This window comes from Bacillus sp. FSL L8-0193 (assembly GCF_037976065.1).
GTDB classification, from domain to species: Bacteria; Bacillota; Bacilli; order Bacillales; family Bacillaceae; genus Bacillus; species Bacillus paralicheniformis.
Map to the genome: position 1 here is coordinate 711,543 of NZ_CP150261.1, position 57,671 is coordinate 769,213.

The following is a 57,671-nucleotide window of genomic DNA, read 5'->3' on the forward strand; positions in this document are numbered from 1 at the left end:
TGTTTCTGTTGATAGAGGGCACGCTGCAATTGATATTGACGCTCGTTTTTCTGATGTTTTACATCTTTAATCTGTATGATGCCCGGAAGACCGCCGCGATGAAAGCGGCGGGTTTGAAAATCAGCGAGACGGCCGGGGACATGATCAGAAATGCAGGTGACAAAGGGTTTCCGTATTTATTTACGCTGCCGGCATACCTCATGATGGTGTTTATAATTATTTTTCCGGTGCTGGTGACTCTGTTTATCGCGTTTACAAACTACGATTTTTATCATATTCCGCCTAACAGTCTCATCGACTGGGTCGGCTTTAAAAATTTCATGAATATCTTTTTCCTTGGCTCATATCGGCAAACATTCGCCGATGTACTGGGCTGGACGATCATCTGGACGATCTGTGCGACAACGCTGCAAATTGTTCTCGGCATCGTGACAGCGTTGGTCGTCAATCAAAACTTTATTAAAGGCAAGCGGATGTTCCGGATCATCTTTCTGCTTCCGTGGGCCGTTCCGGCATTTATTACGATTATGAGCTTTGCCAACATTTTTAATGACTCGGCGGGCGCGATGAACGTCCAAGTGATCCCGCTTTTGAACCAGCTCCCGTTCGTCGATATCCCGGCTGTCGCATGGAAGACCGATCCGTTCTGGACAAAGACGGCTTTGATTATGATTCAGACGTGGCTCGGTTTTCCATACATTTATGTCATGGTGACAGGGGTGCTTCAGGCGATTCCCGGAGAGCTTTATGAAGCGGCAAAAATTGACGGCGCGACATTTATTCAGCGCTTTAAACACATTACGCTGCCGATGATTTTATTTGCGACCGCACCGGTGATGATTACCCAGTATACGTTTAATTTCAATAACTTCTCGATCATCTATTTATTTAATGAGGGCGGTCCGGGGAGTGCGGGGGCCGGGGCTGGGTCAACCGACATCTTAATATCCTGGATCTATAAGCTGACGACGGGAACGTCGCCGCAGTATTCCGTGGCGGCTGCTGTCACACTGCTCATTTCTTTCATTGTCATCGGGGTTTCCCTGATTGCTTTTAAGAAATCGAATGCCTTTGGCAATGAGGAGGTCATGTAGATGAGAGGGATTTTCAAAAATACGCGGTTCACCGGGATGCTGAACAAGGTTTTGACCTATATATTTTTGACGTTTTTAAGCATCGTGATTATTTATCCGCTTTTGATCACGGCATCATCCGCATTTCGGGTCGGGAATGTAGCGGCTTTTACACTCGATTTTTCGGGCCAATGGACATTGGACCACTTTAAGCGGCTGTTTGAAGAGACGCTTTACCTCAACTGGTACGGGAATACGCTTGTGATCGCGCTGTCTGTCATGGTGTTCCAGGTGACGATTGTGACGCTTGCCGGCTATACGTACAGCCGCTACCGGTTTGCGGGCCGAAAAAAGAGTCTCATTTTCTTTTTGATCATTCAAATGGTGCCGACGATGGCGGCGCTGACCGCTTTTTACGTCCTGGCCATGCTGATCGGAGCTTTGGACCAATATTGGTTTTTAACTGCAATCTATATCGGCGGCGGAATTCCGATGAACACATGGCTGATGAAGGGCTACTTTGATACAGTGCCTAGAGAAATCGATGAAGCGGCGCGGATTGACGGAGCGGGGCACCTGCGGATCTTTGCTTCGGTCGTTCTGCCGCTTGTGAAACCGATGCTTGCTGTCCAGGCGCTGTGGGCGTTTATGGGGCCGTTCGGCGACTATCTGCTGGCGAAATTTCTGCTTCGCTCGCCGGAAAGCCTGACCATCGCCGTCGGTTTGCAGACATTCATCTCCAATCCGCAGCAGCAAAAAGTCGCGCTGTTTGCAGCGGGCGCGATTCTTGCGGCTCTGCCGATTTGCATCTTGTTCTTCTTTCTCCAAAAGAACTTTGTGTCCGGTTTGACATCCGGCGGAACGAAGGGATAAACCGATGAACGACATGAGACACGAAAAGCTGATCGTCCGCTTTCTTAAAGCAGCGGCATCACCGGCGGGCGTCATGCGCTGCAAACATACATTCAGCTGGCTCGAAATTTCTTTTCTGTTTATGTTTTTGACAGCTTGCTTAACGGCGCCCGTGTCGATTGCGTTGATGAAAATGGACCGCTTCAACGCCGGGAATTTGCTCCCAAACGTTGTTCATAAGGCTGACGCGGCATTCATCAAACAATTAAAAGGCTACCAATTGACAAACGGGAGATTGACAGGCACAGACGAGCTGTACCGTGTGGAGAAAGAGAAAACCTTGCTGGCGGTCGATTTGAAGCATGAATTGAAAACAAGCGGTGAGAACGGCCGGATAAAGGCGGAAGGCGGCTATCAAAACGCGCTCATCTTTCAGTCAGATCATCTGATTATCAGCGATCAAAGCGGAGCGGGGTTTTCTGTCCGCTATCCGGCAAAGGCCGGGCTGAATGATCTAGATGCCGATCATGTAGGGGATTTTATCGGTGCCATGTGGTTTGCCCAATATAAGCCGCTTATCATCATGCTGGCCTGTTCCGCGGTTTTCATCATTTCGCTTTTTGTAACGGCCGTTCTGACGGGAGGCATCTGGATCTCCAAAAAATCCAACATGACCGGGATAAGGTCGTTTAAGGAAGCGGCCGCAGCGGCGGTGTGCGGATCAGCGCTTCCGGCAGCGGCTGCAATGGCTTTTGGTATGATCCGCTTTGACTTCATCATGATGCTGCTCATCCATTCGTGCGGAAGCGCTTTGATGGTCTCTTTCATCTTCAGGCATATATTCAAAACCCGCCATCACAACGAAAATCTTCAGTCAGGAGGAAATCATGGTAAATCAGCGGCTATTTGAGATCGACCAGTGGAAAATCAAAACAAACCAATTTGAAAAAGAACATAAGCGGCTTCAGGAAAGTCTGACATCCTTGGCGAACGGCTATATGGGGATCAGGGGGAATTTTGAAGAAAGCTATTCAGGCGAAAGTCTCAAAGGCACATATATCGCAGGGGTTTGGTTCCCGGACAAAACGCGTGTCGGCTGGTGGAAAAACGGCTATCCCGAATATTTCGGGAAAGTGATCAATGCGATGAATTTCATCGGAATTGATGTATATGTAGACGACGAAAAAGTCGACCTCAATCAAAACGGCATCGAATCGTTTGAATTGGAGCTCAATATGAAGGAAGGCATCCTGCGGAGAAGCGCTGTCGTTCGCGTGAATCAAAAGGCTGTCAAAATTTCGTCGGAGCGCTTTCTTAGTCTTGATGTCCAGCAGCTGTGCGCGATTCATTATGAAGCGGAATGCCTGACCGATGAAGCTGTTATTACACTTGTCCCTTATCTTGATGGCCATGTCGCAAATGAGGATGCCAATTTCGAAGAGCGGTTTTGGCAGGAAGAAGCGAAAGGCGCCGAATCTCATCGCGGTCATCTTGTGACAAAAACGATTGAGAATCCGTTTGGAACGCCGCGTTTTACGGTGGCTGCTTCAATGTGCAATGTGACAGAAGGATATGTCAGCGAGCATTTTCAAACGGATGCGATGTACGCGGAAAACCGCTTCTGTTACGAAGTGAAGCCGGGAACAAAGGCTTCTTTAAAAAAATTGATCATTGTCACAACGTCCCGGGACTTTGAAGAAGCAGAGCTTTTAGTAAAGGGCAGGGCGCTTTTGGCTGATGTTCTTCAGCAGGGATATGAAGAAGCGAAGCGGAGGCATACCGAACATTGGATGGAAAGGTGGGCAAAGGCTGACATTGAAATTAAAGGGGATGATGAGCTTCAGCAGGGCATCCGGTACAACCTCTTTCAGCTTTTCTCGACATACTACGGAACCGATTCGCGCTTAAACATCGGGCCGAAAGGATTCACGGGCGAGAAATACGGAGGAGCCGCTTACTGGGATACTGAGGCGTACGCCGTTCCTGTGTATTTGGCGACGGCCGAGCCGGAGGTGACAAAGAATCTGCTTTTATACCGATATCATCATTTGGAGGCAGCTAAACGGAATGCGGCCAAACTGGGGCTGAGGGGAGCCCTTTATCCGATGGTGACCTTCACAGGCGATGAATGCCACAATGAATGGGAGATCACCTTCGAAGAAATTCACCGCAATGGCGCAATCTGTTATGCGATCTACAATTATGTCAATTACACAGGCGACCGAGACTATATGAAAGAATACGGGATAGACGTTCTCGTGGAAATCAGCAGATTTTGGGCTGACCGTGTCCACTTCTCAAAACGTAACAACAAATATATGATCCACGGCGTTACAGGGCCGAATGAATATGAAAACAATGTCAACAACAACTGGTATACGAATTTGATTGCGTCGTGGACGCTTGAGTACACGCTCGAAAACCTCGCTGTCCTCCCGGAGGAAAAATGCCGCCGGCTTGATATACGGGAAGCCGAAATCGAGAGGTGGAAGGATATCATTGCGAAAATGTACTATCCATACAGTGAGGAATTAAATGTTTTTATTCAGCATGATACATTCCTAGATAAAGAGCTTCAGGCAGCGGATGAGCTTGAACCGGATGACCGCCCGCTCTATCAGAATTGGTCATGGGACAAAATTCTCCGCTCCAGTTTTATTAAGCAGGCGGATGTTCTGCAAGGCATTTATTTCTTTAATCATCGATTTACGACGGAAGAAAAACGGCGCAACTTTGAATTTTATGAACCGATGACGGTTCATGAATCGAGCCTTTCGCCGTCTGTCCATGCGGTGCTGGCGGCTGAACTCAAAATGGAAAAGAAAGCGCTTGAACTGTATAAGCGTACAGCGAGGCTTGACCTGGATAATTACAATCATGACACAGAGGAAGGGCTTCATATTACATCGATGACTGGAAGCTGGCTCGCGATCGTGCAAGGATTTGCCGGCATGCGGACCCAAGATGAGACGCTGTCGTTTGCTCCGTTTTTGCCGAAGGAATGGGACGGTTATTCGTTCAACATCAATTATCGGAACCGGCTAATCAATGTGCAGGTAGAGGAAAACAGCGTCGCCTTCAACCTTGTAAAAGGAGAACCGTTTTCCATGACAGTTTATGGAGAGCAAATCGCACTGAACGGACGGTATGAAAGGAGGATGCCCGATGAGCCAATGGTGGAAAGAGGCAGTCGTGTATCAAATTTACCCGCGGAGTTTTTATGATTCCAACGGAGACGGATTCGGTGATTTGCAGGGCGTGATTCAAAAGCTCGATTACATTAAAAGCCTCGGAGCCGATGTTATCTGGCTGTGTCCTGTGTTTGATTCCCCGCAAGATGACAACGGCTACGACATCAGCGACTACAGAAGCATATACGAAAAGTTCGGGACGAACGATGATATGTTTCAATTGATTGATGAAGTGCATAAACGCGGAATGAAAATCATCATGGATCTTGTCGTGAACCACACGTCTGATGAACATGCCTGGTTTGCCGAAAGCCGCAAGTCAAAGGACAATCCTTACCGTGATTATTATTTTTGGAAAGATCCAAAGGCGGACGGTTCAGAACCGAATAATTGGGGATCGATCTTTTCAGGATCGGCGTGGACATTCGATCAGCGGACAGGGCAGTATTATCTTCACTACTTTTCGAAAAAGCAGCCTGACTTAAACTGGGAGAATGAAGCGGTTCGCCGGGAAGTATACGATTTGATGACGTTTTGGATGGACAGAGGCGTGGACGGCTGGCGGATGGATGTGATCGGTTCCATTTCCAAATACGTCGACTTTCCCGATTATGAAACAGATGACAGCCGTCCTTATGTCGTCGGCCGCTATCATTCAAACGGCCCCCGTCTGCACGAATTTATACAAGAGATGAACCGGGAAGTGCTGTCCCGTTACGACTGCATGACGGTCGGCGAAGCAAACGGCTCAGATGTTGAAGAAGCGATAAAATACACGGATCCAAGCAGACATGAGCTGAACATGATTTTTACATTTGAACATATGGACATCGATACAAAACAACATTCGCCGAATGGGAAATGGCAGATGAAGCCGTTTGCTCCGATCGCTTTAAAAAAGACGATGACGAGGTGGCAGGCCGCTTTAATGAATGTCGGCTGGAACACGCTCTATTTCGAAAATCATGATCAACCGAGGGTCATATCCCGCTGGGGCAATGACCGCGAACTGCGCAAACAATGCGCCAAAGCATTTGCAACGGTCTTGCACGGGATGAAGGGAACCCCGTTCATTTATCAGGGAGAAGAAATCGGCATGACAAACAGTGAAATGCCGCTCAAGATGTATGATGATCTCGAAATCAAAAACGCATACCGAGAACTTGTCATTGAAAATCAAACGATGACAGAGGAAGACTTTCGAAAAGCAGTGGCGAAAAAAGGGCGGGATCACGCGAGAACGCCGATGCAATGGGATGACGGAAAACACGCGGGCTTCACAGCTGGAGAGCCTTGGCTGGCGGTAAATCCCCGCTATCAAGAAATCAATGTGAAGGAATCGCTCTCAGATGAAGATTCGATTTTCTATTATTATCAGAAGCTCATCGGGCTGCGCAAACAACATAAAGTTATCGTACACGGAGATTACCAGCTGCTGCTTGAGGATGATCCGCAAATCTTTGCGTATATCCGTGAATACCGGGGCGAAAAGCTGTTAGTCGCCGTGAATTTGTCAGAAGAAAAGGCGCTGTTTCATGCTCCGCCGGAATTGCTTGAAGACAAGTGGGATGTGCTGTTATCCAATTACGCCCGCGAGCGGCTTGATATAAGTGGCAGCATGGACATGGAACCCTATGAAGCTTTTATGATGATCAGCCGGGTAAAGGGTTCGACATTATGAAAGCGGTCATTTTTGACTTGGACGGCGTGATCACGGATACGGCCGAGTATCATTATCTCGCTTGGAAACATACTGCCGAACAAATCGGCATTGAGATTGACCGGAGCTTTAATGAACGGCTGAAAGGCATCGACAGAGAGCAGTCGCTTAACACGATTTTGATTCACGGCGGTGCGGCCGGAACGTATCGGGAGGCGGAGAAACAAGAGATCATGCGCCGGAAAAATCAATACTACCAACAGCTGATCCAAAACTTGACACCGCATGACCTGTTGCCGGGAATCGCCGGGCTATTTGCCGAATTGAAAAGGGAAAATGTAAGCATCGCGTTAGCTTCGTCAAGCCGAAACGCGCCCGCTATTTTGCAACGGCTCGGGCTCATGGACGAATTTCATGCTGTCGTTGACCCGGCTGCGCTTGCTCGCGGAAAGCCCGACCCCGAAATCTTTTTGACGGCCGCAGCGCTGCTCGGTGTGTCTCCGTCTCAGTGTGCAGCAATCGAAGACGCTGAAGCCGGGATCGCCGCGATCAAATCCGCAGGGATGTTTGCGGTGGGAGTCGGTGATGAGACATCGCTGAGCGGGGCTGATTTGATCGTGCCCGACACAAACGAGCTGACATTTGAGCTGCTGAAGGAAGGATGGCAGCGCTGTTGCTGCATAAGAGAAGACAAATGAATCGTAAAATGGCAGGCCGCCGCTGGCGGCCTTATTTGCAATCAGAGAGGAGAAGGCAAAAATAAGATCAAGGTGTTCGGGAGGCCGTTCGGATATGCTTTTCGAATCGAAACCATCAGGCGATTGAATACCGACCTGTTGCAAATTCTAACGCCTGCGCTTTTCATGAAAAACAGCCTAATCGATCCTTTTAAAAGGATGATTAGGCTGAATGTTTATTGAGGCATTTGCAATTTGACAAACTTCCGTTTGCCGACTTGGATAATCATACCGTGTTCGACCGCCACATCCGCATGAATCGATTCTGCTTTGATGCCGTTGATTTTAACGCCGCCGTTTTGGATCATTCGGCGGGCTTCGCTTTTGGAAGGGAGGAGTCCGAGCGTCACCAATAAATCGGTGACAGGCACCGTTCCGTCACCTTGCCAGTGTACAGACGTTATATTGTCCGGCGCGCTGTTTTGCTGAAAAACCTTTTTAAACTGCTGTTCGGCCGCTTCGGCCGCCTCGCTTCCATGATACATGTTGACGATGATTTTCCCGAGAAGCATTTTCGCATCTCGCGGATGAACGGCCCCCGTTTCCAAATCTTTGACAAGTCGTTTTTTATCTTCCGCCTCCAGGTTGGTCGCAAGATGGATATATTTTTTCATCAAACTGTCCGGAAGCGACATCGTTTTTCCGAACATTTCATGAGGGTCTTCATCAATGCCGATGTAATTGTTCTTTGATTTCGACATTTTTTCAACCCCGTCAAGTCCTTCGAGCAGCGGCATGAGAATGACGACCTGTTTTTCTTTTCCGTACTTTTCCTGAAAGTGTCTGCCCATGAGCACGTTAAAATGCTGATCCGTTCCGCCCAGTTCGATATCGCTGTCGAGAACGACCGAATCATATCCCTGCATCAACGGGTAAAAGAATTCATGAAGCGAAATCGGCTTTTGCATGGCAATTCTTTCTTCAAAATCATCGCGTTCCATTAAACGGGCGACGGTAATTTTGCCCGCGAGCGCAATGGCGTCTTCCAAGGTTAATCGTTTCAGCCATTTTGAGTTGTAGTGAAGCTCGACTTTGTTCTGATCAAGCACTTTTCCAAACTGTTGAAAGTATGTTTCGGCATTGCGGCGGACTTCTTCGTCCGTCAGCTGTTTCCTTGCGGCGGATTTTCCTGTCGGATCGCCGATTTTTCCTGTGAAATCTCCGATCAGGAGCTGGACGATATGCCCGTTTTCCTGAAATTGGCGCAGCTTATTCAAGACGACAGTGTGGCCTAAATGAACGTCAGGCGCCGACGGATCGAGACCAAGCTTAATTTTCAGCGGTTCGCCGGTCAAAATCGATTTGGCCAGCTTTGCCCGCAGTTCTTCCGGGGGAATGACCTCCTCCGCTCCGTTCATATATAAGTGAAGCTGCCTTTCGACTTCCCGCTTCTCGGCAGTTGTCAGTTGATCAAATTGTTGTTGCTGCATGATAACTCCTCCTTTTTTGTATAAAAAAAGAGCCTCATCCCGATAAGGGACGTGGCTCAAATGCACGCGGTACCACCCTGGTTGAAGACCTCCGTCTTCCGCTCTATTTCAGATAACGGTTTCCCGTTCTTTGCTACTTGAAGGTTCACAAAGAAAGCTCAGGGAGGTAATTCGCGTCTGCCTTTGTACCGGCTCGCACCAGCCGCCGGCTCTCTGGAACAGGGAGACAGCCCGCTACTTGTTCCCGTCGTTGCTTATGGTTTATGAAGATTGTCGTTCACTTTTCGAAGGAGCTCGATCAATGTATTCTGCTCCTCTTTTGTCATGCCTTTGATCAGCATTGTTTCCCCTTTGTGGAACGCCGGATAGAGCTCTTCAATAGCGGCTTTTCCTTCAGGGGTGATCTCGGCGTATACGTGTCTGCGGTCTCTCGGATCCGTGCTTTTTCCGCAAAAGTTCTTTTTTTCAAGCGTTTTAATGACATTGCTCGCAGTGGCTGTTGAAATGCCTGACAGTTCAGCGAGTTTTCTCGTTTCAAGCCTGCCCCATACCCATAGATCGTAAAGAATCGAAAAAGCCGTCCATGACAATTGATATGAGGAAAGGATCTCGGTCTCCATTTTGACGCGGAGCTTTTGCGCTGACCGGTAAAGGTTGGTGGCAACCGAAATGGCTTCAAGATTCAAGGACTCGATCGGCATGCGTTTCAGCTTGATGAGTGTGTCGTGTTCTTCCTGTCGAAGATGGGGGGATCTATCCAAATCGTGACGCCTGCCTTTTTATTTTCAGAATCATTAGCTATGAAACGAATTTTAACAGATGGTTTTCATCCATGCAAGCCCTTTTTTGATATGACGAGAAAAGCCGGCATCATGATGATGACCGGCTCTTGTTTCAGCTATTTTTTGGTGATCTGTTTGCGGCGCACTTCAACCCGATCCCCTTTTTGAATGTTGTCATACTGTTTTTTCGAGACGAGGACGGCATGTTCTTTTCCGTTTTGATCTTCAATCAACAGCCAATATCTTTTTTCTTTTCGTTCAGAGAGCGCTTTTTCTTTGATTCCGGCGGTGCGGAGCATGCTTTTTTGTTCTGCTGTATATCCGCCCGCGTGGAAGATCATCCAGTATGGAAAGTAGTAATTCAAAAAGGCTGATCCAGCAGGATTTTGATTGAGTGTTTGCTTGATGCTCCCTTTGTACAGGGCATTGGACGGCAATGTCCGCTGGATGGCGTTGAACTGACTGCTCTTGTTTAAATATTGTCGGCTCGCAGACTGATTCATATAACTGCGCATTCTCTGGTTGACTGAACCCGGACGTGTTTTTAAAGGAGCTGTTATTAGCCGAGGAACTCGAAGCCTTGGTTCCGGATGTTCCATTGCTGCCTGTTGCCTCTGCTTGAGCAAAAGGCAGCAAGAGAGACAGCGCCATGATCAAAATAAGAGGAGCGCTTTTTTTCTTCATTGTTCATCACTGCTTTTTTGTTCCACTTTATCTTTGACGACGCCCTCAAGCGGCTCCTGGTCATATTTGATGTATGGGGGACGGTAGATGAAGGCTTCATGATCGCGGATTTTAATATAAGGCTGTTCGACATTTTCCACATTTTCTACATATTTTTTGAAAGTCTCCGTCTTTTCTTTCCCATTTTTCACGTATGATGCTTTCAGTAAAGGTGCTTTGTCGGATTCGCTGTCATTCACGTAATCAAACCATACGAGATCGTATTTTTGAATGGAATGGTCTTCTGAGACCTCCTGTGAACGGTCTGAAGCGGATGATGAACATCCAGATAGGGGAACGGCGAAAAGCATCGCAGCCGCGGATAACGAGATCAGTTTCGATTTTTTCACTGTGATCATCCTATTCATTTCGGTTTCTCTTTTATATACGAACGATCCCGGCAAAGGTGTCATCTGTTCTTGATAGTCTGGTAGAAAACTGGGCGTAATAATTGCATTTTAAACGTAAACAAACTGTAAAATACCATTTCTATGAAAAAAGGTATAATTTGAATGTCAGAAAAAAATCCCATTCACGGAGGATATTTTTATATGAAGAAGATACTTTTTTCTGTTTTTGCTTTGGCAGGCAGCTTGCTATTGGCATTCAATTTTGCCGGTGAGGCGAGTGCTAAAACGAAAAAAGTCAGCGGCTACATCACTTGGTACAACGGCGTGGGCAAAGTCGGCGCTGACGGCAAAAGGCTCGGCCATTGGGACTGCGCCACAAAGATGGGCTTCGATGTTCCGAGAAAAGGCACAAAAATAAGAGCCTATTCTAAAGCAAAACCAAAGAAAGTCATTACAGTCTATAAATATGATGTCGGCAGAATGCCGGGCGCTGTGTTGGATGTAAGCCCGAAAGCTTTTAGAGCTTTGGGATTTCCGACAAGCAAAGGAAAGGTAGCCGGACATTATACATATAAAAAATAGGAGAAAAGAAGCAAGGAAAATCGTTTTCTTGCTTCTTTCAATTGGCGGGGGCGAATATGAAAAAAGTCTTTGTGTTTTTGTTGGCGGCCGTCATTTTAGCCGCAGGCGCATTTGCGGCCTTCCGCTATTTCGTCCCGGAAAAAGCGGAGCCGGCAAAGGGCGGCGGTTCGGACCTGCTCGTATCGATAACCGATCAGAAGCTGATGACCGCTTACTATGAAAATCAAAATAAGCTGTATGAAGAAAAGATGACGGATTACCCGGCTGCGGCATTAGACCGGAAAAAACGCATTCTTTATTATACGAACACCGATAACAGCAATATGAAGCATTTGATCAGGCTGGATTTGCAGTCGGGCGAAAAAACAACCCTATATTCAGGGGATGAATATGTCGACGGACTCAGTTTATCGGCGGACGGTTCGAAGCTGTTCATGCGATACAACCTTGCGGAGGAGAGAAATTTTCACCTCGCTTCCTTTGATTTAAAACAAAAGGCGTTTCACGTCATTTATCCATCGTTAAACAACAAGGACGAGAGCGTCAGCTACTATCAGTACAACAAAGCGAACAATCAATTCGTTATACTGCATTATTCATTGAAAGAAGACTATCAAAAAACAGATGAGGCCAACAGCAAAGGAGTGCCGCCCAAACCGACGAATATGAACATTTCCCTGGCGGATGAGAAAGATCAGCACCAGGTGAAAACGATCGCAAAATTTATCAATGACACGGCAATTTCGCCGGATGGCAAAACGATCGTCTTTACAGAATCGGCTGATGATCAGAAGTCGATTTATGCGATGGATGCCGAAACGAAAAAATATAAAGCGATCATTTCAGATCAGCGGGCATTTTCATTAGTCGACTCAGCACAGCCGCAATTCTCGAAAGACGGGAAAAAACTCTACTTTCTCGCTGAAGCAAAAGATGCGAAGCTGCTTGAAGATGAAACGGGGAGCGAAGCAAGGGTGAGAACGATTTATTCGTATGATATGGATACGAAAAAAGTGAGCAAAGCCTGGGAAAAAACAAACGGGATTATCAACACCTTTTCCGTTATTGACGAATAATGAGCATCAGCCGGCACAAACAGTCTGTGCCGGCTGATGTTTTATCATGAGCCGTTTGCCTGAGATGCCGCAGCCGAGCTCGTCATAATGGCGATTGCTGCCGTCTGTTGTGCTTGAATAACGGCTTCAAGCGTTTGATAAAGTCCTGTTTCCAGAAGCGTCGGATCTTCCGTTTTTTCGCTCATGTACAAATTGACAGCCGTTTTCAGATTCATGTCTTTCTGCCACCTGAACAGTTTATCGCTGTTCAATGCGCCTGCCATGATTGTGATGGCATCTATGTCTTTTTCACCGTTCTCAAGCAATGCAAGCAGTCCGATTTCCGGGTAATGGACAGGCTTCGGTCTTCTATGCTTTTTTGTCAATTCATCGTATATCCGAAGGGAGCGGGCGACAAGCTGATCGGCATCCCGCTCCGGCAAAAGCGAGAGGATGTGGCTGAGAAACTGCAAATCGTTCCCTTTGCGAAAACCCGCTTGGTTCAGCTTTTGGTAAAACGCTTCGATATAGTCGATCAGTTCACCTGTTTCCATGTCTGAACCGGCCAAAAGCACGGCGAGCGGGTAATCGCCGGCAGATGTTAAGAAGACGTGCTTGTCCTTCATTCCTTTGTAAATAGACAAAGCCCGATTGATTTTGTCTTCATGATCATGCTCATCAGGATATTTTGTCAAAAGGATAAGTGCGGACAAGTAGGTGAAAATGCTTTTTTTGAATCCGTTGCCGGTCAGTTTTTCGTAAATAATGAAAAAAGGTCTGATATGCGTTTCAGGTTCTTCGAAGCGCACGTCAAACATAGCGGCGAATGTATAGCGATGGGCCGACTTTAACGGCGAAAATGTCCCGGCGGCCTGTTTGACGGCCTCACTAAGCGTTAAAAACCGTTCTTTATTAAAAGGCCGCTTGTTGACGACATACATGGAAGCAATCATCATCAATGTCCGCTGATCTGTGACTTTCCATTTTAAATCGCTTTTTAACTCAGAGTAAATTGCTTTATATTGATCCAATCGCTGCTGCAGTTTAGCAGATGCCATTTTATCTGTCTCCTTCCTCGGTTTGCGTCGTTTTTGTATATACGAAGCAAAGGAAAATAAGTTTCATGGATTTGGCATCATACCGGGCTTTTGCTTAATAATATGGAAAAGGATACAGCGCGGCAATAATAACAAACGGGAAGATCCTGCTCCTGAACCGTCGGAATCGCCGGCGCGGATATCCGTATCCGCCGTAAAACTGCCTTTCATCTGTCACGTCTTCGGGAATGAGGAGAGATGCTTCCTGACGGTTCACCCCTTCAAGGATCCCGTGAACGGAACGGCCGTCCTTCATTTTCAGCACGACGTGATAGTGCATGTATTTGCGGCATAAATCGTGCAAAGACCTTTGATGATCATGGGGCATTGAGCAAACGGCATCTTTCGGAACACTCATATTCATTTCCATCTCCTTTTAGATTTATGGTATTCATCTAATGGATGAATGTTCCGGCTTGGAACGGTGAAGCCGTGGTATATGTAAAAAAGCCGATATGAATCGGCTTTAAAGATCAATGGTCAGCACTTCTTTCTGCGGCACTTGAAACGGTCGTCGTCATCATCGGAAAAACACTTTCTTTTTCTGCATTTGAACCGGTCATCGTCAGAGCTGCGGGTTTTATCCGTTTTAACGGTTTTATCCGTTTTATCCGTTTTATCCGTTTTATCGGTATCCGCCGAACGCAGCGCTTTCCTTGACTGTCTTTCTTTTTCCCGCTCAGGGCTGTATGGATCGTAATTGTCATAGTACTCTTCGTAGCTGCTCATTTTGAGGCAATCACCGCCTTTGGGTCATGATATGATAATGTATTATAAAGAGGGGCGTTTTGCTTGTGCATATGTAATGGTTTGTTGTGCCGTAAATAAGCTGATCAACTGACAAAATTCAACATTGAATAAAAGGATTTTTCGTTTCAACCGCTAATATTATTATGTATCAACTATTTTTTTTCGGCTGCGCCTGCCGATGCTTGCGAGAAAGCATTCAGGCGGACAGTCTGATAGGATAGAAGGAGCGGAATGCCGATGAAACGATCCGAAAGTGAAGGAGAGTACTTATGAAAAATAGTAGAAAAAAAGAAATCTTATCGTGGGTGAAAACACTTGTCATAGCCGCCGCGCTTGTCATGGTTTGCCGCTATTTTCTGTTTACGCCGTCAACTGTTTTGGGAGATTCAATGTATCCGACTTTAGAGGACGGCAACATGGTCATGGTTAGTAAAATCAGCGATATTCAGCGCTTTGATAAAATTATTTTTCACGCGCCTGATTCGGATGAAAACTATGTGAAAAGGGTGATCGGCCTCCCGGGGGATACGATCGAAATGAAGGACGATGTCCTTTATATTAACGGAAAAGTATATGATGAGCCTTATTTAAAGAAAAACAAACAAAAGCTGACGCTTCATGAACATTTAACAGATAATTTCACACTGGAGAAATTAACCGGCAAACAAAAGGTGCCGGAAGACCACTTGTTCGTGATGGGTGATAACCGTCAAAACAGCAAGGACAGCCGCTTTTTCGGATTTATTACAATGGACTCCGTTGTCGGCAAAGTTGAGTTCCGCTATTTTCCTTTCAATGAGATCGGCGGAATAGAATAGAAACGAAAAAGGCTTCCCATGATACGAATGGGGAGCCTTTTTAGCATTCGCGCATTTTGGCGAGCGGGCGGTTTGAAACATTGTCTGTACAGTGAAATAATGAAAAAAGAAACTGGACAACAAGGAGGATGAACAGATGAAAGTGTTTGTAGTGGGGGCGAACGGACAAATCGGGCGCCGCTTGACGAAAAGCTTGAATGAGAGCGATGAACATCAAGTCAGAGCAATGGTGAGAAACGAAGAGCAGGCGCAGGCTTTGAAACAATCGGGAACAGAAACTGCGCTCGCTAATTTAGAAGGCACTGTGGAAAGCATCGCAGAAGCGGCGAAAGGCTGCGACGCGATTGTCTTTACCGCCGGCTCAGGCGGCAAAACGGGCGCTGATAAAACGCTTTTGGTGGATTTGGATGGGGCGGTTAAAACGATCGAAGCTGCCGAAAAAGCGGGCATCCACCGTTTTATTATGGTCAGCACATTGCAGGCACACCGCCGTGAAAATTGGAGTGAAGCGTTAAAACCGTATTATGTCGCCAAACATTATGCGGATCGGATTCTTGAAGGCAGCGGATTAAACTACACGATTATCCGTCCGGGAGGGCTGTTAAACGAACCGGGTACAGGCCGGGTGAAAGCGGCGGAAAACCTTGAGCGCAGAACGATTCCGCGAGAAGATGTGGCTGATACCATCTTGGCGGCGCTCGCTGAAGAGCATACATTCCGGCGTTCATTCGATTTGGTTTCGGGTGATCAAACGCCCGCCGAGGCGCTTAAATCGATATAAAAGTGAATCGGGGAACCTGTGGTCAGAAGGTTCCCCGGCGTTTTTACAGAAGCGGAATATAGATAGTCATCTTCATCTCGTTCGGCGGCACCGAACGGCACACATCAGTCACTTCAAAGTCCGGTCCTTCTGTTCTCTCGTAATTGGTATTCATCAGCCATGATCCATAGATGTATCTTCTTGTGTTCTGCACGGATTCGGTCGATCCGTTCACATGAAATACGGCGTATTTGCCGCCGGGAATTTTCATATACATAAGCGGCTCCGGCACTTCTCCGGCTGCTGTTTCGCGAACGGCTTCCCCGATGATAAATGAGAAACCTCCGTCATCCTGGAAGCGGCATGACAGCCCGTAACACATATTCGGATCTGTTTTTTGAGGGATTTGCATAAAGTATCCATTTCTGCCGAAATCGTTGTAGAATTTCGGGATATCTTCGAAATACTTTTCCTCGTTTAAATTTGTCCGGTACTCATATCCGATCATATGTATATCGTTTAAATGAGTGATGTGCGGCTTTGGGATGTTCATATCTCCAGTCATCCTTTCTTTATATTCGAGAAAATTCATTTTGGTTTGAAAATCAAGCTTGACCTTTGCTTTGCGGTACTTGGCCGGAGTGATGCCGAAATACTGTGAGAATGCCCTGCCGAAAGCTTCCTGTGAGCCATAGCCGAAATCGATTGCGATATCGAGAATGGAACGGTCTGTTTTCTCAAGCAGAAGCGCAGCTTCAGACAGACGCCGGTTGCGAATGTACTGATAAACGGAAAAACCGGAGATCGCCTGAAAAAGCCTTTGAAAATGAAACGGGGAGAAACATGATTTAGCCGCAATATCCGTAATGTTTAAATCGTTTTGAAGGTGTTCTTCGATAAAATGAACCGCGTTTTGAATTCTTTCGTAATCATCCATATTCATCCACAGCCTTTACGATTTGATGATCCTATTGTACAGGATCAAGCGATGGTTTTTTTGATGATTTGTGCTTTTTTAAAAGCCTCCAAATGCGGAGGCTTTTTCTTATTGATGACGAATATCCGTTACTTCAAGAGGGCGCATCATATCGTAATCTTCGTGCTCCAGAATGTGGCAGTGCCAAACATATCTGCCGCTGTACGGTGCGAAGGTTGCGATAATCCGCGTCACCGAGCCAGGAGGTACTTTGACGGTGTCTTTCAGCCCCTTTTCATTCTGTGCCGGTGGAGCTGCCGGACCTGTAAAGACTAGTTCTCCGTTTTCCTGATACCGTTCGATATCAAACGGCCGGTGGTCGAGAATCAAAAATTGGACAAGATGTAAATGGATCGGATGGATCGCTCTTCCGGCATTGATGATCGACCAGATCTCAGTGCTGCCGAGGGCGGGAGTTTCAGTTACCGGTTCATGCCATTTTGTGTTGTTTAAAAGCAGAACAGGTCTTCCATATTGGTCAAGGGACGCGCCCAACGACAGATTTCTAAGGGTATTGATTTTGTGTCTCCGGTAAAATGGGCGTTTTCTCAATATTCTCGGCAATGAACTTGTATCTTTTTGCTTCAATGGTTTTGAGATGCGGAATTGCATGATGTCGGCATCTGTATCGGGATCCGCGTCTTGTCCGCCGCAGCCGATCCGGTTTTTCAATGTCACGGTTTTTCCTTCAGCTCGTGAAAAATCAACGATGATATCGCATCTTTCAGCCGGTGCGATCACCAGTTCATTGACTTTAACCGGATGCTGCAGAAGACCACCGTCAGTGCCGATTTGGTGAAATGTGATGTCATGATCGAAATACAGCTCAAAGATTCTCGTATTGGAGGCGTTCAGTATCCGAAAACGGTATTTTCGAGGTTCCAGTTCATCATAAGGCCATACCTTGCCGTTGACTAAAATGGTATCACCGCAAAAAGCCGGAACAATCGACGGGTCGGGAAGATCCGGCGAAGGGTTGTCAGGCTGCCGCGGATAAAACAATGAACCATCTTCATGAAAGGACTTATCCTGAATCAAGAGCGGAATTTCATATTCTCCCTTCGGCAAGTTCAATGACCGCTCTTCCCTGTCGCGGATAAAATATAAACCGACAAGCCCCGCATATACATTCAGCCTTGTGATGGCCATTGCATGATCGTGATACCAGAGAGCCGTAGCATCCTGCTCATTCGGATATTCATACACCTCCCTTTCAAAAAAAGGGCCTTTGACTTGAAAATCTTTAGTGTACCAGGCTTCCGGGTAACCGTCGCTATCAGGCGGTGTCCGGCCTCCATGCAAATGAACGACCGTTTTGACTTCATGTTCATGATGGCCGTCGTCATGAATTGTATGGTCGACGGGGAGAAAATGATGATCCGGAAGCTTATTCAACCATTTGACCGCGACTTTTTCGTGTTTTTGCACTTCAAAGGTGGGGCCGGGATAGGCCCCGTTATATCCAAACAGCCGGGTCGGCGGCAGATCGCGGTGGAGCTGCTGCTGAAATTCTTTCATCGTGACTTCATAATAGGTCATTTCCTTGCTTTTGCTGTGGGGTTTAAGCACTTTCGGAATGGGGAGTTTGTCAACGAATTTTTCAAGTTTCATGTTTCACCTGTCCTCTTTTGTTCTAATGAAAAGATCATTACATTATAAGACGGGTTGCATGGTCTGGTTCCTCATGATGAGAATAAGAAATGTAATTTGTGCTGAGAATGTTAAAAAAAAGAATCGATCATGACAAGAAGATGAACAGAATATTTCCTAACGATTAAAAATCGCCTTAAGGCATGCTTCGCGGAGGAAGAAAGGCGGGGATGATGATACATTATGTGTAAACCCTTTCTTATGGGGCGAAGCGGTCTGAAAGGAGATACCCGTATTGCAGAAAAGAATAGAGTGGATTGATGTTTCGAAGGGCGTGGGAATTATATTGGTCGTGTTGGGCCATACACCGACGCCGGATTGGCTGAAAACGTTCATTTTCGCATTTCATATGCCGCTGTTTTTCTTTCTGTCCGGCCTCGTTTACCATGATGGGAAGATGACTTTTACATCATTTCTTTTTAAAAAAATAAAGACGCTTCTTTTGCCATACTTCATTTTCTCCGTTCTTGCCTATTTATTCTGGGTTCTCGTCGAGAGGCATTTTACGTTTACGGGGAGTTCGGATGTTGATCCGGTTGTACCGTTTAAAGGCATTTTTTATTCGATTCCTGATGACTACATGCTGACACACAACCCTGCGCTCTGGTTTTTAACATGCTTATTCATCGTTGAAATGCTTTTTTTTATCGTGAAGAGATGGGGGAAAGGAAGGCTGTTTATCGTCATTGCCGTAATGGTGTCGGCCGCCTTGGGCTATTTGAATGATCAATTTGTGGGCATCAAGCTGCCGTGGAATATTGAAGTGGCCTTGACCGCCATCGTATTTTATTCGGCCGGTTTTCTGTCGAGAAATAGCCTGAGGGAGATGAGAGACGGAAGAACGCTGCTGCCAGCGCTTCTCTTATTCATCGCGGTCGGCTTTTTACAGACCCTGAACGTCAGAGTGGATATGAGGGCCAATGAGTACGGAAAAATGGCGGTCTTTTATCTGACCTCATTTCTGGGAACGGCAGGCGTCATTTTCAGCAGTTTTAAACTCGAAAAAATGAAGCTACTCCAATTCCTCGGGAAAAACTCGCTGATCATTCTCGTACTGCACTACCCGGTCATCAGGATGCTGAAAGCCGTCGTCTACTACTTTACCCAGGTTTCCCTTGATGAGACATACGGTTCCCTGTTATGGAGCGCGCTTTACACCGGTATGACATTGCTTGTTATGGTGCCTTGCATCTTTTTATTGAACCGTTATCCGATCGTGCTTGGGCGGAAGAAATGCAATTAAAAAACTTGCAAAAGAGACTTTGCAAGTTTTTTTGAATTATTGAAGGTTGAAAGTAATCTTTTTATCATTCCAAAATTCGGGAGTGTAGAGGACCTTATATGTTTTGCTCTTTTTAGACTCGAAAGTGATTGTTCCAGATACCTTACCGTTTGGTGTCAGGTTTCCAGATGATAGGTCATTATCATCTGATGGTCCATACGTATTTTGCGTAATTTGTCCATCTTCATTTTGAATTTGAAAATCAAGCGGGTTATAGGAAATATCTTTATCGCTTTTATTTTCTATGTTAAGTGTTACAACTACATATTCATTACCGTTTTTTGGCTTGATATATTCATTACCCATCGATTTTTTAACGTTGGTCACTGTGATTTGGGTGCCATCCAGATCAGCTGTTTCATTTAAACCAAATTCAGTTTTTTCTTCTTTGGCATCGTCATTGCTTTTTTCTTCGCTAGTTTTTGCGGCTGTCGTCTTTGCACTGCTACCGGACGATTTGCTTTCTTGAGAAGAAGAGCCGCTTGAAGCGAATATCATGACGAATACGATGGATCCAATAATCGTGACATAGAACCACCATTTTTTAAGGACAAGGCCTTTATTCTCGCCGCTGAACAATGCTTTACATCCGCCGATTAATAGCAGAATAAGCGGAACGATATATGCCAGGCTGACGCCGACAGTTCCTCCTATTGCAGCCGCGATATAAAAAGTACCCGCTAATTTAGTTTGTTTTTTTACGATACATGCACCGACGATGGCCAGTGCAGACAGCAAAATAACCGCCCAGGATGATCCGATAACTTCTCCGGCGCCATCCGCTTCTAAAGCGGCGCCTAATCCTCCGAATAATAAACCTGAAAATCCTGCAAAAATCCCGAAAATACCGCCTAGTAACCCCAGTACAAATTCTGCTGTACGTTTGACAGGGGCTTGAAAATTCGTTTGTTCTGACATGTGATGTCCCCCTTATAAGCTATGTCATAATGTCTAAAACATATTAATCCAAAAAAGGAAAAAAGTCCATATATTTTTCGTGACTATTTTACTATTATTTTATATTGTCAGAGTTTTAAGGACTATTTTCGACTTTTTTTAATATCGTTTAAATTTTGGGTTTGTTTAATGTTTTTTAGAAGAATCATGCAAGGGAACTAAAGAAAAAATATTCAGAAAGAAGATACCGACCTTTTAATCCTATGCAGCGTGAATAAATTGAGGTTTTCGCAAAATCCTTATACAGAGCGGGTTTTACCGGTTTTGACCCAACTGAAATTTGTTTCCTTAAATAAAAAAAGTTCTACTCTGACTATATTTCTGCAAGAAGTGAATCATGTTTCTATAGACTCACTCAAGTTTTGCTTTGTATGATTAAAAGCGAAAACACGGATGGGAAAGGAAGCTTTTTATGGAACGGTATGATGAATTAAAAAAAGGTGAAACCGGGGCATGGGTCAGCATCATCGCTTACATTGTACTGTCGGCTGTTAAATTGGCCGTCGGGCTTCTATTTCACTCCGAAGCCCTCAGAGCCGACGGACTGAACAATACAACAGATATTATTGCCTCAGTAGCGGTGCTGATCGGCCTCAGGATTTCTCAGAAGCCGCCTGATGAAGACCATCCGTACGGACATTTCCGCGCTGAGACGATCGCCTCGATGATCGCTTCATTTATCATGATGGTGGTCGGTCTTGAAGTGCTGTACAGCTCGGGTGAAATGCTGTTTAATCCGAAAGAAACGACACCGGACATGATTGCGGCTTGGACGGCGGCAGGCAGTGCCGTCGTGATGTTTTTGGTTTTCCTCTACAATAAAAGGCTGGCAAAAAAGGTAAACAGCCATGCCCTCTATGCAGCCGCCGCCGATAATAAATCGGATGCCTATGTCAGCATCGGAACGTTCGCAGGCATCTTTGCTTCGCAATTTAACCTTGCCTGGGTCGATACGGCAGCCGCATTTATCATCGGATTGATCATCTGCAAAACGGCTTGGGGGATTTTTAAAGAGGCGGCCCATTCTTTGACGGACGGATTCGATATTAAACATATTTCAACGTATAAAGAAACGATTCGGAAAGTTCCCGGCGTCGGCAAAATCAAAGATGTTAAAGCGCGTTATTTGGGCAGCACCATCCACGTGGAAATCATCGTGGAAGTGAGATCCGACCTCAACATTGCAGAAAGCCATGATATCGCCGATGAAATTGAGAGAAGAATGCAGGAGGAACACTCGATCGTTCATTCCCATGTTCACATCGAGCCATCTGGAGAAAAATAAGAAGCGGTCACTGACCGCTTTTTTTGTTTTTCACTCTGAAATTCGAAATAAAAAAAGACAAAACTCTATTTTCCTCCAGTTAGTTGTTTTCTGAGAGTACATCGTTTATGGTAAAGTTAAATAAATTCGATTCGTCAGCAATGAGGAGGAAGAGGATGGCATACGAAGAAACGCTGCATCCCGTTTTGGGAAAAGTAGCTGATAATATTGACAAAGTAATGGTAGGAAAGAAAGATATTGCCGTTTTAAGCCTGACTGCCATTCTTGCAAACGGACACGTCCTGCTGGAAGACGTTCCAGGCGTCGGAAAGACGATGATGGTTCGCGCCCTGGCAAAGTCAACCGGCGCTGAATTTAAGAGAATCCAGTTTACGCCAGATTTACTGCCTTCAGATGTAACAGGCGTTTCCATATATAATCCGAAAACACTGGAATTTGAATACCGTTCAGGCCCGATTATGGGAGATATCATTCTCGCAGATGAAATCAACAGAACGTCGCCGAAAACGCAGTCGGCGCTTCTGGAAGCGATGGAAGAAGGAAGTGTGACAGTAGACGGCGTGACAATGCCGCTTTCAAAACCTTTTTTTGTAATGGCCACACAAAACCCCGTCGAGTATGAAGGGACATATCCGCTGCCGGAAGCTCAGCTTGACCGCTTTTTATTCAAGCTGAGAATGGGATATCCGACAGTGCGCGAAGAGCTTCAAGTGCTCGATCTTCAGGAAAACCGCAGCCCGATTGAGGAAGTTGAGCCTGTCATAGAGAAAGAAGAGCTTGCCGCATTTCAAAAAGAGGCTGAAAAGGTGTATGTAGACGCTGCGATTAAAGAATACATTGTTGAGATCGCCCAAAAAACGAGGAGTCATTCCGCCGTTTATCTCGGCGTGAGTCCGCGCGGCTCAATCGCCTTGATGAAGGCTGCTCAGGCGTTTGCATTTTTATATAACCGTGATTATGTCATTCCTGATGATATTCAGTATTTGGCGCCTTTTACCCTTGCACACAGAATGATTCTACGGTCAGAGGCGAAATTTGAAGGAAAGCGGCCTGAAGCTGTTCTTCAGGACATTATGTCAAAAACGGAAGTTCCGGTCAGAAGGCCGATGAGCAACTGATGAGAGAGCGCATCGGTCTTGTGAAGTACGGATGGAAGCTGTGTATCGTGTTTCTTCTGTTTGCTTCAACGTTTTGCTATGCGATGTTTCAAGGGGGATTTGTCAGCTGGTTTTTGTTCTACTCATTTCTTCCCTTTGTGCTTTATGCTTTCATGCTTGCCTTTTATCCGCTGAAGAACATGACAGCGGAGCGGAGGCTGAGCCGCGGGCAGTATAAAGCCGGTGATCAATTGGAGGCTTTTGTCGTGCTAAAGAGAAAATGGCCCTTTCCGATCATGTTTATGATCGTGGAAGACTGTCTGCCTGATTCGCTGGGGAGAAACGGGCGTTCGGCAGAAGCCAAACAGTTTCTCTTTCCTTGGTTTAAAAAAGAAATTAAGATGACGTACACGATCAATTCGGTCCCGAGAGGAGACCACCGTTTAGCAAAAATCAGGGTCCGCACAGGTGATCCGCTCGGACTGCTGGAAAGAGAATGCGAGATTCAATTGGAAGACTCCTTTCTCGTTCTGCCTTCCTATCAAGAGATTACTTTCCGCGCCAGCGGAAGCTCTTATGATGAACATGCAGGCCGCGTTTCAGAGCTTCGCCGAAAGGACAGCACACTGGCATCAGGTATCAGGGAATACCAGCCGGGCGACCGGTTTGCATGGGTCGACTGGAAGACGTCAGCACGGCGCAGCCAGCTGATGACGAAGGAATTTGAGCAGACGAAAGGGGATGACCTGCTCGTCTTCATGGATCAGTCTCCCTCTGATGCTTTTGAAGAGATCGTCGCGTTTACCGCTTCTATCATTCGTTCTGCCATGAGGAGCGGGACGAATGCAGGGCTTGTTTCCACAGGAAAAGAGCGGAATGTCTTCCCGGTTCGGCAAGGGGAGGAGCATCTGAGAAAGCTGTTTTACTACTTGGCGCTTGCCGATTGCGATGCGGTCCAGCCGTTTCACAGTCTGCTGGAGGGGGAATTTGGCCATCCCGATATGAGAAAAGCCGTTAAATATATTGTGACAAGCCGGATCACCAACGAATTGGTGCAGGTTTTGAAGAAACCGCTCTCCAGCGGACTGCCCGTCATTTGTTTGGTGAAGAAAAAAGGCGGAGCTCTCTCAAGTGAGGAAAGCGCCGCTGTCCAACAATTAAAAGCGCGGGGGATTGAAGTGAACGTCATTTACGGGGAACATTTTTCCCGGGGTTTTGCTGAAGCGAGGTGAGAAAATGTTGTCCGGGGGAAAAAGAAACAGTTTCGGTTTATTGCTTTTTTATGTCCTAACCTTTTTGCTGCTGTGGGAATGGCTGCGTCCTTTGCAGTATTTTACCGATACGGGGCACACCGTCTTTTTTATTTTGTTTATTGCCTTAGTATTCTTGCTTACATTTTTTAAGGTCCCTTGGTTTATCAGATTTCCGGTCAGCCTTGGCTTCGTTCTGTTTGCGCTGCACACGATTTTTTACGAAGGATCGGTGTTTTCACCTTCATGGATTGCCCTGCTTTTTCAGGATTTAAATCAAAATTTCTCCTATATTTTCTCCGGCATGTGGCGGGATATGTCGCCGTTGTTTCGGACGCTGCTCTTTTACGTCCTTCTTTGGCTGCTTGTATACTTGCTGCATTACTGGGTGATCTATCAGCGCAGAATTTTATTCTTTTTTATCATGACCGTTGTTTATATCGCGGTGATCGATACATTTACGCCGTTTGACGCATCATATGCGATCGTCCGGATCGTGCTGATCGGCTTTTTGCTTCTCGGCCTGCTGTATTTGGAACGGATCAGGGAATCAGAAGCGTTAAAATCCTCAAGATCGCGGTTTGCCAAATGGTTTACACCGCTCTTATTGATGACTGCCGCCGCCGTTTGCATCGGCGCGGTCTCGCCGAAAGCCGATCCCGTCTGGCCTGATCCGGTGCCGTTTCTGCAGACGGCTGCGACAGGCGATTTTGCTTCCTCAGGCAAAAGCAAAGTCGGCTATGGAACGAATGATGAGGCATTGGGCGGGCCATTTTCAAAAGACGATACATGGGTATTTACGTGGCAGGGAAATGAACGAAGCTATTTCAGGGTGGAAACGAAAAGCCGCTATACAGGTAAAGGCTGGATTGAAGACGAAAAAACGGGCGCGTCCATCCAGCTTGACAAGGGTGAGCTGGATTACCAGTGGTACGACGAAGGCGTGAAGACCGAAACGCGCAAAGCGATCGTCGATATCGATCCGGCTTATCGGTACGATCACGTCCTGTATCCGATTGGGACGACTGAAATCAAGCTCAACAATTTCTTTGTGCCGCTCCGCATGAACTTAAACACAGAGAAAATAAAACCGGCCGGCAAGACAGGCGCGGACATTCAGAACCTGGAAAGCTATTCGGCCACCTATAAATCACCCGTCTTTGATGTTGATCAGCTGAGGAAGGTCAGCTTTGAGTCGGAGGGAAAATGGAGCAGAAGCCATGAGAAGTATCTGCAGCTTCCCACTTCCCTTCCCGACCGCGTGAAAACATTGGCGCACGATTTAACGAAAGACGAAGATAATATATATGACAAAGCGAAAGCGATTGAGAAGTATCTCGGTTCTTCCGAGTTTTCTTATGAAACGGAAGATGTGGCTGTTCCTAAAGGAGAGCAGGATTATGTCGATCAGTTCTTATTTGAGACGAAAATCGGCTACTGCGACAATTTTTCCACAGCTATGATCGTGCTGCTGCGGTCGGCCGGAATACCGGCCCGCTGGGTGAAAGGCTATACATCCGGTGAATATGCAGGAACGACGGCAGACCGGAAACGGACGATTTACGAGGTGACAAACAACAATGCCCATTCCTGGGTTGAAGTGTACTTTGAAGGACAAGGCTGGGTTACGTTTGAACCGACGAAAGGCTTTTTAAATCCGGAGCAGCTCGTTGAAGAGTCCAGCGGCCGGCAATCTGGCGCGGCTTCTGATAAAAAAGAAGATGATAAGAAAAACGACGGAGGTCAGCGTCCGCAGGATGTAAAAGAACAAGACAACAAAGAGAAGCCCGAACCTCAGACAAAGCGTGATGCCAATGGCGGTTCTCATGCCGGCAGCGGGGATGCAGACCGTATCCTTTTGACTGGTGCGGCCGTACTCGGTCTGTTGCTGGCGTTGACAGCGGTGCTTTACTTTACAAGGGCAAAATGGATGCCGCACATCATCATCAACAGGCTGAAAAAACGGCGTGATGGCGCGGTTTTCTTCAAAGCTTACGAAGAGCTGCTCCGCCAGCTGAAGCGCCAAGGCATGCAAAAAGAAGAAGGACAGACGCTGCGCGAGTTTGCGAAGACGGTTGATGAACGCTTTCAAAACGGTGAAATGACAGCTTTGACCCGGCAATATGAACGGGCTTTGTATCGAAAGGAAGACGCCGCAAAGCTGTGGAATGATTCGGCGGAGTTATGGGAAAATTTAATTAAAAAGAGATAGTCTTGACCGCTTTCAGTCGTATTGTTAGAATAAATGAATATTAAAAACCCTTATATATTCTTGCTGGCAGGCTCGGCGGCTTATCTATCGGACAAGCCGGGCCTTGTCCCGTGAATGGGGGCAGGACGGCCTTGTGTCTGCCGCCATTTTTTCTGTGCAAAAAGACAATTTGATAAAGAGGTGACACCATGACGAAGTTAGTAAATGAAATGATTCTTGTGTTGGATTTTGGAAGTCAGTACAACCAGCTGATTACCCGCCGCATTCGTGAGTTTGGTGTATACAGTGAATTGCATCCTCATACGTTGACGGCAGAGGAAATTAAAGAAATGAATCCGAAAGGAATTATTTTGTCCGGCGGTCCGAACAGCGTTTATGACGAAGGATCTTTCCGCTGCGACGAAAAGATTTTCGAACTGGATATCCCTGTTCTTGGAATTTGCTACGGCATGCAGCTGATGACGCATTACCTTGGCGGAAAAGTAGAAGCGGCGAGCCAGCGCGAATACGGAAAAGCGAACATTCATATCGAGGGTGAACCGGATCTGTTTAAAGATCTTCCAAACGAACAGGTCGTCTGGATGAGTCATGGTGATCTAGTTGTTGAAGTTCCAGAAGGCTTTACCGTTGATGCGACAAGCCATCATTGCCCGAATTCAGCAATGAGCAAGAAGGATAAGAAATGGTACGGCGTACAATTCCATCCGGAAGTCCGCCATTCAGAATACGGAAACGACCTTTTGAAAAACTTCGTTTTCGGTGTTTGTGAATGTGCCGGCGAATGGTCAATGGAAAACTTTATTGAGATTGAAATGCAGAAAATCCGTGAAACAGTCGGCGACAAGCAAGTGCTGTGCGCCTTGAGCGGAGGGGTTGACTCCTCTGTCGTTGCGGTTTTGATCCATAAAGCGATCGGCGACCAGCTCACTTGTATTTTCGTAGACCACGGGCTCCTTCGAAAAGGCGAAGCGGAAGGCGTGATGAAGACGTTCAGTGAAGGCTTCAACATGAACGTGATCAAAGTTGATGCGAAAGACCGCTTCCTGAACAAGCTTAAAGGCGTCTCAGACCCTGAGCAAAAACGTAAAATCATCGGTAATGAGTTTATCTACGTGTTTGACGATGAAGCGGAAAAACTGAAAGGTATTGACTTCCTTGCACAGGGAACGCTTTACACCGACATTATCGAGAGCGGAACGGCGACAGCTCAGACGATCAAATCGCATCACAATGTCGGCGGACTTCCGGAAGACATGCAGTTTGAACTGATCGAACCGCTGAATACGCTCTTCAAAGACGAAGTGCGTGCGCTCGGTACCGAGCTCGGCATCCCTGACGAAATCGTTTGGCGCCAGCCGTTCCCGGGGCCAGGCCTCGGCATCCGCGTTCTTGGAGAAGTGACTGATGAAAAGCTTGAAATCGTTCGCGAATCAGATGCGATTCTCCGCGAAGAAATCGCCAAAGCTGATCTTGAAAAAGATATTTGGCAATACTTCACTGTTCTTCCTGATATCCGCAGCGTCGGCGTCATGGGAGACGCAAGAACTTATGACTATACGATCGGCATTCGCGCCGTGACATCGATTGACGGCATGACATCCGACTGGGCGAGAATTCCTTGGGATGTCCTTGAGACAATCTCGACACGGATCGTCAATGAAGTGAAGCACATTAACCGTGTGGTTTACGACATTACGAGCAAGCCGCCTGCAACAATCGAGTGGGAATAAGACAAATGCCCCAGCCTTTATGAGGCTGGGGCGTTTTTTATTGGGAGAGGAATCAGTTATATTCATTGCTTTCATCACCGCAACAGCTCTGTTTCTGCTCAAGAAAAAAATAATTTCCCGAATGGCCTTATCAGGCGTCCTCTGTCTGTTCGCCGTACTTGCGTTCATTTTTTATTTTGCTGCAACGGTGAACTTTACATCCGTCAGTCTGGAAAACGAGAGTATTGCAGGCTTAAAAATCGGCGACAGCGTTAAAAATGACCATCGATTTGTAAAAAGTGGAACAGGGGTTGTGGAATATAAAGCCAAAAATATGTCAGGCGTAAAAGCAGAAATAGATAAACAGGAGAAAATTGTGCTATTGTTCAATATTTCTTCCGCTCAAACCGTGACTATTGCAAAAGGCATCAAAATCAACGATACACTTCAAACAGTGGTCGAAGTATATGGAAAAGAATATAAAGAGCTTTGGTTTGTCGAAGGGTATGAAACCGGAATACAATATCAGGATAAAAAAAGAGACGTGGTGCTTGAATTTTATTTCAATGATCACAAGGTGCACTTGATTGAATTGAAGAAAACAGGGAATTAACCCGCTGCAGACCACGGTCAGAATCTGGAAAAAACAACGAACGAAGCGAACATTAAAATCATTAATGTTCGTTTTTTGTATTGTGTTCAGCGTTAGATATTGCTACAATAGTATAGTAATTCAAAAAAGACTTGTCGTATAATCATGGGGATATGGCCCATAAGTTTCTACCAAGCTACCGTAAATAGCTTGACTACGCTTGTATACAATATTTTGTCCGTGAAAAAAACATTTTTTCAGTATGAAATATGCCGTAGTCAAGCGTCCCGCCAATTGGGGCGTTTTTTGTTTAAAAGCAAAGGTTTTTGAAACAATAAAAGCGACAGACAAACGAGAGGAGTATACCATTTTGAAGCGTTACTTTCAGTTTGAAGAATTGGGTACAAACTACCGGAGAGAAATGATCGGCGGACTTACCACATTTTTGTCCATGGCATATATTTTGATCGTCAACCCGCTTACCCTTTCTCTGGCGTCGGTGGAAAATTTCCCGGATGCATTGAGAATGGATCAAAGCGCGGTCTTTACGGCAACAGCGGTTTCAGCAGCTGTCGGCTGTTTTATCATGGGGCTGCTTGCGAAGTATCCGATCGCCCTTGCGCCCGGAATGGGGCTTAACGCATTCTTTGCATTCTCCGTTATTCTGAACATGCAGATTCCATGGCAGACGGCCCTTTCCGGCGTTATGGTTTCCGGACTAATTTTTATCGCTCTTTCGCTGTCCGGTTTGAGGGAAAAAATTATCAATTCGATTCCTTATGAGCTGAAAATGGCTGTCGGTGCGGGAATTGGTCTGTTTATCGCTTTCGTCGGTTTGCAGGGCTCTAAAATCGTCGTATCCAACCCGGATACCATTGTGTCGTTTGGAAATATTCATTCAGGTCCCGTTCTTTTGACTGTTTTCGGACTGATCATTACTGTCATTTTAATGGTATTGCGCGTGAACGGCGGCATTTTCTTCGGTATGTTGCTCACGGCGATTGTCGGCATGATCTTCGGTCAGATTGATGTTCCTGACAAAATTGTCGGTGCTGTTCCCAGCCTTGCACCGACATTTGGACAAGCCTTTATCCACCTTCACGATATCTTTTCGGTGCAGATGCTTGTCGTTATTTTAACGTTTTTATTCGTCGACTTTTTTGATACGGCCGGTACATTGGTGGGGGTTGCATCACAAGCCGGTTTGATGAAGGATAACAAACTGCCGCGCGCTGGCAGGGCTTTGCTTGCCGATTCTTCCGCAACTGTTGCCGGAGCGATCCTTGGTACATCGACTACGACCGCTTATGTTGAGTCAAGTGCCGGGGTAGCGGCCGGAGCGAGAAGCGGTTTTGCGGCGATCGTAACAGGCGTTTTGTTCTTGCTGTCGCTGTTCTTCTCGCCTGTCCTCAGCGTTATCACTTCGCAAGTGACGGCGCCTGCTTTAATCATCGTCGGCGTGCTGATGGTGGCGAATCTCAACAAAATCGACTGGACGAAGTTTGAGATTGCGGTGCCCGCATTCTTCACGATGATCGCGATGCCGCTGACATACAGCATCGCCACCGGAATCGCGATCGGATTTATTTTCTACCCGATCACGATGATCTTTAAAGGCAAAGCAAAAGAGATCCATCCGATTATGTACGGATTGGCTGTTGTATTCATTCTTTATTTCATTTTCTTGAAATAAGGTGTGCTGTGCGAAAAAGGCTTGTTCATTTGGACAAGCCTTTTTTATTTTCAAATCATTAAAAACGGAACCTTCCGCCTTCGTTTTTCGTCATATATAAGGGCTGCCGCATCTATGATAAAAAGAGGTTTGTCTTGACTGTTTCACACAGCTTATGTAATTTATAAAAGTGCTTTTCATTTATGTAAAGCTTTTGAATAGAATAGGAGTTGCTTATATGATTGAAGAACATCACAAACGAAATGAAGATGATATAGAAGAACCTGCTTCGAGGATGTCGAGGAATTCCCGGAAAAAAGCGAAGAAAAGCAAGGAGACGAATCCGTCTGCGGGGAAAGTCAAATCGGTGATGGAGAGCGTGATTGCCGCTTTGTTCCGCTATTTCAGCTTTGTGCTCGATATTTTAAAATCCCCGGTGCGCAGCGCACTTGATTTTGACCGGTCTTATTTTAAGTATTCCGTTATTTCAATGACGCTTTTAGCTGTTTTCTTTTCGCTCGGCAACTTTTATCAGCTGCTTGCGGGCAGGGGGAGAATTCTCGGGTTCGGCGTGTCAGTGCCGTTCCTGGAAGTGTTTTTGGTTGTGTTTATCTATTGCATGGCTTTCATGTTTTGGATGGCAGCATCGAGCTGGGTTGTATCGAATTTTATGCTCAGGTATAAAGTTTCATTTTTCGATATCACGGCAAAGTACGGTTCTCTATTGGTTCCGTTTATCGTCCCCGCCGCTTTGTGGATGATATTCGCGATTATCAACTTCACGGCCGCGACGGTGATTCTCTCGATCGTCATCTTTATGGGATTGACATTCGGGACTTTTACGCTGATTCAATCGATTTATGAAAAAAGCGAAAAAGCGCGGTTTGACCTGATGTACTGTGTGTTTACCGTCTTTTTGCTTGAATTGGTATTCGTTGCGGCAACATGGAAGCTGGTAGGCGGATACTTGTTGTCGTCGCTTATTCCGGTTTAAGGAGATATTGCCGGTTCTTCTTGAAGAACCGGTTTTTTCTCCGCATTAATTCTGAGTTGACTCATAAGAATAATATATATTTTGACCAATAAGATGGGGGAGTGATCGATGGCTAACTTTCTTCGAAAAGCTGTAAAACAAAAAAAGGAGTATTTAATCAGGCAGCTTGCAAAATCAGGGCGGCTGGACAATTTGAAAGACCTCTCGTCATACACGCTGAGCGATTTGGAAAAGGAGCACCGCAAACTGAGCGAATCCGTTGGAGATCGTCAGCGGGATCATAAGCACCAGCTCTGAAAGACGTTCATTTGAACGTCTTTTTTAATTGCGTTTCAATGCTTTGAAACCGGCAGAAAAAGGGTAAACTGATGGGAGTGAGCAATGTCGAAAAATTTTGTGGTGAAGCAGGGCCATTACAGGATTGTGTATGGAGAATTTCTCTAGTAGAATATGATTGCTTTGCATCTAAAGGAGGGATTTCAATTGCTTCACTCAGCACTATTGAATGGTGTGATCATGGTTGGAATTATTCTGGTTATCAATATTATATACGTAACGTTTTTAACCCTTCGAATGATACTGACTCTTAAAGGCCAGCGGTATCTCGCCGCTTTTATCGGGACAATCGAAATGCTTGTCTACGTCGTCGGGCTGGGGCTCGTTCTAGATAATTTAAATCAAATCCAAAACGTGATTGCTTACGCGGTCGGATTTGGAATCGGAATCATCGTCGGCACGAAAATTGAAGAAAAGCTCGCTTTGGGCTATATTACCGTTAACGCCATTACGAAAGAGCTTGATTTGGATTTGCCGAAACAGCTCAGGGAAAAAGGCTACGGCGTCACCCACTGGGTCGTCGGCGGACTTGAGGGAGACAGAACGGCGATGCAGATTTTGACGCCGAGAAAATACGAACTGCAGCTGTACGAAACGATTAAATCAATCGATTCAAAAGCATTTATCATTTCCTATGAACCGAAGACGATACACGGCGGATTCTGGGTGAAAGCCGTAAAGAAAAGGAGAATTAAAGAATAATGACAAAGCCGAAAAAAAAGCGCTTTGAAGTAACGGAAGGCGAAACGATCGAATCCGTGTTGACGAAGATGCAGGAAGAAGGCTATACACCGGTGCGTCGAATGGAGGAGCCGGTCTTCAAAGAAACAAAGGAAAATGGAACGATTCAGGTTGTTCCGTGCGGAAGAAAAATTATATTCGAAGGTAAATTACTCTAAACCCGAACATTAGAACAACAAAATATACTATCGTTCGATAATGTCGTTGACATTATCACAGTCCGTTGTTAAGATAAACATGACATGAAAACACATCCTCATATAATCTTGGGAATATGGCCCATAAGTCTCTACCCGATGACCGTAAATCATCGGACTATGCAGGAAAGTGGACAATAAACTGACATGGAGATCGCGAGAAGCGGACTAACTGACGATACACGCGCCATGCCCGGTTTGTGTTGCTTCCTACAAATGCAATACATGCCGGGCTTTTTATATGCGAAGAATAACAGCTAAAGGTGGGACAAAAAGATATGCAGCCTCTTCTTGGTGTTATCATGGGAAGCACATCTGACTGGGAAACGATGAAACATGCCTGCGGCATCCTCGATGAACTGGGAATTCCGTACGAAAAAAAGGTCGTCTCCGCACATCGGACGCCTGATTTAATGTTCGAATATGCCGAAACGGCGCGGGAAAGAGGCTTGAAAGTCATCATTGCCGGAGCGGGCGGAGCCGCTCACCTGCCGGGAATGGTCGCAGCCAAAACGACGCTGCCCGTCATCGGTGTGCCGGTTCAGTCAAAAGCGCTGAACGGTCTCGATTCGTTGCTTTCAATCGTTCAAATGCCGGGCGGTGTACCCGTTGCGACCGTTGCCATCGGCAAAGCGGGAGCGGTCAACGCCGGACTGCTTGCGGCGCAGATTTTGTCAGCTTTTGACGAAAAGCTTGCCGGAAGATTGGATGAACGAAGGGAAAGCATCAGAAAAACCGTGTTGGAAAGCAGTGATCAGCTTGTATAAACAAACGATTTTTCCGGGAGCAACAATCGGCATTATCGGAGGCGGACAGCTTGGCAAAATGATGGCGGTCGCGGCCAAACAAATGGGCTATAAAATCGCTGTTGTTGACCCTGTCCCTTCATCACCGTGCGGACAGGTCGCAGACCTTGAAATTACGGCAGCTTATAATGATCGCGAAGCGATACGGAAGCTTGCCGAAGCGAGCGATGTGATTACTTATGAATTCGAAAACATCGATTATGATGCGCTGAACTGGCTGAAAGAGCACGCTTACCTTCCGCAAGGGAGCGAGCTGTTGCTCCTTACGCAAAACAGGGAAACCGAGAAAAAAGCGATTGAATCAGCGGGCTGCAAAGTCGCCCCGTACCGAATCATTCACGACCGGACGGAACTGGAAGCGTCCGTAGCGGAGCTCGGTCTTCCGGCGGTGCTGAAAACTTGCCGCGGCGGGTATGACGGAAAAGGGCAGTACGTCCTGAAACAACAAGCACAAATCGGGGAAGCCGCAGCACTTTTACAGCACGGCACATGCATTTTGGAAAGCTGGGTTCCTTTCAAAATGGAATTGTCCGTGATCGTGACGAGATCGGTTCACGGAGAGACAACCGTTTTTCCGGCGGCAGAGAACATCCATAAACAAAATATTTTATTCCAGAGCATCGTCCCGGCACGGGCCGATAAAGCGGTTCAGGAACAAGCGGCAGCACTTGCCCTCAGGCTTGCCGAAAAGCTTCAGCTTGTCGGAACACTGGCCGTTGAGCTTTTCCTGAAAGAAGACGGCGAACTTCTCGTCAATGAGCTAGCGCCGCGGCCGCATAATTCCGGCCATTACACCCTTGATCTTTGCGAAACGAGCCAGTTTGAACAGCATATCCGTGCTGTCTGCGGACTGCCGCTCGGCAAAACGGACCTTCTGAAGGAAGGAATGATGGTAAACCTTCTCGGAGATGAAGTGTACATGGCTGAAGAAGATCCCGAACTATTAAAAGAAGCGAAGCTTTATATATACGGAAAGCATGAAGTCAAACCGGGCCGCAAAATGGGGCATATCACATTTTTAAGAACACCCGACAATGAATGGATCGGGAAGATGACAGAAAAGTGGATTGAAAGAGATGGAGGACGAAAACAATGATCGAACGTTATTCAAGACAGGAAATGGCTGCGATTTGGACGGATGAAAACAGATTCCAAGCATGGCTGGAGGTTGAAATACTGGCTTGTGAAGCTTGGGCTGAGCTCGGCGTCATTCCGAAAGAAGATGTGAAGGTTTTGCGGGAAAAAGCGTCGTTTGACATCAACCGCATCTTTGAAATCGAGCAGGACACGCGCCACGATGTCGTCGCATTTACCCGCGCCGTATCGGAAACGCTTGGCGAAGAGAAAAAATGGGTGCACTACGGACTGACATCAACAGATGTGGTCGATACCGCTCTTTCCTATCTATTAAAACAGGCGAACGATATTTTGCTCAAGGACATTGAGAGATTTGTTGACATCTTGAAAGAAAAAGCAAAGGAACATAAATATACGGTCATGATGGGACGCACACACGGCGTGCATGCAGAACCGACGACATTTGGCTTGAAGCTCGCCCTTTGGTATGAAGAAATGAAGCGCAACCTGGAACGCTTCAAGCAGGCGAAAGAAGGCATCGAAGTCGGTAAAATTTCAGGCGCAGTCGGAACGTACGCGAACATCGATCCATTCGTCGAGCAGTACGTATGTGAGAAGCTCGGCTTAAAACCGGCGCCGATTTCAACACAGACGCTGCAGCGCGACCGCCACGCCGATTATATGGCTGCACTGGCGCTAGTTGCGACAAGCATCGAGAAATTCGCCGTTGAGATCCGCGGCCTCCAAAAAAGCGAAACCCGCGAAGTCGAAGAATTTTTCGCAAAAGGCCAAAAAGGTTCTTCTGCCATGCCGCATAAACGCAATCCGATCGGTTCGGAAAACATGACGGGAATGGCGCGCGTCATCCGCGGATACATGCTGACCGCCTATGAAAATGTACCGCTTTGGCATGAACGCGACATTTCGCATTCGTCAGCAGAGCGCATCATTCTGCCTGATGCGACGATCGCGCTGAACTACATGCTGAACCGCTTTGGCAACATTGTGAAAAACTTGACCGTGTTCCCTGAAAACATGAAGCGCAACATGGACCGTACACTCGGATTGATCTACTCTCAGCGCGTTCTTCTCGCTCTCATTGATACAGGCATGGCGCGTGAAGAAGCGTATGACACCGTTCAGCCGAAAGCGATGGAAGCATGGGAGAAACAAGTGCCGTTCCGCCAGCTTGTCGAGGCTGAGGAAAAAATTACGTCCCGACTGTCTCCGGAACAAATTAACGACTGCTTTGATTACAATTACCACTTGAAAAACGTCGACTACATTTTTGAACGTTTAGGCTTAGCGTAGAATCGACCGCCCGCTTTAACAGGCGGGGGTCTAAAAGATGAAATATTTCCAACATTCGGGTTAGGAGGCCTTCTGTGAATATTGTGAAAAATGAACTTTTATATGAAGGAAAAGCGAAAAAGATATACCTGACGGATGATGACAACACGTTGTTTGTCGAATACAAAGACTCGGCGACGGCTTTTAACGGAGAAAAAAAAGCCGAGATTGATGGAAAAGGCCGTTTAAATAACGAAATTTCCAGCCTGATTTTCACAAGGCTTCACGAGAAGGGAATCAACAACCACTTTGTTGAACGAATTTCAGAAACGGAGCAGATCATTAAAAAAGTGACGATCATCCCGCTTGAAGTCGTTGTCCGCAATGTCGTTGCGGGAAGCATGTCCAAACGGCTCGGCATTTCGGAAGGCACGGAGCTGGAGCAGCCGATTATCGAGTTTTACTACAAGGATGACGCGCTCGGCGATCCGCTGATCACAGAAGACCATATCCGGATTTTAAACGCGGCTGAGCCTGAACAGGTGGAGAAAATCAAATCGATTACGAGACAGGTAAACGAAGAGTTGCAGACGATTTTCGCGGCTTGCGGTGTCAGATTGATAGATTTCAAGCTTGAGTTCGGGCGCGATAAAGACGGCGAGGTCCTGCTGGCCGATGAGATTTCCCCGGATACGTGCCGGCTGTGGGATAAAGAAACGAATGAAAAGCTTGATAAAGATGTGTTCAGAAGAAACCTGGGCGGATTGACGGATGCATACGAAGAAATATTCAAAAGACTTGGAGGCATGTAATATGTACAAAGTGAAAGTGTATGTCAGCTTAAAAGAGAGTGTTTTAGATCCTCAGGGGAGCGCCGTTCAGCATGCTTTGCACAGCATGTCCTACAAAGAAGTTCAGGACGTCCGCATCGGCAAATACATGGAGCTCACCATCGAAAAATCGGACCGAGACCTTGACGTTCTCGTCAAAGAAATGTGCGAAAAACTTTTGGCCAACACGGTGATTGAAGATTACAGATACGAAGTCGAGGAGGTTGTCGCACAGTGAAATTTGCGGTGATTGTGCTGCCGGGCTCAAACTGCGATATCGATATGTTCCACGCGATCAAGGATGAGCTTGGCGAAGAAGCTGAATACGTCTGGCATACAGAAACAAGTCTTGATGAATATGACGGCATCCTCATTCCGGGGGGATTCTCATATGGGGATTATTTAAGATGCGGCGCGATCGCTCGCTTCGCAAACATTATGCCGGCCGTCAAAAAAGCGGCTAAAGAAGGAAAGCCGGTGCTCGGCGTCTGCAACGGCTTTCAAATTTTGCAGGAGCTCGGTCTTTTGCCGGGCGCGATGAGACGCAACAAAGATTTGAAATTTATTTGCCGTCCGGTTGAACTTGTCGTCCAAAACAATGAAACGATTTTTACATCTTCCTACAGCAAAGGCGAATCCATCACGATTCCGGTCGCGCACGGCGAAGGAAACTTCTACTGTGATGAAGAAACGCTTGCCGGATTACAAGAAAATAACCAAATCGCTTTCACATACGGAACGGATATCAACGGAAGCGTCGCCGGCATTGCAGGCGTCGTCAATGAAAAAGGCAATGTATTAGGCATGATGCCTCACCCTGAACGCGCAGTCGATTCTCTGCTCGGAAGCGCCGACGGTCTTAAACTGTTTCAATCTATCGTGAAAAATTGGAGGGAAACTCATGTCGCTACTGCTTGAACCAAGTCAAGAACAAATTAAGGAAGAGAAGCTCTATCAGCAAATGGGTGTCAGCGATGACGAGTTTGCCATGATTGAATCGATTCTCGGAAGGCTTCCAAACTATACGGAAATCGGGATTTTTTCGGTCATGTGGTCAGAGCACTGCAGCTACAAAAATTCCAAGCCGATCCTGAAAAAGTTCCCGACAAAAGGCGAACGCGTCCTGCAAGGGCCGGGGGAAGGCGCAGGAATCGTCGATATCGGCGACAATCAGGCGGTTGTCTTCAAAATCGAATCGCATAACCATCCGTCAGCGATTGAGCCTTATCAGGGAGCTGCAACAGGTGTGGGCGGCATCATCCGCGACGTCTTTTCAATGGGCGCGCGTCCGATCGCTGTTTTGAACTCTCTCCGGTTTGGTGAACTCACTTCACCGCGTGTGAAGTACTTGTTTGAAGAAGTAGTCGCGGGCATTGCCGGATACGGAAACTGCATCGGCATTCCGACCGTAGGCGGTGAAGTTCAGTTTGACAGCTGCTATGAAGGCAATCCGCTTGTCAACGCGATGTGTGTCGGTTTGATCAACCATGAAGATATTAAAAAAGGGCAGGCGAAAGGCGTCGGCAATACGGTCATGTACGTCGGTGCGAAAACGGGGCGCGACGGCATCCACGGCGCCACGTTCGCCTCAGAGGAAATGTCTGACCAATCAGAAGAAAAACGCTCGGCTGTGCAAGTCGGCGATCCATTCATGGAAAAGCTGCTTCTTGAAGCGTGTCTGGAAGTCATCAAATCAGACGCCTTGGTCGGTATTCAGGACATGGGTGCGGCAGGACTGACAAGTTCAAGCGCGGAAATGGCATCCAAAGCCGGATCGGGCATCGAGATGAACCTTGACTTGATCCCGCAGCGCGAAACAGGGATGACGCCGTACGAAATGATGCTTTCCGAATCTCAGGAGCGCATGCTTTTAGTCATCGAACGCGGCCGCGAACAAGAGATCATCGATATTTTTGACAAGTATGATCTTGAAGCTGTGGCTGTCGGTCACGTGACAGACGACAAGATGCTGCGCCTTTTCCACAACGGGGAAATGGTTGCCGATCTTCCGGTTGATGCGCTTGCAGAGGAAGCGCCGGTTTACCATAAGCCGTCAAAAGTTCCGGCTTATTATAAAGAGTTCCTTGAAATAGACGTTCCTGCACCAAAAGTCGAAGATGCGAAAGAAACGCTTCTCGAGCTGTTAAAGCAGCCGACTATTGCGAGCAAAGAATGGGTTTATGACCAATATGACTACATGGTCAGGACGAACACAGTTGTCGCACCGGGCTCTGATGCAGCCGTCCTGCGGATTCGCGGCACGAAAAAGGCGCTTGCCATGACAACGGACTGCAATGCCCGCTACTTGTACCTCGATCCGGAAAAAGGCGGGAAAATCGCTGTCGCTGAAGCGGCCCGCAATATCGTCTGCTCCGGAGCAGAACCGCTTGCCGTTACGGATAACCTCAACTTTGGGAATCCGGAAAAGCCGGAGATTTTCTGGCAGATCGAAAAAGCGGCAGACGGGATCAGCGAGGCGTGCAACGTGCTCAGCACACCGGTCATCGGTGGAAACGTCTCTCTTTACAACGAATCAAACGGAAGCGCGATCTACCCGACGCCTGTCATCGGAATGGTCGGACTGATCGAAGATACAGACCATATTACGACCCAGCACTTTAAAGCAGCGGGCGATTTGATTTATGTCATCGGCGAAACATTCCCTGAGTTCGCCGGAAGCGAGCTGCAAAAACTGTCCGAAGGAAAGATTTACGGCAAAGCGCCTGCCATCGACTTGGAAGTCGAACAAGCGCGTCAAAAAGCGCTTCTGAAAGCGATCCGCACAGGGCTCGTGCAGTCCGCGCATGACGTCTCAGAAGGCGGCATCGGCGTGGCGCTGGCGGAAAGCGTCATATCTTCTCAAGGACTCGGCGCCAATGTAACGCTTGCAGGCGAATCTGCATTGTTATTCAGCGAAACACAATCACGGTTTATCGTCTCTGTGAAAAAAGAGCATCAAGAAGCGTTCGAAAAGCTTGTCAAAGACGCCGAGCTCATCGGCGAAGTAACGTCAGACAGCGCGCTGTCTGTTCAAAGCCAGGAAGGACAACAATGGATTCATGCGCAGATAGAAGAGCTCGAAAGCGCATGGAAAGGAGCTATCCCATGCTTGCTGAAATCAAAGGCTTAAATGAAGAATGCGGCGTATTTGGGATTTGGGGGCATGAAGAAGCACCGCAAATTACGTACTACGGCCTTCACAGCCTTCAGCACAGAGGCCAGGAGGGTGCCGGCATCGTGGCGACAGACGGCGAAAAAATGTCCGCCCACAAAGGCCAGGGGCTGATTACTGAAGTTTTTCAAAACGGCGAGCTCAAAAAGGTGACAGGAAAAGGAGCGATCGGCCATGTCCGCTATGCAACGGCGGGCGGCGGCGGCTTCGAAAACGTCCAGCCGTTCCTTTTCCATTCGCAAAACAACGGCAGCCTTGCGCTTGCGCACAATGGAAACTTAGTGAATGCCACTCAGCTGAAACAGCAGCTTGAAAACCAGGGCAGCATTTTTCAAACGTCTTCTGATACGGAAGTGCTCGCCCATTTAATTAAAAGAAGCGGCCACTTCGAGCTGAAAGATCAGATCAAAAACGCTCTTTCCATGCTGAAAGGCGCTTATGCTTTCCTGATCATGACGGAAAAGGAAATGATCGTGGCGCTTGATCCGAACGGACTCAGACCGCTATCTGTCGCAATGCTCGGCGACGCGTACGTCGTCGCTTCTGAAACGTGCGCGTTTGATGTGGTCGGCGCGACATATTTGCGAGATGTAGAACCGGGCGAGATGCTGATCATCAATGATGAAGGCATGAAGTCTGAGCGGTTCTCCATCAACATCAACCGTTCGATCTGCAGCATGGAGTACATTTATTTCTCAAGGCCTGACAGTAATATTAACGGCATTAATGTCCACAGCGCGAGAAAAAATCTCGGTAAAAAGCTTGCTGAAGAATCAGGCATTGAAGCAGATGTGGTGACAGGGGTTCCGGATTCAAGCATTTCAGCGGCCATCGGCTATGCCGAAGCGACGGGAATTCCTTACGAACTCGGACTGATTAAAAACCGCTATGTCGGTAGAACGTTCATTCAGCCGTCACAGTCGCTCAGGGAGCAGGGCGTGAGAATGAAGCTGTCAGCCGTCCGCGGGGTCGTTGAAGGCAAGCGCGTCGTCATGGTGGACGATTCCATCGTGAGAGGCACGACAAGCCGCAGAATTGTGACGATGCTGCGCGAAGCCGGAGCGACGGAAGTGCACGTCAGAATCAGTTCCCCGCCTATTGCCCATCCGTGCTTTTACGGAATTGACACATCAACGCATGAAGAACTGATCGCGTCCTCCCATTCAGTGGAAGAAATCCGTCAGGAAATCGGCGCCGATACATTGTCATTCTTGAGCATTGAAGGACTCCTTTCCGGGATCGGAAGACAGTATGAAGACGAAAACTGCGGGCAGTGCATGGCCTGCTTTACAGGAAAATACCCGACCGAGATTTATCAGGATACGGTTCTTCCTCACGTGAAAGAAGCCGTTTTGACAAAATAAACCGGCCGGCGCTCTTGAAGCGCCGCGTCTCCTGAAATGAATAAAGGGCAGCAGAAGCGATGCGGCTGCTCTTTTGATTTTGAATATTACGAATGGACAAGCGCGGAATAAGGAGTGGATTGTGTTGTCTGAAAGCTATAAAAACGCCGGGGTTGATATTGAAGCCGGATATGAAGCCGTAAAACGAATGAAAAAACATGTGGAAAGAACGAAGCGAATCGGCGCAATGGGCGGTCTTGGCGGATTTGGCGGCATGTTTGACCTGTCAGAACTGCCGTACAAACAGCCGGTTCTGATTTCGGGAACGGACGGTGTCGGCACAAAGCTGAAGCTCGCTTTTGCGATGGACAAGCATGACACGATCGGCATCGATGCCGTCGCTATGTGTGTCAACGATGTGCTCGCTCAAGGAGCGGAGCCGCTGTTCTTCCTTGATTACCTTGCGGTCGGAAAAGCCGACCCCGTCAAAATTGAAGAAATTGTAAAAGGTGTCGCAGAAGGCTGTGTACAGTCAGGATCAGCGCTAGTCGGCGGAGAAACGGCGGAAATGCCGGGTCTTTATACAGAGGATGAATACGATATTGCCGGGTTCTCGGTCGGAGCCGCTGAAAAAGATGGCATCGTCACGGGCGAAAACATCAGCGAAGGGCACCTTTTAATCGGACTTTCTTCAAGCGGACTTCACAGCAACGGCTTCTCTCTCGTTCGTAAAGTTCTTCTTGAAGATGCCGGTCTGAACCTTGATGAGACGTATACACCTTTTGAACGGCCTCTTGGCGAAGAGCTTTTAGAGCCGACGAAAATTTATGTCAAGCCTGTCCTTGAAGCGGTGAAATCAGGTAAAATCGCAGGCATGGCGCACGTGACCGGCGGCGGTTTTATTGAAAACCTGCCGCGCATGATGCCTGATGGTCTCGGTGTTGAAATCGACATCGGCTCCTGGCCCGTCCCTCCTGTCTTTCCGTTCATTCAGGAGAAAGGCGGCCTGAAGTCCGAGGAAATGTTCAATGTTTTCAATATGGGAATCGGGTTTGTCCTTGCGGTGAAAGAAGAGGATATGACAGACGTGATTCAAACGCTCGAAAACAACGGTGAAAAAGCCTATCTCATCGGCAGAGTGAAAGCCGGAAGCGGCGTTGAGTTTGGCGGTGCCGGTCTTTCATGAGAAAATTCGCGGTATTTGCATCAGGAAGCGGAACGAACTTTGAAGCGATCGCAAGAAGAATGAGAGAAGAGAACTGGGATGCCAAAATCGTTCTTGTCGTCTGTGACAAGCCCGATGCGAAAGTGCTTGAAAGAGCTGAAAAAGCCGGAATTCCATCGTTCGCATTCCAGCCGAAATCGTTCGAAAATAAAGCAGCTTTTGAACAAGTGATCGTTGAACAGCTCCGCCTCCACGGAGCAGAATGGATTGTCCTGGCGGGGTACATGAGACTGATCGGCGATACGCTTCTGTCGGCTTACCGGAATAAAATCATCAACATCCATCCGTCGCTCCTGCCGGCGTTTCCCGGCATCGACGCGATCGGACAGGCGTACAGAGCGGGTGTGAAAGTGGCGGGCATCACGGTTCACTATGTTGACGAAGGCATGGACACCGGTCCGATTATCGCCCAGCGCGCCGTCGAGCTTGAAAAAAGCGAAACACTCGCATCTCTTGAAGAAAAGATACACAAATTGGAGCATGAGCTTTATCCCGAAGTAATCAAAGAGCTTCTTGAACTAAATGGCAGAGGTGAAAAGGAATGACGATCAAACGCGCATTAATCAGCGTATCAGATAAAACGAACATTGTCCCTTTTGTAAAAGAATTGACAGAGCTTGGCGTAGAAGTGATTTCAACAGGCGGCACAAGCAAACTTCTTCAGGAAAACGGCGTTGACGTCATCGGCATTTCTGAAGTGACGGGCTTTCCCGAAATCATGGACGGCCGTCTGAAAACCCTTCATCCGAATATTCACGGCGGGCTTCTTGCCGTCCGCGGCAACGAAAAACACATGGCGCAGCTCAATGAACAGGGAATTCAGCCGATCGACCTTGTCGTTGTTAATTTATATCCGTTTAAAGAAACGGTTTCTAAAGAAGACGTCACATTCGAAGAAGCGATTGAGAATATCGACATCGGCGGTCCAGGCATGCTTCGCGCAGCAGCGAAAAACCACCAGGACGTGGCGGTCATCGTCGATCCCCGCGACTACACCCCTGTACTGAACGACTTGAAAGAAAACGGCAGCGTCTCTCTTGAGAAAAAACGCGAGTTGGCAGCGAAGGTGTTCCGCCACACGGCAGCGTATGACGCGTTGATCGCTGACTATTTAACAAAGGTAACCGGCGAAAAAGAGCCTGAACAGTTCACCGTCACCTTTGAGAAAAAGCAATCGCTCCGCTACGGCGAAAATCCGCATCAGGAAGCAGTCTTTTATCAAAGTGCGCTCCCTGTCAAAGGGTCAATTGCTTCAGCTGAACAGCTGCACGGAAAAGAGCTTTCTTACAACAATATCAAAGACGCGGATGCAGCACTTCAAATCGTCCGCGAGTTCACGGAGCCGGCTGCGGTTGCCGTCAAGCATATGAACCCTTGCGGCGTCGGGACGGGCAACACGATCGAAGAGGCGTTTAACAAAGCATACGCCGCTGACGAAACGTCAATTTTCGGCGGCATCATCGCTTTGAACCGGGAAGTGGATAAAGCGACGGCTGAAACGCTTCACAAAATCTTTTTGGAAATCATCATCGCGCCAGCATTCAGCCAAGAAGCGCTTGATATTTTAACATCCAAGAAAAACCTTCGCCTCTTGACCCTTGATGTCAATCAGCCTGTGAAAAACGAAAAGCAGCTGACATCTGTTCAAGGCGGGCTTTTGATTCAGGATCTGGATATGCACGGTTTTGACGACGCCGACATCACAATTCCGACGAAAAGAGAGCCGACCGAACAGGAATGGGCTGACTTGAAGCTCGCTTGGAAAGTTGTGAAGCATGTCAAATCGAATGCGATTGTCCTGGCAAAAGACGATATGACGATCGGCGTCGGCGCTGGACAAATGAACCGAGTCGGCTCCGCGAAAATCGCAATTGAGCAAGCCGGCGGGAAAGCGAAAGGAAGCGCGCTCGGATCAGATGCGTTCTTCCCGATGCCTGATACGGTCGAAGAAGCGGCTAAAGCCGGTGTGACGGCGATCATTCAGCCGGGCGGATCGGTTCGTGATGAAGATTCGATTCAAAAAGCGGATGAATACGGGATCGCGATGGTGTTCACCGGAATCCGCCATTTCAAACATTAAGGGAGTGACCAGCGTGAACGTATTGATTATCGGCAGAGGCGGCAGGGAGCACACGCTCGCCTGGAAAGCGGCGCAAAGCCCTCTTGTCGGCACTGTATATGCGGCGCCCGGCAATGACGGAATGGCCGGGACCGCCGTACTCGTTGATCTTGACGAAGGCAATCACGAAGGGCTTCTCGCTTTCGCAAAAGAAAACAATATCGGACTGACGATTGTCGGTCCTGAGGTCCCTCTAATCGAAGGGCTTGTGGATGCATTTGAAGAAGCGGGCCTTCCGGTGTTCGGTCCGTCGAAAAAAGCAGCGGTGATTGAAGGAAGCAAGCAGTTTGCCAAAGATCTGATGAAAAAATATCAAATACCGACAGCAGAATACGAAACGTTTACATCTTTTGAAAAAGCAAAGGCGTATGTTGAGGAAAAAGGCGCGCCGATCGTCATCAAAGCTGACGGGCTTGCCGCTGGAAAAGGCGTCACAGTCGCGATGACAGCCGAAGATGCGGTTCAGTGTCTGCATGACTTTTTAGAAGATGAAAAGTTCGGCGATGCAAGCGCCTCTGTCGTTATCGAGGAATTTTTGAGCGGTGAAGAATTTTCGCTGATGGCTTTTGTCAAAGGTGAAAAAGTGTATCCGATGGTGATCGCGCAAGATCACAAGCGGGCATTTGACGGAGACAAAGGCCCGAATACAGGGGGAATGGGCGCATATTCCCCGGTGCCGCAGATTTCGGATGCGGTCGTTGAAGACGCCGTTAAAACGATTTTGGAGCCGGCGGCCGAAGCGATGGTTAAAGAAGGCCGTTCGTTTACGGGAGTCTTGTATGCTGGCTTAATGCTAACCGAAAAAGGAACAAAAGTGATCGAATTCAACGCGAGATTCGGAGATCCGGAAACCCAGGTCGTACTGCCGCGTCTTGAATCAGACCTTGTACAAGTCTTGCTTGACCTCCTCGCCGACAAAGAAGTGGAGCTGAAGTGGAAGGATACGGCGGCAGTCACCGTTGTTCTAGCATCTGACGGCTATCCGGAAAGCTATGAAAAAGGCACGCCGATCAGCACGCTTGAGCCTGATATGGAACAGACCGTCGTCTTTCACGCAGGCACGAAAAAAAGCGGCGGTCAGTTTGTGACAAACGGCGGCCGCGTCGCCAATGTCACGGCGTTTGCCGAGACGTTTGAAGCGGCCAGGGAAGCAGCCTATCAAGCGGTGGAACGAGTAAGAAAACCGGGGCTGTTTTACCGGACGGATATCGGCGCGCGTGCGCTCAAGGCAGCGCAGAAATAACCGGTGAAGAGACAGAGCGGGAGCACCCGTTTTGTCTCTTTTTTTGCCGTCAATTTTTTTGGATCATTTTGATCAACGATTCAGCCATCAATTCGGGCGGATAAGGCATGCCATTTTCAAGCCACCATGCGGCTGTGCCCGCAAAGGCGGAAATCACAAATCGCCGCTGGATATCAAGAGGCACTGAGCGATTAGTATCGGAAGCTGCCGTTTTATTGATTCCCGTCAAAAAGCTGTCATTCCAAAAGTCATTGAGCAGCTCCTTAATGTTCAGCTCATATCTTCTGTTGATGATAATCGCAAAATCATCGCAGTTCTGTTGTAAATGCTGATAAAAGCGCAGCACATACCAGTACGCTTCAGGCTTTTCCCCGCTGCAATCTATATCAAGCGGCGAAAAAATATCCTCTTTCATCGCTTCAAACATGTCTCTCATATTTTGATGAAGCAAATCGTATTTATCTTGATAATGCTGATAAAATGTCGTTCGATTCAAGTTTGCCCGTTGCGTAATATCCTGTACAGAGATTTTTCCCCATTCTTTTTCAGCCAGCAGTTCAAACAAGGCTTTTTTTAAATTTGTTTTCGATTTTGTAATCCGCTTGTCCCCGCGATAGCTGTCAGCCACTTCAGCCGCCTCCTCAAACACTTTTTCGACACTTCTTTTCCACTTGTTGGTTGAATGATCCGGTGGGTTCTTTTAATTTTAAACTAACATATTGAACTTCATGAATCAGCTGACAAGAACCGAAGGAGTGAAAGCGAATGAGTCAAACAAAACAGCAGAACCCTATTCAGAAAGCGCTGCTTAACGGAAAGAACAGACAAGACCCGTATGATCCGTTTCCATGGTATGAAAAAATGCGCACCGAATCACCGATTCACTATGATGAAGACAGCAAGGTGTGGAGTGTGTTCCGTTATGACGATGTCAAAAGAGTGATCAGCGACAAAGACTTTTTTTCAAATCAGTTCCATCAGCTTGGAACCGGCAATACGTTTGCGAAAACGTTGATCAGCATGGATCCGCCGAAACACACGAGAATCAGATCGATCGTCAACAAGGCTTTTACTCCGCGTGTCATGAATGAGTGGGAGCCGCGCATTCGCGAACTGACGAATGAACTGCTCGTTCAAATCCGCGGCAGGGAAGAGATCGACCTTGTACAGAATTTTTCATATCCGTTGCCCGTCATCGTCATTTCGGAATTGCTCGGCGTTCCTTCAATGTATAAGCACCATTTCAAAGAATGGTCCGACGTGTTGGTCAGCCTGCCGAAGAGCGACCGGCAAGAAGATGTGAACGAGTGGAAAAATATCAGGGATCAAGGCGAAGAAGAGCTGACCGCGTTTTTTGAAAAGATGATCGAAGAGAAAAGACAAAACCTCGGCAATGACTTGATTTCGCTCTTGATCAAAGCCGAACAAGAAGGGGACAAGCTTTCTCCTGATGAATTGGTTCCGTTTTGCAACCTGCTCTTGATGGCGGGGAATGAAACGACGACCAATTTGATTTCAAATGCGGTCTACAGCATTCTCGAAACACCGGGTGCGTATGACGAGCTCGCCAGGCATCCTGAACTGATTCCGCAGGCCGTCGAGGAAGCCGTCCGTTTCCGGGCGCCCGCGCCGATGATCGTGCGCTTCGTTAAACAGGATACCGAGATCAGAGGAGTAAGTTTGAAAAAAGGAGAAGGCGTCGTCGCTTTTCTTGCTTCTGCCAACCGTGATGAAGCGAAATTTGAGAGGGCGCACGAATTTGATATTCACCGTCATCCGAACCCGCATATCGGATTTGGCCACGGCATCCATTTCTGCTTAGGCGCTCCGCTCGCGAGGCTGGAAGCAACGATTGCCCTTGAGGGGCTTCTGAAGCAGTATTCCTCGATGGAAAAGCTTGCGATCGCGCCGATGGCGGACAGCAGCATGTACGGCTTGAAACAATTCCGTCTGCGGGTGAAGTCAGCGGGGAAAACGGCGCCATACTAATTTTAAAAGCGCCTGAAGTGGTGCTTTTTTGTTGTTGGTGGAAAAATCGCCTAACCTTTAGTACCATTTTATTAAGACAGTGATAGGGAAGGAGAAAGCATATGAGTCATGTAACCTGCAAAAGGTGTAAAAAACAAATATCAAAAGACGAGACATTTTATTACATAGACAAGCCCGTCGGATTATCAGGAATCACCCATGTCAAAAGGTTTCTGGAGAGCAACGGCTTGATTTTATGTGAAGATTGTATAAGAGAGCATTTGCAAAAATGACCTCATTCAATATCAAAAAAGCCCCTATAAAAGATGACGAAATCCTAAAACTTTAAACCGTTTTAGGATTTCGTCAACAATCTGCCACTTTCATTCCCAAGAAGGTGTTTTTTTACGGACAGGGCATTTCTTTCATAAGCCGGCCAGCAGGAATTTGACTGGATAAGCCTTGTGCCTTAAAATGAAAGTAATAAAAATGAATACTCCAAAGGGGAGTAGCTGTCACAGTAAAGTCGTCATTACGGGATGTCCTAGATCCTCGGCTTTGCTGGCAATCTAATTGTTAGCGAGACCTTTGCCAAATCTGATTTGGTGAAGGTCTTTTTGTTTATCCACTTCACCAAATCAAAAGGGAAAGGAGACTGACCGTGTCTAAGCTCGGGAAATGGCTGAAGCGTGAATTGGTGAAGAAAGGTCTGCCTTTGGCGAAAGAAAAATTAATTCCGATTTTGAAAGAAAAAATGAAAAAGAAACGATAAGGAGGCAAACAATGAAAAGAATTCTTATAGTTCTTGCCGGAATGGGCCTTTTAGGTGCAGGCGGATGCGGAATGCTTGATCAGGTGAATGACGGATTGAACTATACAAATGAAGCGGCCGGATATATCCAAGAAGTGAAGACATTTGCGGAGGAGGCGCCTTCCTTGGCTGAACAGGCTGTAAACGACACGGGTGCAAAAGAAAAGCTGGAAACTCAGCTTGAGTCTATCCAGCAGGCTGCAGCCGATTTTAATGAATTAACCCCTCCCGATGCCGCAGCCGAGATTCATAACACCATCGAGAAGCATAATGAAACACTGCAAAAAAGCGCTGAGGATGTTTTGAAAAGTGTTGAGGAAGGAAAATTAACAGTCGAGAAGCTGGAGCAGTCAGAATTGGTGCAAAGCGCTCAGCAGATCAGCGATGTGATGGGCCAGATTGAAAAATTGACCGAATAGAAAAAAGCATCCCGGTTTGGGATGCTTTCAGCTTGTCGACAAAGCATAAAAAGTGGCTTCATCGAAAAGCTTTTTTAAAAAAATGTGAGTGGAATCTAGGTTATGTTGTCCAAGCACTCAAAAGATCAACGTGAACAGCTTGAAGTCGTTGCCTTAAGCGAACTTGTCCCTGAAGATCATCTGGTCAGGAAGATGGAAGAAGCCATGGATTTTTCAGGTCGCCCTTCTTTATTCTTCAAAAGGACGTCCAAGCATTGATCCCGTTGTATTGATCAAAATGGTTCTGATTCAATACGTGCTTGGGCATCGCTCCATGCGCGAAACCATCGAACGGGTTTTTTGCGGCATGGCCTGCGCTGGACAACCCTGTGGGGAAAGAAAAAATTGTCCATGCAGGCGATGCTTGTTTTCGCTGAGATGAATGGACATGGAAAGGCCCTAACCGCCGGCCTTTTCATCGAAAAAACAAAATAAACTGGACAAAAAATAGGCAGGACCTTAGAAATCCGACCTATTTTGTCAACGGTCTGAAATCACCTATAAAAGGTGCTTTTTACGATTGTTCGCCAGCTTCTCCCTGCTGCTTCATATAAGTTTGGCAAACATATGTCATGGGACAAAATCGCAAGATGCCGGAAGCGGCCTTCATCGCCCCCATAAACATGCAGAAAAGCGTCATTCTGCACCACGGTTTTCTCGTAAACTTTGCCGCTGCCGCCGACAGGATCGTCAGTCCGCAGGCAATGCGAAAAACGGCGTCAAACAGTCCGATGTTTTGCTTCATGCTTCATTCCTCCTATTTAAATAATTAAATAAAGTGTTTTTTCGAAAAATTGTAACGGATTGGTAATGCGTGACGATAGTAAATGTGTTAACATAGGATCATTACATGTAAAGGAGAGTATGTGAATGTCCGAACGCACCTTAATTTGGAAAAATAAACACATCAGATCGCAAGTTGATGTTGTAAGTTCAAGGCTGCAGCCAACGCTCCTTTTACGAAATGCCTCTGTACTGAACCCGTATGTAAAGCAATGGATTCTGGCAAACGTATGGATTCATCATGACAGAATCGTTTACGTCGGCCGTGACTTGCCGAAGACGGCTGTTAAAACTACAATAGATTGTGAAGGAAAATACATTGTACCCGGGTATATTGAGCCGCATGTCCATCCTTTTCAAATTTATAATCCCCAAACTTTGGCTGAATATGTGTCACAGTTTGGAACGACGACATTCGTAAATGACAACTTGTTTCTGCTTTTGCATTGCGGAAAAAAGAAAGCGTTTTCTATATTGGAAGAACTGAAAAAACAGCCTGTCCACTACTATTGGTGGTCAAGGTATGACTTGCAGACTGAAGTGTTGAATGAAGATCAAATTTTATCGATCGATTACCGAAAACGTTGGGGAGAACACCCGGACGTCATCCAGGGAGGAGAAATGACAGGCTGGCCGCGCCTCTTGGACGGCGATGATCTGCTCCTTCATTGCATGCAGTGCACGAAAAGAAGGAGAAAGCGGATCGAGGGTCATTTTCCGGGGGCATCGGAAAAAACGCTCACGAAGATGAAGCTTTTCGGCGCTGATGCAGATCATGAAGCCATGACTGGAAAGGAAGTGCTGAAGCGGCTTGAACTTGGATACCACGTCGGCTTGAGGCAGTCTTCTATCCGTCCTGATTTACGAAAGATTTTGCGCGAGTTGCACGAAGACGGCTTTCACCATTATGACCATATGTTTTATACAACGGACGGTGCAACGCCGAACTTTTATAAAGAAGGCATGACAAACAAGCTGATTGAAATTGCCATCGAAGAGGGCGTGCCGCTGATCGATGCCTATAATATGGCTTCGTTTAATATTGCTAAGTATTATCATATGGAGGATATCCTCGGTGTGGTGGCACCGGGCAGATACGCAACGCTCAACATTTTGAATAGCCCTAATGAACCGAATCCGGAGACAGTTTTGGCAAAAGGGCGGCTGATCAAATCAGGCGGCGTAAATATGAATGCGTTTTCAGTTCCGGATTGGCAAAAAGGGGGTCTTGTCCCTCTGAACCTTTCATATGATCTAACGATGGATGACTTGCAGTTTTCCATGCCGCTAGGCTTAAAAATGAGGAATTCCGTCATTATGGAGCCTTATACGATTGAGATTGACAACTCTGTCAACCAGCTTTCTTTTGACCATGATGAAAGCTATCTCTCGCTGTTCGACAAATATGGAAAATGGCGTGTCAATACGATGCTGAAAGGCTTTGCAACCCGCGTCCAAGGGTTCGTCAGCTCCTATTCGACAACGGGAGATATTATCGCGGTCGGCAAAAACAAGGAAGACATGCTTTTGGCCTTCAAGCGGATGAAAGAAATCGGGGGAGGTATCGTATTAGCGGAAAACGGAAAAATCCTGCACGAAATTCCTCTTCATTTAAGCGGCGGCGCATCAAATGAGATGTATGAAAAGGTGCTTGAAAGGGAAAAGACGTTAAAAGAGCTTTTGTTTGAAAGAGGCTATACGTTTGACGACCCGATCTACACCCTGCTCTTTTTGCAAAGCACTCATCTGCCTTATATCAGGGTGACGCCGAAAGGGATCTTTGATGTGATGAAAAAAACTGTACTCTTTCCATCGATAATGCGTTAAAATATAAAAGAGCGGGAGCTAATCTATGGTGAATCGATATGTAAGAGTACTGCTTTGTTTTGCTTCTCTTTTACTGCTTGCATCGTGCCAGTCGCAGGAACAGCAGGAAAAGGAAAAGAACATTCATCCGCTGACAGGATTGAAGGCGGACGGAGATATTCGGCAGCGGCCCATTGCCGTTGTGGTGAACAATCATTCAAAAGCACGGCCGCAGTCGGGATTAAGCAAGGCTGACATTGTCATTGAAGCTCTCAGTGAAGGACCGATCACACGATTGTTGGCGATCTATCAAAGCGACATGCCTGAAGCGGTTGGCCCAGTCCGCAGCGCCCGGGAGTATTTCATTGATTTGGCTCTCGGTTTTGACAGCCTCTTGGTGCATCACGGCTGGAGTCCGGGTGCAAAAAGCCGCCTGTTGAACGGCGACGCCGATCATATCAATGGGATGGATTACGACGGCAGCCTGTTTTGGAGGGCCGATTTTCGGGAAGCGCCGCATAATTCGTACACGTCATATAAAAATGTAAAGCAAGCAGCAGATGACAAAGGATATGCCATCGAAACCCGCACAGAACCGCTCACTTTTAAAGCAAGCCCTGACAAACCTTCGGATGCGCTTTATTCTATACGGTTAGATTACGGAACAAAATCCGTTACAAACCGTGTCGAATATGGTTATGATAAAAAGGTTGAAGGCTATGTGAGAAAGTCAGACGGTATTTTGACAACAGACCTTGAAACAGAAGAACCGGTTGTTCTTCAAAACATTCTAATAGCGGAAGCCGAACATCATATGAAAGATGCGTACGGGAGAAGGGATATTGACCTTCGTTCAGGCGGAAAAGGACTCCTTTTGCAAAACGGGGAAGTCCATCGGATCAGCTGGAAGAACGAAAACGGCCGGATCATACCGAAGACGGACGGCAAGACCGTTCCGTTTGTGCCGGGAAAAACGTGGATCAATATCGTTCCCGATCTCAGCAAGGTTTCTATTAGCAAAGGAGAAGGTGTGTAAAGATGCAGATCGATAAATTGCGCGGGAGAGAGCTGGACCAGCTTTTTCAATCCATACTATCACTAAAAGATCTCGAAGAATGCTATCGTTTTTTCGATGATTTATGCACAATAAATGAAATTCAGTCATTGGCTCAGCGGCTCGAAGTAGCCAGAATGCTGCGCGACGGTAACACGTATCACAAAATTGAGACGGAAACCGGAGCGAGCACCGCGACCATTTCCAGGGTGAAACGCTGCCTGAACTACGGAAATGACGCTTATATCATGGCGCTGGACCGCGTCAAAGCAAATCAATCTGAATCATCTTCATGATGTCATGAAACCGCCTGGCTCAGGGCACTGAGCACCGGCGGTTTTTTTGTGCTTTCTGCACGTTTATCGTTTATTCGTTATCCGTTTTTCGAAAGGGGCTGAATTTGTTATAATATTTAAATGGTAAGAACGAATGGAGGAGCTTTTTTCATGTACGATATTACCGAGTGGAAGCATGTCTTTAAACTCGATCCGAATAAAGATATTACGGATGATCAGCTTGAACAGCTGTGCGAATCTGGAACAGATGCGGTTTTGATCGGCGGAAGCGATCATGTCACAGAAGATGATGTCCTTCGGCTGATGGCAAAAGTGCGCCGCTTTTTAGTGCCGTGCGTCCTGGAAGTGTCGACGATTGACGCGATCGTCCCGGGATTTGATCTCTATTTTATTCCGACTGTGCTCAACAGCAGAGATACCGACTGGATTGCCGGCTTACATAAAAAGGCGATGAAAGAATACGGCGAGCTGATGTCACCTGATGAGATTGTTGTTGAAGGGTACTGTATTTTGAATCAGGACTGCAAGGCTGCCGCTTTGACAAACGCAGATACCGAGCTTGACATTGAGGATATTAAAGCATACGCCCGCGTGGCAGAACATCTTTTCCGCCTTCCGGTCTTTTATCTTGAATACAGCGGCATGCTGGGGGATTCGGAGATCGTTAAGGAAACAAAAGCGGTGCTTCAGGAAACGACGCTGTTTTACGGCGGCGGCATCAAAGATGCGGAGACGGCGGTAAAAATGGCTGAGCACGCCGATGTGATCGTCGTCGGAAACGCGATTTATGAGAATTTCGAAGATGCGCTGCAAACGGTAAAGGCCGTAAAAGGATGAGCACAACGAACCGGATTGGTTTATAATAGAACATATGTTTGAATAGGCGGTGAACGGAATTGAATTACATTAGCGACCAATTATTAAGCGGATTAAACAAGATGCAGCAGGAAGCGGTCAAAACGACGGACGGTCCGCTTTTGATCATGGCCGGAGCAGGAAGCGGAAAGACGCGGGTATTGACGCACCGCATTGCGTATTTAATGGCGGAGAAGCGCGTTGCCCCGTGGAACATTTTGGCGATTACATTTACGAACAAAGCGGCCAGAGAAATGAAAGAACGTGTGGAACGCATTCTCGGACCGGGAGCGGACGACATCTGGATTTCGACGTTCCACAGCATGTGTGTGAGAATTTTACGGAGAGACATCGACAGAATCGGCATCAACCGGAATTTCTCGATTCTTGATACGTCAGATCAGCTTTCCGTCATTAAAGGAATCTTAAAGGAAAGAAACATCGATCCGAAAAAATTCGATCCCAGAAGCATACTCGGATCGATCAGCAGTGCGAAAAACGAATTGATCGACCCGGAAGAGTACGAGAAAACAGCCGGCGGTTTTTTTGAACAAGTCGTCAGCGATGTCTACAAAGATTATCAGAAAAAACTGCGGAAAAACCAGTCGCTCGATTTTGACGATCTGATCATGACGACGATCATCCTGTTTGACCGGGTGCCGGAAGTGCTCGAATACTACCAGCGGAAATTCCAATACATTCATGTCGATGAGTATCAGGATACGAACAGGGCGCAGTATTTGCTCGTCAAAAAAATGGCGCAGCGCTTCGAAAACATCTGCGTCGTCGGGGACTCCGACCAGTCGATCTACAGATGGCGCGGCGCGGACATTGCCAACATTCTGTCGTTTGAAAAAGACTATCCGAATGCAAGCGTCATTCTACTCGAACAAAACTACAGGTCGACAAAGCGGATATTGAACGCGGCCAATGAAGTGATTCAGAACAACTCCAACAGAAAGCCGAAAAACCTCTGGACCGAAAATGACGAAGGAGCGAAAATCTCCTACTTCAGAGGCGACAACGAATTTGGCGAAGGCCAATTTGTCGCGGGCAAAATCAGGGAGCTCGTCGGCTCGGGAAAACGATCTTTCTCTGATATCGCGATTTTGTACCGGACGAACGCTCAATCGCGTGTCATCGAGGAAACGCTGATGAAAGCGAACATCAACTACAACATTGTCGGCGGCACGAAGTTCTATGACAGGAAAGAGATCAAAGACATCCTTGCGTATTTGCGCCTCGTCGCAAATCCTGACGACGATATCAGCTTTGCGCGGATCGTAAACGTGCCGAAGCGCGGCGTTGGTGCGACTTCAGTCGATAAAATTGCGGCTTATGCCGATATGAACGGAATGTCTTTATTTGAAGCGCTCGGACAGGTTGACTTTATCGGCCTCAGCGCAAGAGCGGCGAACGCGCTTGACGAGTTCAGACAGACGATCGAAAACCTGACGAACATGCAGGAATACTTATCTGTCACAGAGCTTACGGAAGAAATCCTTGAAAAAACCGAATACCGCGAAATGCTGAAAGCGGAAAAATCCCTGGAAGCGCAGAGCCGTCTTGAAAATATCGACGAGTTTCTCTCCGTAACGAAAAACTTTGAACAGCAAAGCGAAGATAAATCGCTCGTCGCCTTTTTGACGGATTTGGCCCTTATCGCCGATATCGATCAGCTTGATCAGAAGGAAGAAGAGACCGGAAATCAAGACGCGGTCATCTTGATGACGCTTCATGCCGCAAAAGGACTCGAATTCCCGGTCGTGTTCCTGATGGGGCTTGAAGAAGGGGTATTCCCGCACAGCCGCTCCCTGATGGAGGAAGCGGAGATGGAAGAAGAACGGAGACTCGCATACGTCGGCATCACGAGGGCTGAGGAAGAGCTTTATTTAACTAACGCGCGGATGCGGACATTGTTCGGGAGAACGAATATGAACCCGGAATCAAGGTTCATTGCGGAAATACCGGAAGAATTATTGGACAATCTAAACGAGAAGAAAAAAGATCTGAAAACGCCGTTTGGAAGAAAGCCGGAGCGGAGAGGCCCGGTTACCCGGCCGGCTGCATCGTACAGCAAAACCGGCGGCGACGGTGTCAATTGGGCAGTCGGCGACAAAGCCTCCCATAAAAAGTGGGGCGTCGGAACCGTTGTCAGCGTCAAAGGATCCGGCGAATCGACTGAGCTTGACATCGCCTTCCCGAGCCCGACCGGAGTGAAGCGTCTTCTCGCGGCCTTTGCGCCTATTGAAAAGCAATAAATGGCAAAAGACCTGAAATGAAAGGACGAAACCAATGGAAAAAGAAGCAGCTAAACGCCGTGTGGAACAACTGCATGCATTGATTAACAAATACAACTACGAATATCACACCCTTGACGACCCAAGCGTGCCTGATTCCGAATATGACAAGCTGATGAAGGAACTTATTGCTCTTGAAGAAGAGCACCCCGACCTGAAAACGCCGGACTCTCCTTCTCAGCGCGTCGGCGGAGCCGTTTTGGACGCCTTTCAAAAAGTGCAGCATAAAACGCCGATGCTGAGCCTCGGCAACGCGTTTAATGAAGAAGATCTACGCGACTTTGACCGCCGCGTCCGCCAGGCGGTCGGAGATGTTGAGTACAACGTCGAATTTAAAATAGACGGTCTTGCTGTTTCACTGCGCTATGAAAACGGCGTATTTGTCAGAGGTGCGACAAGAGGCGACGGAACAACGGGCGAGGATATTACGGAAAATTTGAAGACCATCAGAAACATTCCCCTCCGAATGAAGCGCGATCTTTCAATTGAAGTGCGCGGCGAGGCTTTTATGCCGAAGCGCTCCTTTGAATTGCTGAACAAAACGCGGCTCGAACGGGATGAAGAGCCGTTCGCCAATCCGCGGAACGCCGCTGCCGGCTCATTAAGGCAGCTCGATCCGAAAATCGCCGCGAAACGAAATCTCGATATCTTCGTCTACAGTATAGCGGAGCTTGACGAAATGGGCGTTGAAACGCAAAGCCAGGGACTTGATTTCCTCGACGAACTCGGCTTTAAAACCAATCATGAAAGAAAAAAATGCAGCACGATCGAAGAAGTCATTGAGATCGTCGAAGAGCTCAAGACAAAACGCGCCGACCTCCCGTATGAAATCGACGGGATCGTCATTAAAGTCAACTCCCTTGATCAGCAGGAAGAACTCGGCTTTACGGCAAAAAGCCCGCGCTGGGCAATCGCCTACAAGTTTCCTGCCGAAGAGGTTGTCACAACGCTTTTGGACATTGAATTAAGCGTCGGCCGGACGGGTGCAGTAACCCCGACTGCGATTCTCGAACCTGTAAAAGTGGCGGGAACGACCGTCCAAAGAGCTTCTCTCCACAACGAAGATTTGATTAAAGAGAAGGATATCAGACTGCTGGACAAAGTCGTCATTAAAAAAGCAGGAGACATCATTCCCGAGGTTGTCAACGTGCTCGTCGAACAGAGGACGGGAGAAGAGAAAGAATTCAACATGCCGAAGGAATGCCCGGAATGCGGAAGCGAGCTTGTCAGAATTGAAGGAGAAGTCGCGCTTCGCTGCATCAATCCGGAGTGCCCGGCTCAGATCAGGGAAGGCCTGATCCATTTCGTTTCCCGGAACGCGATGAATATAGACGGTCTTGGCGAGCGCGTCATCACCCAGCTGTTCCGCGAAGACCTCGTCCACAATGTCGCCGATCTGTATAAGCTGACGCGCGAGCAGCTGAT

The 57,671-nt window shown here is 47.3% G+C and carries 55 protein-coding genes, 2 pseudogenes, 2 riboswitches and 1 other annotated feature (2 of these 60 cut by a window edge); of the genes and pseudogenes, 44 read left to right on the forward strand and 13 right to left on the reverse strand.

Features of this window, described 5'->3' with window-relative positions; translation table 11 throughout:
* The 6 genes in view from MHH76_RS03565 to pgmB are tightly spaced (at most 4 nt apart) and all read left to right on the forward strand, a layout consistent with a single transcriptional unit that may run on beyond the window.
* On the forward strand, positions 1–1,094 hold the 3' portion of the coding sequence (locus MHH76_RS03565; RefSeq protein ID WP_043054133.1) for a sugar ABC transporter permease. Its footprint begins 214 nt before the window's first position; only the last 1,094 of its 1,308 coding nucleotides appear in the window; the start codon falls outside the window, past its left edge; it ends in the stop codon at positions 1,092–1,094.
* Entirely contained in the window at positions 1,095–1,946 is an 852-nt protein-coding gene (locus tag MHH76_RS03570) for a sugar ABC transporter permease (protein ID WP_023855564.1), read from the forward strand.
* A 4-nt stretch (positions 1,947–1,950) separates the two neighbouring features.
* Positions 1,951–2,835, forward strand: coding sequence for a DUF1189 family protein (locus MHH76_RS03575; RefSeq protein WP_043054554.1), 885 nt, complete (start codon positions 1,951–1,953; stop codon positions 2,833–2,835).
* Positions 2,813–5,149: a glycoside hydrolase family 65 protein gene (locus tag MHH76_RS03580; protein WP_043054134.1), complete on the forward strand. Its 2,337-nt coding sequence runs from the start codon at positions 2,813–2,815 to the stop codon at positions 5,147–5,149. Before MHH76_RS03575 ends, MHH76_RS03580 begins: the two co-directional genes overlap by 23 nt.
* The gene (locus tag MHH76_RS03585; protein ID WP_043054135.1) at positions 5,091–6,797 is read left to right on the forward strand and encodes an alpha-glucosidase; all 1,707 of its coding nucleotides are present in this window, start codon (positions 5,091–5,093) and stop codon (positions 6,795–6,797) included. The genes MHH76_RS03580 and MHH76_RS03585 overlap by 59 nt, the downstream gene beginning before the upstream one ends.
* Entirely contained in the window at positions 6,794–7,474 is a 681-nt protein-coding gene (pgmB, locus tag MHH76_RS03590) for a beta-phosphoglucomutase (RefSeq protein WP_043054136.1), read from the forward strand. Before MHH76_RS03585 ends, pgmB begins: the two co-directional genes overlap by 4 nt.
* Before the next feature lie 215 nt (positions 7,475–7,689).
* Here pgmB and tyrS read toward each other — a convergent pair whose 3' ends face one another.
* The 4 genes from tyrS to MHH76_RS03610 form a co-directional block, all read right to left on the reverse strand.
* Complete coding sequence (gene tyrS, locus MHH76_RS03595) at positions 7,690–8,943, reverse strand: tyrosine--tRNA ligase (RefSeq protein WP_043054137.1); 1,254 nt, start codon at positions 8,941–8,943, stop codon at positions 7,690–7,692.
* 42 nt (positions 8,944–8,985) lie between these two features.
* Positions 8,986–9,203 (reverse strand) — a binding site (T-box leader).
* Entirely contained in the window at positions 9,198–9,644 is a 447-nt protein-coding gene (locus MHH76_RS03600; RefSeq protein ID WP_223254891.1) for a MarR family transcriptional regulator, read from the reverse strand. (Overlaps the previous feature by 6 nt.)
* A gap of 197 nt (positions 9,645–9,841) precedes the next feature.
* Positions 9,842–10,228, reverse strand: a complete 387-nt coding sequence (locus MHH76_RS03605) for a hypothetical protein (RefSeq protein WP_230631826.1) — start codon at positions 10,226–10,228, stop codon at positions 9,842–9,844.
* Positions 10,229–10,405: 177 nt separating this feature from the next.
* Entirely contained in the window at positions 10,406–10,807 is a 402-nt protein-coding gene (locus MHH76_RS03610) for a hypothetical protein (protein ID WP_206761178.1), read from the reverse strand.
* Between the two features lie 192 nt (positions 10,808–10,999).
* On the opposite strand from MHH76_RS03610, the gene MHH76_RS03615 reads away from it, so the two are divergent.
* Both MHH76_RS03615 and MHH76_RS03620 read left to right on the forward strand, forming a co-directional pair.
* Entirely contained in the window at positions 11,000–11,380 is a 381-nt protein-coding gene (locus MHH76_RS03615) for an RlpA-like double-psi beta-barrel domain-containing protein (RefSeq protein WP_043054555.1), read from the forward strand.
* Positions 11,381–11,436: 56 nt separating this feature from the next.
* Complete coding sequence (locus tag MHH76_RS03620) at positions 11,437–12,456, forward strand: PD40 domain-containing protein (RefSeq protein ID WP_023855572.1); 1,020 nt, start codon at positions 11,437–11,439, stop codon at positions 12,454–12,456.
* 44 nt (positions 12,457–12,500) lie between these two features.
* Here MHH76_RS03620 and MHH76_RS03625 read toward each other — a convergent pair whose 3' ends face one another.
* From MHH76_RS03625 to MHH76_RS03635, 3 genes are all read right to left on the reverse strand, one after another.
* Complete coding sequence (locus MHH76_RS03625; RefSeq protein WP_023855573.1) at positions 12,501–13,493, reverse strand: DUF4003 domain-containing protein; 993 nt, start codon at positions 13,491–13,493, stop codon at positions 12,501–12,503.
* Positions 13,494–13,587: 94 nt separating this feature from the next.
* Complete coding sequence (locus tag MHH76_RS03630; RefSeq protein WP_020450414.1) at positions 13,588–13,896, reverse strand: hypothetical protein; 309 nt, start codon at positions 13,894–13,896, stop codon at positions 13,588–13,590.
* A gap of 116 nt (positions 13,897–14,012) precedes the next feature.
* A complete protein-coding gene (locus MHH76_RS03635) occupies positions 14,013–14,261 on the reverse strand; it encodes a hypothetical protein (protein ID WP_043054138.1) in 249 nt (82 codons plus the stop codon).
* A gap of 290 nt (positions 14,262–14,551) precedes the next feature.
* On the opposite strand from MHH76_RS03635, the gene lepB reads away from it, so the two are divergent.
* Entirely contained in the window at positions 14,552–15,100 is a 549-nt protein-coding gene (lepB, locus tag MHH76_RS03640) for a signal peptidase I (protein WP_020450416.1), read from the forward strand.
* Between the two features lie 136 nt (positions 15,101–15,236).
* Positions 15,237–15,881, forward strand: a complete 645-nt coding sequence (locus MHH76_RS03645) for an SDR family oxidoreductase (protein WP_043054139.1) — start codon at positions 15,237–15,239, stop codon at positions 15,879–15,881.
* Positions 15,882–15,924: 43 nt separating this feature from the next.
* Here MHH76_RS03645 and MHH76_RS03650 read toward each other — a convergent pair whose 3' ends face one another.
* Complete coding sequence (locus tag MHH76_RS03650) at positions 15,925–16,797, reverse strand: effector binding domain-containing protein (RefSeq protein ID WP_020450419.1); 873 nt, start codon at positions 16,795–16,797, stop codon at positions 15,925–15,927.
* A 108-nt stretch (positions 16,798–16,905) separates the two neighbouring features.
* Complete coding sequence (locus tag MHH76_RS03655) at positions 16,906–18,447, reverse strand: multicopper oxidase (protein WP_043054140.1); 1,542 nt, start codon at positions 18,445–18,447, stop codon at positions 16,906–16,908.
* A gap of 274 nt (positions 18,448–18,721) precedes the next feature.
* Between MHH76_RS03655 and MHH76_RS03660 the strand changes: the two genes are divergently transcribed.
* Positions 18,722–19,729: an acyltransferase family protein gene (locus tag MHH76_RS03660; protein WP_043054141.1), complete on the forward strand. Its 1,008-nt coding sequence runs from the start codon at positions 18,722–18,724 to the stop codon at positions 19,727–19,729.
* A gap of 36 nt (positions 19,730–19,765) precedes the next feature.
* Here MHH76_RS03660 and MHH76_RS03665 read toward each other — a convergent pair whose 3' ends face one another.
* On the reverse strand, positions 19,766–20,266 hold the full coding sequence (locus MHH76_RS03665) for a DUF4352 domain-containing protein (protein WP_043054556.1): 501 nt from the start codon (positions 20,264–20,266) through the stop codon (positions 19,766–19,768).
* Positions 20,267–20,341: 75 nt separating this feature from the next.
* A pseudogene (locus MHH76_RS03670) lies at positions 20,342–20,686 on the reverse strand (DUF4064 domain-containing protein); the annotation flags it as partial.
* A 451-nt stretch (positions 20,687–21,137) separates the two neighbouring features.
* On the opposite strand from MHH76_RS03670, the gene MHH76_RS03675 reads away from it, so the two are divergent.
* The 23 genes from MHH76_RS03675 to purD all read left to right on the forward strand — a co-directional run bounded on the left by MHH76_RS03675 (position 21,138) and on the right by purD (position 45,915).
* Positions 21,138–22,010 (forward strand): cation diffusion facilitator family transporter, encoded by an 873-nt coding sequence (locus MHH76_RS03675; RefSeq protein ID WP_020450423.1) that lies wholly within the window; start codon positions 21,138–21,140, stop codon positions 22,008–22,010.
* Between the two features lie 155 nt (positions 22,011–22,165).
* Positions 22,166–23,128: a MoxR family ATPase gene (locus MHH76_RS03680; RefSeq protein WP_020450424.1), complete on the forward strand. Its 963-nt coding sequence runs from the start codon at positions 22,166–22,168 to the stop codon at positions 23,126–23,128.
* Positions 23,128–24,339: a DUF58 domain-containing protein gene (locus MHH76_RS03685; protein WP_043054142.1), complete on the forward strand. Its 1,212-nt coding sequence runs from the start codon at positions 23,128–23,130 to the stop codon at positions 24,337–24,339. The genes MHH76_RS03680 and MHH76_RS03685 overlap by 1 nt, the downstream gene beginning before the upstream one ends.
* Positions 24,340–24,343: 4 nt before the next feature.
* Positions 24,344–26,569 (forward strand): transglutaminase domain-containing protein, encoded by a 2,226-nt coding sequence (locus MHH76_RS03690; protein ID WP_043054143.1) that lies wholly within the window; start codon positions 24,344–24,346, stop codon positions 26,567–26,569.
* A gap of 188 nt (positions 26,570–26,757) precedes the next feature.
* Positions 26,758–28,299, forward strand: a complete 1,542-nt coding sequence (gene guaA, locus MHH76_RS03695) for a glutamine-hydrolyzing GMP synthase (RefSeq protein ID WP_020450427.1) — start codon at positions 26,758–26,760, stop codon at positions 28,297–28,299.
* Between the two features lie 40 nt (positions 28,300–28,339).
* Entirely contained in the window at positions 28,340–28,891 is a 552-nt protein-coding gene (locus tag MHH76_RS03700) for a hypothetical protein (protein WP_020450428.1), read from the forward strand.
* Between the two features lie 114 nt (positions 28,892–29,005).
* Positions 29,006–29,107: riboswitch (purine riboswitch) on the forward strand.
* A gap of 133 nt (positions 29,108–29,240) precedes the next feature.
* Complete coding sequence (locus MHH76_RS03705) at positions 29,241–30,563, forward strand: NCS2 family permease (protein ID WP_035337056.1); 1,323 nt, start codon at positions 29,241–29,243, stop codon at positions 30,561–30,563.
* Positions 30,564–30,780: 217 nt separating this feature from the next.
* Positions 30,781–31,536, forward strand: a complete 756-nt coding sequence (locus tag MHH76_RS03710; protein ID WP_043054144.1) for a hypothetical protein — start codon at positions 30,781–30,783, stop codon at positions 31,534–31,536.
* Between the two features lie 108 nt (positions 31,537–31,644).
* Complete coding sequence (locus MHH76_RS03715; protein WP_020450431.1) at positions 31,645–31,833, forward strand: hypothetical protein; 189 nt, start codon at positions 31,645–31,647, stop codon at positions 31,831–31,833.
* Between the two features lie 186 nt (positions 31,834–32,019).
* Positions 32,020–32,574 (forward strand): DUF5698 domain-containing protein, encoded by a 555-nt coding sequence (locus MHH76_RS03720; protein WP_003179524.1) that lies wholly within the window; start codon positions 32,020–32,022, stop codon positions 32,572–32,574.
* Positions 32,574–32,771, forward strand: coding sequence for an NETI motif-containing protein (locus MHH76_RS03725; RefSeq protein WP_020450432.1), 198 nt, complete (start codon positions 32,574–32,576; stop codon positions 32,769–32,771). Before MHH76_RS03720 ends, MHH76_RS03725 begins: the two co-directional genes overlap by 1 nt.
* A gap of 78 nt (positions 32,772–32,849) precedes the next feature.
* A riboswitch (purine riboswitch) is annotated at positions 32,850–32,952 on the forward strand.
* A gap of 136 nt (positions 32,953–33,088) precedes the next feature.
* A complete protein-coding gene (purE, locus tag MHH76_RS03730) occupies positions 33,089–33,577 on the forward strand; it encodes a 5-(carboxyamino)imidazole ribonucleotide mutase (protein WP_020450433.1) in 489 nt (162 codons plus the stop codon).
* Positions 33,570–34,712, forward strand: a complete 1,143-nt coding sequence (gene purK / locus MHH76_RS03735; protein WP_025810313.1) for a 5-(carboxyamino)imidazole ribonucleotide synthase — start codon at positions 33,570–33,572, stop codon at positions 34,710–34,712. Before purE ends, purK begins: the two co-directional genes overlap by 8 nt.
* Positions 34,709–36,004, forward strand: coding sequence for an adenylosuccinate lyase (gene purB / locus MHH76_RS03740; protein ID WP_043054145.1), 1,296 nt, complete (start codon positions 34,709–34,711; stop codon positions 36,002–36,004). Before purK ends, purB begins: the two co-directional genes overlap by 4 nt.
* A gap of 74 nt (positions 36,005–36,078) precedes the next feature.
* On the forward strand, positions 36,079–36,795 hold the full coding sequence (gene purC / locus MHH76_RS03745) for a phosphoribosylaminoimidazolesuccinocarboxamide synthase (RefSeq protein ID WP_075213470.1): 717 nt from the start codon (positions 36,079–36,081) through the stop codon (positions 36,793–36,795).
* 1 nt (position 36,796) lies between these two features.
* Positions 36,797–37,051: a phosphoribosylformylglycinamidine synthase subunit PurS gene (purS, locus tag MHH76_RS03750; RefSeq protein WP_003179532.1), complete on the forward strand. Its 255-nt coding sequence runs from the start codon at positions 36,797–36,799 to the stop codon at positions 37,049–37,051.
* Positions 37,048–37,731 (forward strand): phosphoribosylformylglycinamidine synthase subunit PurQ, encoded by a 684-nt coding sequence (gene purQ / locus MHH76_RS03755; RefSeq protein WP_043054147.1) that lies wholly within the window; start codon positions 37,048–37,050, stop codon positions 37,729–37,731. Before purS ends, purQ begins: the two co-directional genes overlap by 4 nt.
* Positions 37,715–39,943: a phosphoribosylformylglycinamidine synthase subunit PurL gene (gene purL, locus MHH76_RS03760; RefSeq protein WP_043054148.1), complete on the forward strand. Its 2,229-nt coding sequence runs from the start codon at positions 37,715–37,717 to the stop codon at positions 39,941–39,943. The genes purQ and purL overlap by 17 nt, the downstream gene beginning before the upstream one ends.
* Positions 39,919–41,349 (forward strand): amidophosphoribosyltransferase, encoded by a 1,431-nt coding sequence (gene purF, locus MHH76_RS03765; protein ID WP_023855588.1) that lies wholly within the window; start codon positions 39,919–39,921, stop codon positions 41,347–41,349. The genes purL and purF overlap by 25 nt, the downstream gene beginning before the upstream one ends.
* Positions 41,350–41,473: 124 nt before the next feature.
* Positions 41,474–42,514, forward strand: coding sequence for a phosphoribosylformylglycinamidine cyclo-ligase (gene purM / locus MHH76_RS03770; RefSeq protein ID WP_035337048.1), 1,041 nt, complete (start codon positions 41,474–41,476; stop codon positions 42,512–42,514).
* Positions 42,511–43,098 carry a phosphoribosylglycinamide formyltransferase gene (purN, locus tag MHH76_RS03775; protein ID WP_035337045.1) on the forward strand — a complete coding sequence of 196 codons (588 nt, stop codon included), beginning with the start codon at positions 42,511–42,513 and terminating at the stop codon, positions 43,096–43,098. Before purM ends, purN begins: the two co-directional genes overlap by 4 nt.
* A complete protein-coding gene (gene purH / locus MHH76_RS03780; RefSeq protein WP_035337043.1) occupies positions 43,095–44,633 on the forward strand; it encodes a bifunctional phosphoribosylaminoimidazolecarboxamide formyltransferase/IMP cyclohydrolase in 1,539 nt (512 codons plus the stop codon). Before purN ends, purH begins: the two co-directional genes overlap by 4 nt.
* 13 nt (positions 44,634–44,646) lie before the next feature.
* Positions 44,647–45,915: a phosphoribosylamine--glycine ligase gene (gene purD / locus MHH76_RS03785; RefSeq protein WP_035337040.1), complete on the forward strand. Its 1,269-nt coding sequence runs from the start codon at positions 44,647–44,649 to the stop codon at positions 45,913–45,915.
* 49 nt (positions 45,916–45,964) lie between these two features.
* Here purD and MHH76_RS03790 read toward each other — a convergent pair whose 3' ends face one another.
* Positions 45,965–46,543, reverse strand: a complete 579-nt coding sequence (locus tag MHH76_RS03790) for a TetR/AcrR family transcriptional regulator C-terminal domain-containing protein (protein WP_043054149.1) — start codon at positions 46,541–46,543, stop codon at positions 45,965–45,967.
* 137 nt (positions 46,544–46,680) lie between these two features.
* Here MHH76_RS03790 and MHH76_RS03795 point away from each other — a divergent pair, with 137 nt between their 5' ends.
* From MHH76_RS03795 to MHH76_RS03810, 4 genes and pseudogenes are all read left to right on the forward strand, one after another.
* The gene (locus tag MHH76_RS03795; RefSeq protein ID WP_035337035.1) at positions 46,681–47,904 is read left to right on the forward strand and encodes a cytochrome P450; all 1,224 of its coding nucleotides are present in this window, start codon (positions 46,681–46,683) and stop codon (positions 47,902–47,904) included.
* Between the two features lie 101 nt (positions 47,905–48,005).
* Entirely contained in the window at positions 48,006–48,176 is a 171-nt protein-coding gene (locus MHH76_RS03800) for a Fe3+ hydroxamate ABC transporter substrate-binding protein (protein WP_101561731.1), read from the forward strand.
* Positions 48,177–48,666: 490 nt separating this feature from the next.
* Complete coding sequence (locus tag MHH76_RS03805; protein ID WP_020450446.1) at positions 48,667–49,113, forward strand: DUF6376 family protein; 447 nt, start codon at positions 48,667–48,669, stop codon at positions 49,111–49,113.
* Between the two features lie 102 nt (positions 49,114–49,215).
* A pseudogene (locus MHH76_RS03810) lies at positions 49,216–49,450 on the forward strand (transposase); the annotation flags it as partial.
* Between the two features lie 216 nt (positions 49,451–49,666).
* Here MHH76_RS03810 and MHH76_RS03815 read toward each other — a convergent pair.
* Entirely contained in the window at positions 49,667–49,897 is a 231-nt protein-coding gene (locus tag MHH76_RS03815) for a DUF2892 domain-containing protein (protein ID WP_020450448.1), read from the reverse strand.
* 125 nt (positions 49,898–50,022) lie between these two features.
* Here MHH76_RS03815 and MHH76_RS03820 point away from each other — a divergent pair, with 125 nt between their 5' ends.
* From MHH76_RS03820 to ligA, 6 genes are all read left to right on the forward strand, one after another.
* Complete coding sequence (locus MHH76_RS03820; RefSeq protein ID WP_043054150.1) at positions 50,023–51,762, forward strand: adenine deaminase C-terminal domain-containing protein; 1,740 nt, start codon at positions 50,023–50,025, stop codon at positions 51,760–51,762.
* Between the two features lie 28 nt (positions 51,763–51,790).
* The gene (locus MHH76_RS03825; protein WP_230631828.1) at positions 51,791–52,777 is read left to right on the forward strand and encodes a DUF3048 domain-containing protein; all 987 of its coding nucleotides are present in this window, start codon (positions 51,791–51,793) and stop codon (positions 52,775–52,777) included.
* 2 nt (positions 52,778–52,779) lie between these two features.
* A complete protein-coding gene (locus tag MHH76_RS03830; protein ID WP_003179568.1) occupies positions 52,780–53,091 on the forward strand; it encodes a YerC/YecD family TrpR-related protein in 312 nt (103 codons plus the stop codon).
* 150 nt (positions 53,092–53,241) lie between these two features.
* Positions 53,242–53,928: a heptaprenylglyceryl phosphate synthase gene (locus MHH76_RS03835; RefSeq protein ID WP_043054152.1), complete on the forward strand. Its 687-nt coding sequence runs from the start codon at positions 53,242–53,244 to the stop codon at positions 53,926–53,928.
* Positions 53,929–53,987: 59 nt separating this feature from the next.
* Positions 53,988–56,207, forward strand: a complete 2,220-nt coding sequence (gene pcrA / locus MHH76_RS03840) for a DNA helicase PcrA (protein WP_025810325.1) — start codon at positions 53,988–53,990, stop codon at positions 56,205–56,207.
* A gap of 34 nt (positions 56,208–56,241) precedes the next feature.
* Positions 56,242–57,671: the 5' portion of an NAD-dependent DNA ligase LigA gene (gene ligA, locus MHH76_RS03845; RefSeq protein WP_023855597.1), read on the forward strand. 574 nt of this gene lie beyond the right edge of the window; the window shows 1,430 of its 2,004 coding nt (coding positions 1–1,430); its start codon is at positions 56,242–56,244; its stop codon lies off the right edge, out of view.

What these genes read in the sequence shown, in the direction of transcription:
- MHH76_RS03715 (WP_020450431.1), top strand. Translation starts at nt 31,645, where the DNA reads ATGGCTAACTTTCTTCGAAAAGCTGTAAAACAAAAAAAGGAGTATTTA.
- MHH76_RS03650 (WP_020450419.1), bottom strand. Translation starts at nt 16,797, where the DNA reads ATGGATGATTACGAAAGAATTCAAAACGCGGTTCATTTTATCGAAGAA.
- MHH76_RS03570 (WP_023855564.1), top strand. Translation starts at nt 1,095, where the DNA reads ATGAGAGGGATTTTCAAAAATACGCGGTTCACCGGGATGCTGAACAAG.
- MHH76_RS03625 (WP_023855573.1), bottom strand. Translation starts at nt 13,493, where the DNA reads ATGGCATCTGCTAAACTGCAGCAGCGATTGGATCAATATAAAGCAATT.
- purH (WP_035337043.1), top strand. Translation starts at nt 43,095, where the DNA reads ATGACGATCAAACGCGCATTAATCAGCGTATCAGATAAAACGAACATT.
- MHH76_RS03830 (WP_003179568.1), top strand. Translation starts at nt 52,780, where the DNA reads ATGCAGATCGATAAATTGCGCGGGAGAGAGCTGGACCAGCTTTTTCAA.
- MHH76_RS03795 (WP_035337035.1), top strand. Translation starts at nt 46,681, where the DNA reads ATGAGTCAAACAAAACAGCAGAACCCTATTCAGAAAGCGCTGCTTAAC.
- MHH76_RS03815 (WP_020450448.1), bottom strand. Translation starts at nt 49,897, where the DNA reads ATGAAGCAAAACATCGGACTGTTTGACGCCGTTTTTCGCATTGCCTGC.
- purB (WP_043054145.1), top strand. Translation starts at nt 34,709, where the DNA reads ATGATCGAACGTTATTCAAGACAGGAAATGGCTGCGATTTGGACGGAT.
- MHH76_RS03635 (WP_043054138.1), bottom strand. Translation starts at nt 14,261, where the DNA reads ATGAGCAGCTACGAAGAGTACTATGACAATTACGATCCATACAGCCCT.
- MHH76_RS03610 (WP_206761178.1), bottom strand. Translation starts at nt 10,807, where the DNA reads ATGATCACAGTGAAAAAATCGAAACTGATCTCGTTATCCGCGGCTGCG.
- MHH76_RS03615 (WP_043054555.1), top strand. Translation starts at nt 11,000, where the DNA reads ATGAAGAAGATACTTTTTTCTGTTTTTGCTTTGGCAGGCAGCTTGCTA.
- MHH76_RS03665 (WP_043054556.1), bottom strand. Translation starts at nt 20,266, where the DNA reads ATGATATTCGCTTCAAGCGGCTCTTCTTCTCAAGAAAGCAAATCGTCC.
- MHH76_RS03600 (WP_223254891.1), bottom strand. Translation starts at nt 9,644, where the DNA reads ATGCCGATCGAGTCCTTGAATCTTGAAGCCATTTCGGTTGCCACCAAC.
- MHH76_RS03620 (WP_023855572.1), top strand. Translation starts at nt 11,437, where the DNA reads ATGAAAAAAGTCTTTGTGTTTTTGTTGGCGGCCGTCATTTTAGCCGCA.
- pgmB (WP_043054136.1), top strand. Translation starts at nt 6,794, where the DNA reads ATGAAAGCGGTCATTTTTGACTTGGACGGCGTGATCACGGATACGGCC.
- MHH76_RS03675 (WP_020450423.1), top strand. Translation starts at nt 21,138, where the DNA reads ATGGAACGGTATGATGAATTAAAAAAAGGTGAAACCGGGGCATGGGTC.
- MHH76_RS03655 (WP_043054140.1), bottom strand. Translation starts at nt 18,447, where the DNA reads ATGAAACTTGAAAAATTCGTTGACAAACTCCCCATTCCGAAAGTGCTT.
- MHH76_RS03805 (WP_020450446.1), top strand. Translation starts at nt 48,667, where the DNA reads ATGAAAAGAATTCTTATAGTTCTTGCCGGAATGGGCCTTTTAGGTGCA.
- MHH76_RS03630 (WP_020450414.1), bottom strand. Translation starts at nt 13,896, where the DNA reads ATGAATATGAGTGTTCCGAAAGATGCCGTTTGCTCAATGCCCCATGAT.
- tyrS (WP_043054137.1), bottom strand. Translation starts at nt 8,943, where the DNA reads ATGCAGCAACAACAATTTGATCAACTGACAACTGCCGAGAAGCGGGAA.
- MHH76_RS03690 (WP_043054143.1), top strand. Translation starts at nt 24,344, where the DNA reads ATGTTGTCCGGGGGAAAAAGAAACAGTTTCGGTTTATTGCTTTTTTAT.
- MHH76_RS03820 (WP_043054150.1), top strand. Translation starts at nt 50,023, where the DNA reads ATGTCCGAACGCACCTTAATTTGGAAAAATAAACACATCAGATCGCAA.
- purS (WP_003179532.1), top strand. Translation starts at nt 36,797, where the DNA reads ATGTACAAAGTGAAAGTGTATGTCAGCTTAAAAGAGAGTGTTTTAGAT.
- MHH76_RS03710 (WP_043054144.1), top strand. Translation starts at nt 30,781, where the DNA reads ATGATTGAAGAACATCACAAACGAAATGAAGATGATATAGAAGAACCT.
- MHH76_RS03645 (WP_043054139.1), top strand. Translation starts at nt 15,237, where the DNA reads ATGAAAGTGTTTGTAGTGGGGGCGAACGGACAAATCGGGCGCCGCTTG.
- MHH76_RS03680 (WP_020450424.1), top strand. Translation starts at nt 22,166, where the DNA reads ATGGCATACGAAGAAACGCTGCATCCCGTTTTGGGAAAAGTAGCTGAT.
- purN (WP_035337045.1), top strand. Translation starts at nt 42,511, where the DNA reads ATGAGAAAATTCGCGGTATTTGCATCAGGAAGCGGAACGAACTTTGAA.
- MHH76_RS03575 (WP_043054554.1), top strand. Translation starts at nt 1,951, where the DNA reads ATGAACGACATGAGACACGAAAAGCTGATCGTCCGCTTTCTTAAAGCA.
- MHH76_RS03835 (WP_043054152.1), top strand. Translation starts at nt 53,242, where the DNA reads ATGTACGATATTACCGAGTGGAAGCATGTCTTTAAACTCGATCCGAAT.
- purL (WP_043054148.1), top strand. Translation starts at nt 37,715, where the DNA reads ATGTCGCTACTGCTTGAACCAAGTCAAGAACAAATTAAGGAAGAGAAG.
- MHH76_RS03685 (WP_043054142.1), top strand. Translation starts at nt 23,128, where the DNA reads ATGAGAGAGCGCATCGGTCTTGTGAAGTACGGATGGAAGCTGTGTATC.
- lepB (WP_020450416.1), top strand. Translation starts at nt 14,552, where the DNA reads ATGAAAAATAGTAGAAAAAAAGAAATCTTATCGTGGGTGAAAACACTT.
- MHH76_RS03580 (WP_043054134.1), top strand. Translation starts at nt 2,813, where the DNA reads ATGGTAAATCAGCGGCTATTTGAGATCGACCAGTGGAAAATCAAAACA.
- purE (WP_020450433.1), top strand. Translation starts at nt 33,089, where the DNA reads ATGCAGCCTCTTCTTGGTGTTATCATGGGAAGCACATCTGACTGGGAA.
- guaA (WP_020450427.1), top strand. Translation starts at nt 26,758, where the DNA reads ATGACGAAGTTAGTAAATGAAATGATTCTTGTGTTGGATTTTGGAAGT.
- purF (WP_023855588.1), top strand. Translation starts at nt 39,919, where the DNA reads ATGCTTGCTGAAATCAAAGGCTTAAATGAAGAATGCGGCGTATTTGGG.
- MHH76_RS03725 (WP_020450432.1), top strand. Translation starts at nt 32,574, where the DNA reads ATGACAAAGCCGAAAAAAAAGCGCTTTGAAGTAACGGAAGGCGAAACG.
- MHH76_RS03800 (WP_101561731.1), top strand. Translation starts at nt 48,006, where the DNA reads ATGAGTCATGTAACCTGCAAAAGGTGTAAAAAACAAATATCAAAAGAC.
- MHH76_RS03605 (WP_230631826.1), bottom strand. Translation starts at nt 10,228, where the DNA reads ATGAATCAGTCTGCGAGCCGACAATATTTAAACAAGAGCAGTCAGTTC.
- MHH76_RS03585 (WP_043054135.1), top strand. Translation starts at nt 5,091, where the DNA reads ATGAGCCAATGGTGGAAAGAGGCAGTCGTGTATCAAATTTACCCGCGG.